48 protein-coding genes, 14 tRNA genes, 3 rRNA genes and 2 pseudogenes (2 of these 67 only partly in view) are annotated in these 57,671 nt (G+C 38.3%); 48 read left to right on the top strand and 19 right to left on the bottom strand.

The window, feature by feature from the left end; translation table 11 throughout:
• Nucleotides 1-233, top strand: the end of a protein-coding gene (locus BKP57_RS07385) for a Tex family protein (RefSeq protein ID WP_399479090.1). 1,936 nt of this gene lie to the left of the window's left edge; the window shows 233 of its 2,169 coding nt (coding positions 1,937-2,169); its start codon lies beyond the left edge, outside the window; the stop codon is at nucleotides 231-233.
• 412 nt (nucleotides 234-645) lie between these two features.
• On the opposite strand, the gene BKP57_RS07380 is transcribed toward BKP57_RS07385, so the two are convergent.
• The gene (locus BKP57_RS07380; RefSeq protein ID WP_050351181.1) at nucleotides 646-2,091 is read right to left on the bottom strand and encodes a catalase; all 1,446 of its coding nucleotides are present in this window, start codon (nucleotides 2,089-2,091) and stop codon (nucleotides 646-648) included.
• Between the two features lie 181 nt (nucleotides 2,092-2,272).
• On the opposite strand from BKP57_RS07380, the gene BKP57_RS07375 reads away from it, so the two are divergent.
• From BKP57_RS07375 to BKP57_RS07260, 24 genes are all read left to right on the top strand, one after another.
• The gene (locus BKP57_RS07375) at nucleotides 2,273-2,722 is read left to right on the top strand and encodes a SprT family protein (protein WP_050351145.1); all 450 of its coding nucleotides are present in this window, start codon (nucleotides 2,273-2,275) and stop codon (nucleotides 2,720-2,722) included.
• Nucleotides 2,723-2,946: 224 nt separating this feature from the next.
• Nucleotides 2,947-3,021: transfer RNA gene (locus BKP57_RS07370), tRNA-Asn, on the top strand.
• A gap of 5 nt (nucleotides 3,022-3,026) precedes the next feature.
• Nucleotides 3,027-3,117 (top strand) — tRNA-Ser (locus BKP57_RS07365).
• Between the two features lie 6 nt (nucleotides 3,118-3,123).
• Nucleotides 3,124-3,195: transfer RNA gene (locus tag BKP57_RS07360), tRNA-Glu, on the top strand.
• Nucleotides 3,196-3,217: 22 nt separating this feature from the next.
• Nucleotides 3,218-3,294, top strand: a tRNA-Asp gene (locus tag BKP57_RS07355).
• A gap of 4 nt (nucleotides 3,295-3,298) precedes the next feature.
• Nucleotides 3,299-3,373 (top strand) — tRNA-Gln (locus BKP57_RS07350).
• A gap of 124 nt (nucleotides 3,374-3,497) precedes the next feature.
• Nucleotides 3,498-3,573 (top strand) — tRNA-Lys (locus BKP57_RS07345).
• A 16-nt stretch (nucleotides 3,574-3,589) separates the two neighbouring features.
• A tRNA-Leu gene (locus tag BKP57_RS07340) sits at nucleotides 3,590-3,671 on the top strand.
• Between the two features lie 156 nt (nucleotides 3,672-3,827).
• Nucleotides 3,828-3,911, top strand: a tRNA-Leu gene (locus BKP57_RS07335).
• Nucleotides 3,912-3,937: 26 nt separating this feature from the next.
• Nucleotides 3,938-4,014, top strand: a tRNA-Arg gene (locus tag BKP57_RS07330).
• Between the two features lie 5 nt (nucleotides 4,015-4,019).
• Nucleotides 4,020-4,096, top strand: a tRNA-Pro gene (locus BKP57_RS07325).
• A 16-nt stretch (nucleotides 4,097-4,112) separates the two neighbouring features.
• Nucleotides 4,113-4,186, top strand: a tRNA-Gly gene (locus tag BKP57_RS07320).
• 12 nt (nucleotides 4,187-4,198) lie between these two features.
• A tRNA-Ile gene (locus tag BKP57_RS07315) sits at nucleotides 4,199-4,272 on the top strand.
• A 358-nt stretch (nucleotides 4,273-4,630) separates the two neighbouring features.
• A 16S ribosomal RNA gene (locus tag BKP57_RS07310) occupies nucleotides 4,631-6,195 on the top strand.
• Between the two features lie 417 nt (nucleotides 6,196-6,612).
• Nucleotides 6,613-9,530: ribosomal RNA gene (locus tag BKP57_RS07305) — 23S ribosomal RNA — on the top strand.
• Between the two features lie 159 nt (nucleotides 9,531-9,689).
• Nucleotides 9,690-9,805: ribosomal RNA gene (rrf, locus tag BKP57_RS07300) — 5S ribosomal RNA — on the top strand.
• Together the 16S, 23S and 5S rRNA genes with 14 tRNA genes alongside form the textbook arrangement of a ribosomal RNA operon.
• Nucleotides 9,806-9,841: 36 nt before the next feature.
• A tRNA-Met gene (locus BKP57_RS07295) sits at nucleotides 9,842-9,918 on the top strand.
• Between the two features lie 77 nt (nucleotides 9,919-9,995).
• Nucleotides 9,996-10,072, top strand: a tRNA-Asp gene (locus BKP57_RS07290).
• 374 nt (nucleotides 10,073-10,446) lie between these two features.
• Complete coding sequence (gene thiL, locus BKP57_RS07285; protein ID WP_050353574.1) at nucleotides 10,447-11,415, top strand: thiamine-phosphate kinase; 969 nt, start codon at nucleotides 10,447-10,449, stop codon at nucleotides 11,413-11,415.
• 15 nt (nucleotides 11,416-11,430) lie between these two features.
• Nucleotides 11,431-11,880, top strand: a complete 450-nt coding sequence (gene tsaE, locus BKP57_RS07280; RefSeq protein WP_050353575.1) for a tRNA (adenosine(37)-N6)-threonylcarbamoyltransferase complex ATPase subunit type 1 TsaE — start codon at nucleotides 11,431-11,433, stop codon at nucleotides 11,878-11,880.
• Between the two features lie 24 nt (nucleotides 11,881-11,904).
• A complete protein-coding gene (tsaB, locus tag BKP57_RS07275; RefSeq protein WP_050353576.1) occupies nucleotides 11,905-12,600 on the top strand; it encodes a tRNA (adenosine(37)-N6)-threonylcarbamoyltransferase complex dimerization subunit type 1 TsaB in 696 nt (231 codons plus the stop codon).
• Between the two features lie 7 nt (nucleotides 12,601-12,607).
• Complete coding sequence (gene rimI, locus BKP57_RS07270; protein WP_050353584.1) at nucleotides 12,608-13,060, top strand: ribosomal protein S18-alanine N-acetyltransferase; 453 nt, start codon at nucleotides 12,608-12,610, stop codon at nucleotides 13,058-13,060.
• Nucleotides 13,057-14,067, top strand: coding sequence for a tRNA (adenosine(37)-N6)-threonylcarbamoyltransferase complex transferase subunit TsaD (tsaD, locus tag BKP57_RS07265; RefSeq protein ID WP_050353585.1), 1,011 nt, complete (start codon nucleotides 13,057-13,059; stop codon nucleotides 14,065-14,067). The genes rimI and tsaD overlap by 4 nt, the downstream gene beginning before the upstream one ends.
• A gap of 206 nt (nucleotides 14,068-14,273) precedes the next feature.
• Nucleotides 14,274-15,449, top strand: coding sequence for an FtsW/RodA/SpoVE family cell cycle protein (locus BKP57_RS07260; RefSeq protein WP_050353577.1), 1,176 nt, complete (start codon nucleotides 14,274-14,276; stop codon nucleotides 15,447-15,449).
• 114 nt (nucleotides 15,450-15,563) lie between these two features.
• On the opposite strand, the gene BKP57_RS07255 is transcribed toward BKP57_RS07260, so the two are convergent.
• The gene (locus BKP57_RS07255) at nucleotides 15,564-17,492 is read right to left on the bottom strand and encodes an ABC-F family ATP-binding cassette domain-containing protein (RefSeq protein WP_050353586.1); all 1,929 of its coding nucleotides are present in this window, start codon (nucleotides 17,490-17,492) and stop codon (nucleotides 15,564-15,566) included.
• Nucleotides 17,493-18,045: 553 nt separating this feature from the next.
• On the opposite strand from BKP57_RS07255, the gene BKP57_RS07250 reads away from it, so the two are divergent.
• The gene (locus BKP57_RS07250) at nucleotides 18,046-18,699 is read left to right on the top strand and encodes a redox-sensing transcriptional repressor Rex (RefSeq protein WP_072742391.1); all 654 of its coding nucleotides are present in this window, start codon (nucleotides 18,046-18,048) and stop codon (nucleotides 18,697-18,699) included.
• An 87-nt stretch (nucleotides 18,700-18,786) separates the two neighbouring features.
• On the opposite strand, the gene BKP57_RS07245 is transcribed toward BKP57_RS07250, so the two are convergent.
• On the bottom strand, nucleotides 18,787-18,990 hold the full coding sequence (locus tag BKP57_RS07245; RefSeq protein ID WP_050353579.1) for a YdiK family protein: 204 nt from the start codon (nucleotides 18,988-18,990) through the stop codon (nucleotides 18,787-18,789).
• A 126-nt stretch (nucleotides 18,991-19,116) separates the two neighbouring features.
• Nucleotides 19,117-19,827, bottom strand: coding sequence for a CPBP family intramembrane glutamic endopeptidase (locus BKP57_RS07240; RefSeq protein WP_050353580.1), 711 nt, complete (start codon nucleotides 19,825-19,827; stop codon nucleotides 19,117-19,119).
• A gap of 547 nt (nucleotides 19,828-20,374) precedes the next feature.
• On the opposite strand from BKP57_RS07240, the gene groES reads away from it, so the two are divergent.
• The 6 genes from groES to BKP57_RS22485 all read left to right on the top strand — a co-directional run bounded on the left by groES (nucleotide 20,375) and on the right by BKP57_RS22485 (nucleotide 24,907).
• Complete coding sequence (groES, locus tag BKP57_RS07235; protein WP_050353581.1) at nucleotides 20,375-20,659, top strand: co-chaperone GroES; 285 nt, start codon at nucleotides 20,375-20,377, stop codon at nucleotides 20,657-20,659.
• A 66-nt stretch (nucleotides 20,660-20,725) separates the two neighbouring features.
• Nucleotides 20,726-22,360 (top strand): chaperonin GroEL, encoded by a 1,635-nt coding sequence (gene groL, locus BKP57_RS07230; RefSeq protein WP_050353582.1) that lies wholly within the window; start codon nucleotides 20,726-20,728, stop codon nucleotides 22,358-22,360.
• 840 nt (nucleotides 22,361-23,200) lie between these two features.
• Nucleotides 23,201-23,473: a phage holin gene (locus BKP57_RS07225; RefSeq protein WP_072741258.1), complete on the top strand. Its 273-nt coding sequence runs from the start codon at nucleotides 23,201-23,203 to the stop codon at nucleotides 23,471-23,473.
• A 316-nt stretch (nucleotides 23,474-23,789) separates the two neighbouring features.
• Nucleotides 23,790-23,981, top strand: a complete 192-nt coding sequence (locus BKP57_RS23210; protein ID WP_082240930.1) for a LysM peptidoglycan-binding domain-containing protein — start codon at nucleotides 23,790-23,792, stop codon at nucleotides 23,979-23,981.
• A 353-nt stretch (nucleotides 23,982-24,334) separates the two neighbouring features.
• Nucleotides 24,335-24,556, top strand: coding sequence for a sce7726 family protein (locus BKP57_RS22490; RefSeq protein ID WP_198035031.1), 222 nt, complete (start codon nucleotides 24,335-24,337; stop codon nucleotides 24,554-24,556).
• On the top strand, nucleotides 24,557-24,907 hold the full coding sequence (locus BKP57_RS22485) for a hypothetical protein (RefSeq protein WP_198035030.1): 351 nt from the start codon (nucleotides 24,557-24,559) through the stop codon (nucleotides 24,905-24,907).
• A gap of 34 nt (nucleotides 24,908-24,941) precedes the next feature.
• Here the strand turns inward: BKP57_RS22485 and BKP57_RS07210 are convergent, their stop codons facing one another.
• The gene (locus tag BKP57_RS07210; RefSeq protein WP_083547215.1) at nucleotides 24,942-25,748 is read right to left on the bottom strand and encodes a beta family protein; all 807 of its coding nucleotides are present in this window, start codon (nucleotides 25,746-25,748) and stop codon (nucleotides 24,942-24,944) included.
• A gap of 392 nt (nucleotides 25,749-26,140) precedes the next feature.
• Between BKP57_RS07210 and BKP57_RS07200 the strand changes: the two are divergent.
• A pseudogene (locus BKP57_RS07200) lies at nucleotides 26,141-26,521 on the top strand (YolD-like family protein).
• A gap of 21 nt (nucleotides 26,522-26,542) precedes the next feature.
• Here the strand turns inward: BKP57_RS07200 and BKP57_RS07195 are convergent.
• The 6 genes and pseudogenes from BKP57_RS07195 to BKP57_RS21660 form a co-directional block, all read right to left on the bottom strand.
• Nucleotides 26,543-26,992: a hypothetical protein gene (locus BKP57_RS07195; protein WP_072741256.1), complete on the bottom strand. Its 450-nt coding sequence runs from the start codon at nucleotides 26,990-26,992 to the stop codon at nucleotides 26,543-26,545.
• Nucleotides 26,993-27,007: 15 nt separating this feature from the next.
• Nucleotides 27,008-27,463, bottom strand: a complete 456-nt coding sequence (locus tag BKP57_RS07190) for a hypothetical protein (protein ID WP_072741255.1) — start codon at nucleotides 27,461-27,463, stop codon at nucleotides 27,008-27,010.
• Between the two features lie 65 nt (nucleotides 27,464-27,528).
• Nucleotides 27,529-27,861 carry a hypothetical protein gene (locus BKP57_RS07185; protein ID WP_072741254.1) on the bottom strand — a complete coding sequence of 111 codons (333 nt, stop codon included), beginning with the start codon at nucleotides 27,859-27,861 and terminating at the stop codon, nucleotides 27,529-27,531.
• Between the two features lie 60 nt (nucleotides 27,862-27,921).
• Nucleotides 27,922-28,104, bottom strand: a pseudogene (locus BKP57_RS23110) (SAR2788 family putative toxin); the annotation flags it as partial.
• A 15-nt stretch (nucleotides 28,105-28,119) separates the two neighbouring features.
• Nucleotides 28,120-28,413 (bottom strand): hypothetical protein, encoded by a 294-nt coding sequence (locus BKP57_RS07180; protein WP_072741253.1) that lies wholly within the window; start codon nucleotides 28,411-28,413, stop codon nucleotides 28,120-28,122.
• Nucleotides 28,414-28,432: 19 nt separating this feature from the next.
• Nucleotides 28,433-29,599, bottom strand: a complete 1,167-nt coding sequence (locus BKP57_RS21660) for a S8 family serine peptidase (RefSeq protein WP_083547214.1) — start codon at nucleotides 29,597-29,599, stop codon at nucleotides 28,433-28,435.
• A gap of 376 nt (nucleotides 29,600-29,975) precedes the next feature.
• Here BKP57_RS21660 and BKP57_RS07165 point away from each other — a divergent pair, with 376 nt between their 5' ends.
• The 4 genes from BKP57_RS07165 (at nucleotide 29,976) to BKP57_RS07145 (ending at nucleotide 35,816) form a co-directional block, all read left to right on the top strand.
• A complete protein-coding gene (locus BKP57_RS07165; protein WP_083547213.1) occupies nucleotides 29,976-31,715 on the top strand; it encodes a T7SS effector LXG polymorphic toxin in 1,740 nt (579 codons plus the stop codon).
• 21 nt (nucleotides 31,716-31,736) lie between these two features.
• Nucleotides 31,737-32,210, top strand: coding sequence for an SMI1/KNR4 family protein (locus tag BKP57_RS07160; protein ID WP_050351893.1), 474 nt, complete (start codon nucleotides 31,737-31,739; stop codon nucleotides 32,208-32,210).
• A gap of 1,461 nt (nucleotides 32,211-33,671) precedes the next feature.
• Nucleotides 33,672-33,869 (top strand): FIMAH domain-containing protein, encoded by a 198-nt coding sequence (locus tag BKP57_RS07150; protein WP_050351891.1) that lies wholly within the window; start codon nucleotides 33,672-33,674, stop codon nucleotides 33,867-33,869.
• Nucleotides 33,870-34,460: 591 nt separating this feature from the next.
• Nucleotides 34,461-35,816 carry an alanine/glycine:cation symporter family protein gene (locus BKP57_RS07145; protein WP_050351890.1) on the top strand — a complete coding sequence of 452 codons (1,356 nt, stop codon included), beginning with the start codon at nucleotides 34,461-34,463 and terminating at the stop codon, nucleotides 35,814-35,816.
• Nucleotides 35,817-36,197: 381 nt separating this feature from the next.
• Here BKP57_RS07145 and BKP57_RS07140 read toward each other — a convergent pair whose 3' ends face one another.
• Nucleotides 36,198-38,024 (bottom strand): methyl-accepting chemotaxis protein, encoded by a 1,827-nt coding sequence (locus BKP57_RS07140; protein ID WP_072741252.1) that lies wholly within the window; start codon nucleotides 38,022-38,024, stop codon nucleotides 36,198-36,200.
• Between the two features lie 4 nt (nucleotides 38,025-38,028).
• Nucleotides 38,029-40,029 (bottom strand): efflux RND transporter permease subunit, encoded by a 2,001-nt coding sequence (locus tag BKP57_RS07135; protein ID WP_072741251.1) that lies wholly within the window; start codon nucleotides 40,027-40,029, stop codon nucleotides 38,029-38,031.
• Between the two features lie 211 nt (nucleotides 40,030-40,240).
• Between BKP57_RS07135 and BKP57_RS07130 the strand changes: the two genes are divergently transcribed.
• Both BKP57_RS07130 and BKP57_RS07125 read left to right on the top strand, forming a co-directional pair.
• Nucleotides 40,241-40,813 carry a TetR/AcrR family transcriptional regulator gene (locus BKP57_RS07130; RefSeq protein ID WP_072741250.1) on the top strand — a complete coding sequence of 191 codons (573 nt, stop codon included), beginning with the start codon at nucleotides 40,241-40,243 and terminating at the stop codon, nucleotides 40,811-40,813.
• 262 nt (nucleotides 40,814-41,075) lie between these two features.
• Nucleotides 41,076-41,519: a DUF1801 domain-containing protein gene (locus tag BKP57_RS07125; protein WP_072741249.1), complete on the top strand. Its 444-nt coding sequence runs from the start codon at nucleotides 41,076-41,078 to the stop codon at nucleotides 41,517-41,519.
• Between the two features lie 170 nt (nucleotides 41,520-41,689).
• Here the strand turns inward: BKP57_RS07125 and BKP57_RS07120 are convergent, their stop codons facing one another.
• Together BKP57_RS07120 and BKP57_RS07115 are read right to left on the bottom strand one after the other, a co-directional pair.
• Entirely contained in the window at nucleotides 41,690-43,111 is a 1,422-nt protein-coding gene (locus tag BKP57_RS07120) for a carbon starvation CstA family protein (RefSeq protein ID WP_050351885.1), read from the bottom strand.
• A 141-nt stretch (nucleotides 43,112-43,252) separates the two neighbouring features.
• Entirely contained in the window at nucleotides 43,253-43,870 is a 618-nt protein-coding gene (locus tag BKP57_RS07115) for a hypothetical protein (protein WP_072741248.1), read from the bottom strand.
• Nucleotides 43,871-44,006: 136 nt separating this feature from the next.
• Here BKP57_RS07115 and BKP57_RS07110 point away from each other — a divergent pair, with 136 nt between their 5' ends.
• Nucleotides 44,007-45,581, top strand: a complete 1,575-nt coding sequence (locus BKP57_RS07110; RefSeq protein ID WP_050351884.1) for a glutathione ABC transporter substrate-binding protein — start codon at nucleotides 44,007-44,009, stop codon at nucleotides 45,579-45,581.
• 455 nt (nucleotides 45,582-46,036) lie between these two features.
• On the opposite strand, the gene BKP57_RS07105 is transcribed toward BKP57_RS07110, so the two are convergent.
• Genes BKP57_RS07105 through BKP57_RS07090 form a run of 4 tightly spaced genes read right to left on the bottom strand, consistent with a single transcriptional unit; the run spans nucleotide 46,037 to nucleotide 49,910 of the window.
• A complete protein-coding gene (locus BKP57_RS07105; protein ID WP_050351883.1) occupies nucleotides 46,037-47,047 on the bottom strand; it encodes an ABC transporter ATP-binding protein in 1,011 nt (336 codons plus the stop codon).
• Nucleotides 47,016-48,047, bottom strand: a complete 1,032-nt coding sequence (locus BKP57_RS07100) for an ABC transporter ATP-binding protein (RefSeq protein WP_050351882.1) — start codon at nucleotides 48,045-48,047, stop codon at nucleotides 47,016-47,018. Before BKP57_RS07100 ends, BKP57_RS07105 begins: the two co-directional genes overlap by 32 nt.
• A 27-nt stretch (nucleotides 48,048-48,074) precedes the next feature.
• Complete coding sequence (locus tag BKP57_RS07095; protein WP_050351881.1) at nucleotides 48,075-48,995, bottom strand: ABC transporter permease; 921 nt, start codon at nucleotides 48,993-48,995, stop codon at nucleotides 48,075-48,077.
• 15 nt (nucleotides 48,996-49,010) lie between these two features.
• A complete protein-coding gene (locus BKP57_RS07090) occupies nucleotides 49,011-49,910 on the bottom strand; it encodes an ABC transporter permease (RefSeq protein ID WP_050351880.1) in 900 nt (299 codons plus the stop codon).
• A gap of 285 nt (nucleotides 49,911-50,195) precedes the next feature.
• On the opposite strand from BKP57_RS07090, the gene BKP57_RS07085 reads away from it, so the two are divergent.
• The 8 genes from BKP57_RS07085 to rbsB all read left to right on the top strand — a co-directional run.
• Nucleotides 50,196-51,800, top strand: a complete 1,605-nt coding sequence (locus tag BKP57_RS07085) for a glutathione ABC transporter substrate-binding protein (RefSeq protein ID WP_072741247.1) — start codon at nucleotides 50,196-50,198, stop codon at nucleotides 51,798-51,800.
• A gap of 247 nt (nucleotides 51,801-52,047) precedes the next feature.
• Nucleotides 52,048-52,254 carry a hypothetical protein gene (locus BKP57_RS21980; RefSeq protein WP_156875290.1) on the top strand — a complete coding sequence of 69 codons (207 nt, stop codon included), beginning with the start codon at nucleotides 52,048-52,050 and terminating at the stop codon, nucleotides 52,252-52,254.
• A 267-nt stretch (nucleotides 52,255-52,521) separates the two neighbouring features.
• Nucleotides 52,522-53,508 carry a LacI family DNA-binding transcriptional regulator gene (locus tag BKP57_RS07080; protein WP_050351878.1) on the top strand — a complete coding sequence of 329 codons (987 nt, stop codon included), beginning with the start codon at nucleotides 52,522-52,524 and terminating at the stop codon, nucleotides 53,506-53,508.
• Nucleotides 53,509-53,513: 5 nt separating this feature from the next.
• The gene (rbsK, locus tag BKP57_RS07075) at nucleotides 53,514-54,404 is read left to right on the top strand and encodes a ribokinase (RefSeq protein WP_050351877.1); all 891 of its coding nucleotides are present in this window, start codon (nucleotides 53,514-53,516) and stop codon (nucleotides 54,402-54,404) included.
• A gap of 2 nt (nucleotides 54,405-54,406) precedes the next feature.
• The gene (rbsD, locus tag BKP57_RS07070; RefSeq protein WP_072741246.1) at nucleotides 54,407-54,802 is read left to right on the top strand and encodes a D-ribose pyranase; all 396 of its coding nucleotides are present in this window, start codon (nucleotides 54,407-54,409) and stop codon (nucleotides 54,800-54,802) included.
• A gap of 17 nt (nucleotides 54,803-54,819) precedes the next feature.
• Complete coding sequence (locus BKP57_RS07065) at nucleotides 54,820-56,322, top strand: sugar ABC transporter ATP-binding protein (protein ID WP_072741245.1); 1,503 nt, start codon at nucleotides 54,820-54,822, stop codon at nucleotides 56,320-56,322.
• Nucleotides 56,319-57,260, top strand: a complete 942-nt coding sequence (gene rbsC, locus BKP57_RS07060; protein WP_072741244.1) for a ribose ABC transporter permease — start codon at nucleotides 56,319-56,321, stop codon at nucleotides 57,258-57,260. Before BKP57_RS07065 ends, rbsC begins: the two co-directional genes overlap by 4 nt.
• 58 nt (nucleotides 57,261-57,318) lie before the next feature.
• Nucleotides 57,319-57,671: the 5' portion of a ribose ABC transporter substrate-binding protein RbsB gene (gene rbsB, locus BKP57_RS07055; protein ID WP_050351873.1), read on the top strand. 583 nt of this gene lie beyond the right edge of the window; only the first 353 of its 936 coding nucleotides appear in the window; it begins with the start codon at nucleotides 57,319-57,321; its stop codon lies beyond the right edge, outside the window.

The following is a 57,671-nucleotide window of genomic DNA, read 5'->3' as shown; positions in this document are numbered from 1 at the left end:
ATATAGAACCTGGGATGGAATTACAAGGTACTGTCCGAAATGTAGTTGACTTCGGCGTGTTTGTAGACATTGGCGTGAAGCAGGATGGACTTGTTCATATTTCAAAAATGTCTCATTCTTTTGTGAAACATCCAATGGATATCGCTTCAGTAGGGGATGTTGTTACAGTGTGGGTAGATGATATCGATGTTAATAAAGGAAGAATTGCATTATCCATGATTCAGGAAAAATAAGTACATTTTCAGTTGCGTTGTTATCTGATATTTAAGCTGAGTAAAGATCTTGTGTTTGACTAATACGTTTACCAAAAAAAAGCATGGCTGAAATGCCATGCTTTTTTGCTGTATAAGAAACATAAAATGAGATGCTTGGGAATAACGAAATAACCGAATAGTCACGTCCGGATCCATCGCAAGCAACTAGGCGACTTTAGAAATGCGCCCTAAGATAAGGCCTCATCGGTTCGTCGCTAAGGGGAAGGCCGACTAAAAACGGGCTAGCCGCTCAGGCGTCGGCATACCCCTGGTTGCAGGGGCATGATTCCTAAATCTTTAGTTGATTCGTTCCATTCGCTACGTTGCTAAACGGGCGCCCCGCGCCTTTGTTCCACTATAAAAATGTAACCAAGTTGCAGTAGCTTCTGGGTTATGATTTTACACTTTCTGGTATTTGAAGACCAAGTCCTTGCGCAATACGCTCGCCCCACTCAGGATCAGCTTTATAAAAATGACCGATTTGACGGAGCTTAATTTCATCTCTCGTTACTGGTTTCATATGATCCACAAACGCTTGAATGAGTCGATCTTTTTCATCTGCTGACATTAAGCGATATAAATCCCCGGCTTGTGTATAATGGTCATCACTATCATAAGGTACACTATCTGCCTCACCGTAAACATCAAATGGTTTTATTTTTGCTGTTGGATCTTCAACTGGTCCATTCACACTATTTGGTTCATAGTTTGGTTTGTCTCCACCATTGCCATTAACTGCCATGAACCCGTCTCTTTGATAATTATTTACTTCTACTTTTGGACGATTGACGGGAATTTGGTGATGGTTTACACCAAGGCGATAGCGGTGTGCATCAGAATAAGCAAATAGACGTCCTTGCAACATCTTATCTGGAGAAGCTTCAATTCCAGGTACGAATTGCCCAGGAGAGAAAGCCGCCTGCTCAACTTCAGCAAAATAATTTTCAGGATTTCGATTTAATACCATTCGTCCGACTTCAATACGAGGATAATCTTTCTTAGACCATACTTTCGTTACATCGAAGGGATCCCACTTGTATGTTTTTGCATCTTCATAAGGCATAATTTGGACATATAATTTCCAAGCAGGGTAGTCCTTATTTTCAATTGCATTGTGTAAGTCTTCAATATGATAATCCGGGTTTTCGCCTGCAACTTTTTCTGCTAGAGAAGCTTCAAGTCCTTTGACACCCTGTTCACTAATAAAATGATACTTCACCCAGAATGCCTCTCCGCCTTTATTAACCCACTTAAATGTATGACTCCCATACCCATTCATATGTCTGAACGTGGCAGGAATTCCACGATCACCGTGTAGGTACGTGATTTGATGAAGTGATTCAGGTGATAGTGACCAGAAATCCCAGACCATATCTTTATCTTTTAAATGCGTTTTAGGATTCCGTTTTTGTGTATGAATAAAGTCAGGAAATTTAATTGCATCTCTTATGAAAAAGATAGGTGTGTTATTTCCAACTAAGTCATAATTTCCTTCATTTGTATAAAATTTAACTGCAAAGCCACGTGGGTCACGGACAGTATCAGCCGAACCGAGTTCCCCTGCAACGGTAGAAAAACGAATAAACATATCTGTGCGTTTACCTGCTTCACTAAGGAAATCAGCTTTCGTGTAATTAGCAATTTCGTCGTTTGTAACTTCGAAATATCCATATGCACCAGTTCCTTTGGCGTGAACAATACGTTCAGGAATCCTTTCTCTATTAAAATGAGCCAGCTTTTCTAGTAAGTGAAAATCTTGTATTAAAGTTGGACCATGCTGTCCAGCTGTGATGGAATTTTGGTTGTCAGCGACGGGAGCGCCTGCTGCAGTTGTCATCCTATTTCTTTTATTCAAACTAATTCCTCCCCTTAAGTAAAATTAAATGATACTTATATTATAATACAAATTAAACAAAAATCAATATTTAATTAAAATCATTATAAATAATTTGCGGATGTTGATTACGTGCAAAAATATGTGTATGATAATGTTGTGAAAAAAGGAGGGGGTTTTTCAAATGCCGCTAATAAGTGATAAAGAACTCCATCATTGGGTAAATGATATATCCTTAACTTACTTTAACAAGCCGTTCATGCATAAGGTAATATTTAATGATCGACTAAGGACAACAGGTGGGAGATATATTCCTGTTAAAAAGATTATTGAATTAAATCCAAGATATTTGGAAGAAGCAGGAGAAGCAGAGTTTATAGGAATTATTAAACATGAACTTTGTCATTACCATCTTCATATTGAAGGAAAAGGGTATAAGCATCAAGATAAATCATTTAAAGAATTAATGCGTGCAACTAATTCTCCTAGATATTGCACTCCGTTACCTTCTCAGCAAAGACATAAGTATACATATATTTGCGAGTCATGTAATCAAACGTTTAAACGACAGAGGAAGGTGGATATAAAAAAGTACAGATGTGGTAAGTGTAAAGGAAAGCTATTCTTATTATAGAGACGACAGGGGGCAAAGACTTATATACGTGAAATACAAAATAAATAAGAGAAAGTAGAATAATCTATTGACGATTTTTGTCATTCATGGTAAATTAAATAAGCTGTCAATTACATATTAGTTGCAACAAGAAAAATTTCCTACAATAAAATGGTTTTAACCTATTGACATTTATCGAAAATTATTGTACTATATTTCTCGTTGCTATTCTTGATTAAAAAAATTCCACAGTAGCTCAGTGGTAGAGCAATCGGCTGTTAACCGATCGGTCGTAGGTTCGAATCCTACCTGTGGAGCCATACTTGGAGAAGTACTCAAGTGGCTGAAGAGGCGCCCCTGCTAAGGGTGTAGGTCGCGTAAGCGGCGCGAGGGTTCAAATCCCTCCTTCTCCGCCATTTCGTGGCCCGTTGGTCAAGCGGTTAAGACACCGCCCTTTCACGGCGGTAACACGGGTTCGAATCCCGTACGGGTCATTTTAAAAAAATGAATAGGTCGGGTCCGGTAGTTCAGTTGGTTAGAATGCCTGCCTGTCACGCAGGAGGTCGCGGGTTCGAGTCCCGTCCGGACCGCCATTGTTGGGCTATAGCCAAGCGGTAAGGCATCGGGTTTTGATCCCGTGTATCCTAGGTTCGAATCCTAGTAGCCCAGCCATTTTTTGATTCTTAAAACGTACAAGTCGCGAGTAATGATAGAAATGGAAGTTACTTGCATCTTTCACCAAGGATCAGGTTATACAAGCTATTATAAGAACTTAAAATGTTTGAATGATAAATAGGAGCCATTAGCTCAGTCGGTAGAGCATCTGACTTTTAATCAGAGGGTCGGAGGTTCGAATCCTCCATGGCTCACCATTAACAATACTGCATTGCGGGTGTGGCGGAATTGGCAGACGCGCTAGACTTAGGATCTAGTGTCTTCGGACGTGGGGGTTCAACTCCCTCCACCCGCATAATTACAGATAGATAACAATAGCTTTATTTAAAAGAAGTCACGAATGATAAATTTTTAGCGAGATTCCAATGATTATTCTCATTAATAATATCAAGACTTTTAGATAAAGCTGTGAAACACAAACACAGCCTTTTATTTTTTACTTTTTTAAGTCGCGGTCGTGGCGGAATGGCAGACGCGCTAGGTTGAGGGCCTAGTGGGTGAATAACCCGTGGAGGTTCAAGTCCTCTCGACCGCATTTCAAATCAGCTATATTGTTCATTAGCGCCCGTAGCTCAATTGGATAGAGCGTTTGACTACGGATCAAAAGGTTAGGGGTTCGACTCCTCTCGGGCGCGCCATTATACGGGAAGTAGCTCAGCTTGGTAGAGCACATGGTTTGGGACCATGGGGTCGCAGGTTCAAATCCTGTCTTCCCGACCATCGGATAGTTTTATAAGCGGGTGTAGTTTAATGGTAAAACCTCAGCCTTCCAAGCTGATGACGAGGGTTCGATTCCCTTCACCCGCTCCATATATGATTTATGGGCCTGTAGCTCAGTTGGTTAGAGCGCACGCCTGATAAGCGTGAGGTCGGTGGTTCAAGTCCACTCAGGCCCATTTGCTGAAACAGCAAATGAAGTTGCAACAACGTAAGCAGTTTGTTTTGATGAAATAGTTTATAATAAATTTCTTCGAAAAAGTTGTTGACATTCTCTTTTGAGGATGGTATGATATAAAAGTTGCTTCATTAAAAGCAATTAACAAATTTGCTCTTTGAAAACTGAACAAAACAACCAGTATGTCAAGAAAAGCAATCTCTGTTTTTCTTTTAAAAAATCGACCGAGAGCAATCTCGGAAGAAGCTAAGAATGATGAAGAACGGTGTTCATCATCACAAACTTTTATGGCAAATGAGTAACACGTTACTTATTTGCACAAGTGCAACTTCGCTTTTGTAAACACCAAAAGTGAGTTTTCTATGGAGAGTTTGATCTTGGCTCAGGACGAACGCTGGCGGCGTGCCTAATACATGCAAGTCGAGCGCGGGAAGCAAGCAGATCTCCTTCGGGGGTGACGCTTGTGGAACGAGCGGCGGACGGGTGAGTAACACGTGGGCAACCTACCTGTAAGACTGGGATAACTCCGGGAAACCGGGGCTAATACCGGATGATACATATCGTCGCATGACGAGATGTTGAAAGGCGGCATATGCTGTCACTTACAGATGGGCCCGCGGCGCATTAGCTAGTTGGTGAGATAAAAGCTCACCAAGGCGACGATGCGTAGCCGACCTGAGAGGGTGATCGGCCACACTGGGACTGAGACACGGCCCAGACTCCTACGGGAGGCAGCAGTAGGGAATCTTCCGCAATGGACGAAAGTCTGACGGAGCAACGCCGCGTGAGTGATGAAGGTTTTCGGATCGTAAAACTCTGTTGTTAGGGAAGAACAAGTGCCATTCGAATAGGTTGGCACCTTGACGGTACCTAACCAGAAAGCCCCGGCTAACTACGTGCCAGCAGCCGCGGTAATACGTAGGGGGCAAGCGTTGTCCGGAATTATTGGGCGTAAAGCGCGCGCAGGCGGTCCTTTAAGTCTGATGTGAAAGCCCACGGCTTAACCGTGGAGGGCCATTGGAAACTGGGGGACTTGAGTACAGAAGAGGAGAGTGGAATTCCACGTGTAGCGGTGAAATGCGTAGAGATGTGGAGGAACACCAGTGGCGAAGGCGACTCTCTGGTCTGTAACTGACGCTGAGGTGCGAAAGCGTGGGTAGCGAACAGGATTAGATACCCTGGTAGTCCACGCCGTAAACGATGAGTGCTAGGTGTTAGGGGGTTTCCGCCCCTTAGTGCTGAAGTTAACGCATTAAGCACTCCGCCTGGGGAGTACGGCCGCAAGGCTGAAACTCAAAAGAATTGACGGGGACCCGCACAAGCGGTGGAGCATGTGGTTTAATTCGAAGCAACGCGAAGAACCTTACCAGGTCTTGACATCCTCTGACGCCCCTAGAGATAGGGAGTTCCCTTCGGGGACAGAGTGACAGGTGGTGCATGGTTGTCGTCAGCTCGTGTCGTGAGATGTTGGGTTAAGTCCCGCAACGAGCGCAACCCTTGATCTTAGTTGCCAGCATTTAGTTGGGCACTCTAAGGTGACTGCCGGTGACAAACCGGAGGAAGGTGGGGATGACGTCAAATCATCATGCCCCTTATGACCTGGGCTACACACGTGCTACAATGGATGGAACAAAGGGCAGCGAAGCCGCGAGGCCAAGCAAATCCCATAAAACCATTCTCAGTTCGGATTGCAGGCTGCAACTCGCCTGCATGAAGCCGGAATCGCTAGTAATCGCGGATCAGCATGCCGCGGTGAATACGTTCCCGGGTCTTGTACACACCGCCCGTCACACCACGAGAGTTGGTAACACCCGAAGTCGGTGAGGTAACCTTTTGGAGCCAGCCGCCGAAGGTGGGACCAATGATTGGGGTGAAGTCGTAACAAGGTAGCCGTATCGGAAGGTGCGGCTGGATCACCTCCTTTCTAAGGAATAGATAGGAAGCTTTGGCGTTGTTTGAACGTTGAAGCTAGACTATGCGGAAGACATACTTGGTTGTTTGGTTCAGTTTTGAGAGAGTAAATTATACCTCTCAAGGATAAAAGGATTTTCTGTTAAAATCCGTCACGTCCTGTGACGAACACAGAAGTCACGACATCCTGTAGAAACTTTGTACCTTGAAAACTAAATAAGAGTAACAACGACATCAAACTAAAAGCGGAAGCGAATGTGTAGCGATGTACAGACTGGACTGACTCGAAGGAGATAAAGGAACACGGTGAACGCAAGTGAATCGATGTTGACTTATCGTATGGAGAGGAAGGAAGTCATGCTATTGCTATGAGCTGAAGCTAGAAAACCAAAAGCTGAAAAGTAATATGCTTATTCATAAATAGAAAGTTAGTTAAGTGAATAAGGGCGCACGGTGGATGCCTTGGCACTAGGAGCCGAAGAAGGACGGGACTAACACCGATATGTCCCGGGGAGTCGTAAGTAGACGTCGATCCGGGAATTTCCGAATGGGGGAACCCACTGCTCGTAATGGAGTAGTACTTTTATCTGAATTCATAGGATAGAAGAGGCATACCCGGGGAACTGAAACATCTCAGTACCCGGAGGAAGAGAAAGCAAATGCGATTTCCCAAGTAGCGGCGAGCGAAACGGAAACAGCCCAAACCAGAAGGCTTGCCTTCTGGGGTTGTAGGACACTCCATAGGAGTTATCAAGAGATTCTTTAGATGAAGCGATCTGGAAAGATCCGCCAAAGAAGGTAACAGCCCTGTAATCGAAAAGGAATCTCCTCCGGAGTGTATCCTGAGTACGGCGGAACACGAGGAATTCCGTCGGAATCCGGGAGGACCATCTCCCAAGGCTAAATACTCCCTAGTGACCGATAGTGAACCAGTACCGTGAGGGAAAGGTGAAAAGCACCCCGGGAGGGGAGTGAAAGAGAACCTGAAACCGTGTGCCTACAAGTAGTCGAAGCCCGTTAATGGGTGACGGCGTACCTTTTGTAGAATGGACCGGCGAGTTACGATCGTATGCAAGGTTAAGTGGAAGACACGGAGCCGCAGCGAAAGCGAGTCTGAATAGGGCGATATAGTATGCGGTCGTAGACCCGAAACCGTGTGATCTACCCATGTCCAGGGTGAAGGTCAGGTAACACTGACTGGAGGCCCGAACCCACGTATGTTGAAAAATGCGGGGATGAGGTGTGGGTAGGGGTGAAATGCCAATCGAACACGGAGATAGCTGGTTCTCTCCGAAATAGCTTTAGGGCTAGCCTCAAGGAAAGAGTACTGGAGGTAGAGCACTGATTGAACTAGGGGCCCTCATCGGGTTACCGAATTCAGTCAAACTCCGAATGCCAGCTACTTATCCTTGGGAGTCAGACTATGGGTGATAAGGTTCATAGTCGAAAGGGAAACAGCCCAGACCGCCAGCTAAGGTCCCAAAGTATACGTTAAGTGGAAAAGGATGTGGAGTTGCCCAGACAACCAGGATGTTGGCTTAGAAGCAGCCACCATTTAAAGAGTGCGTAATAGCTCACTGGTCGAGTGACTCTGCGCCGAAAATGTACCGGGGCTAAACGTATCACCGAAGCTGCGGATTGTTCTACGAACAATGGTAGGAGAGCGTTCAAAGTGCAGTGAAGTCAGATCGTGAGGACTGGTGGAGCGCTTTGAAGTGAGAATGCCGGTATGAGTAGCGAAAAAAGAGTGAGAATCTCTTTCACCGAATGCCTAAGGTTTCCTGAGGAAGGCTCGTCCTCTCAGGGTTAGTCGGGACCTAAGCCGAGGCCGAAAGGCGTAGGCGATGGACAACAGGTAGATATTCCTGTACCACCTCATGAACGTTTGAACGATGGGGGGACGCAGTAGGATAAGGAATGCGCACGGATGGATGTGTGCGCCCAAGCAGTGAGAAAGTCGGATAGGCAAATCCGTCCGATAATTTCAAGCTGTGACGGGGAGGGAAATAGAGTACCGAAGTTCCGGATTTCACACTGCCAAGAAAAGCCTCTAGTAAGTTCATAGGTGCCCGTACCGCAAACCGACACAGGTAGGCGAGGAGAGAATCCTAAGGTGAGCGGGAGAACTCTCGTTAAGGAACTCGGCAAAATGACCCCGTAACTTCGGGAGAAGGGGTGCTCCTTTAAGGAGGAGCCGCAGTGAATAGGCCCAAGCGACTGTTTAGCAAAAACACAGGTCTCTGCGAAGCCGAAAGGCGAAGTATAGGGGCTGACACCTGCCCGGTGCTGGAAGGTTAAGGGGAAACGTTAGTGCTTCGGCACGAAGCGTAGAACCGAAGCCCCAGTAAACGGCGGCCGTAACTATAACGGTCCTAAGGTAGCGAAATTCCTTGTCGGGTAAGTTCCGACCCGCACGAAAGGTGCAACGACTTGGGCACTGTCTCAACGAGAGACCCGGTGAAATTATACTATGCGTGAAGATGCGCATTACCCGCGACAGGACGGAAAGACCCCGTGGAGCTTTACTGTAGCCTGATATTGAATGTTGGTACAGCTTGTACAGGATAGGTGGGAGCCATCGAAGCGTGAGCGCTAGCTTACGTGGAGGCAACCGTGGGATACCACCCTGGCTGTACGAACCTTCTAACCCAGGGCCGTGATCCGGTCCGGAGACAGTGTCAGGCGGGCAGTTTGACTGGGGCGGTCGCCTCCCAAAAGGTAACGGAGGCGCCCAAAGGTTCCCTCAGAATGGTTGGAAATCATTCGCAGAGTGTAAAGGCAGAAGGGAGCTTGACTGCGAGACCTACAAGTCGAGCAGGGACGAAAGTCGGGCTTAGTGATCCGGTGGTTCCGCATGGAAGGGCCATCGCTCAACGGATAAAAGCTACCCCGGGGATAACAGGCTTATCTCCCCCAAGAGTTCACATCGACGGGGAGGTTTGGCACCTCGATGTCGGCTCATCGCATCCTGGGGCTGTAGTCGGTCCCAAGGGTTGGGCTGTTCGCCCATTAAAGCGGTACGCGAGCTGGGTTCAGAACGTCGTGAGACAGTTCGGTCCCTATCCGTCGTGGGCGCAGGAGGTTTGAGAGGAGCTGTCCTTAGTACGAGAGGACCGGGATGGACACACCGCTGGTGTACCAGTTGTTCCGCCAGGAGCATAGCTGGGTAGCTACGTGTGGCAGGGATAAGTGCTGAAAGCATCTAAGCATGAAGCCCCCCTCAAGATGAGACTTCCCATCACTAAAAGTGAGTAAGATCCCTCAGAGATGATGAGGTTGATAGGTCCGAGGTGGAAGCGTGGTGACACGTGTAGCTGACGGATACTAATCGATCGAGGACTTAACTAACCATTTTGGAAGATGAATCGTTGGATGATCTCTTATTTAGTTTTCGAGGTATAAATCAGGAATCGATTTTTTTCAACAAAAATCTTGATTTTTTCTCAAAAACGCTTATAATAAGATTTGTGCTTATTTTTTAGCACAACATAACAAATAGCAACTTTGCCTGGTAGTAATGGCGGAGAGGTCACACCTGTTCCCATGCCGAACACAGAAGTTAAGCTCTCCAGCGCCGATGGTAGTTGGGGCTTTGCCCCTGCAAGAGTAGGACGCCGCCAGGCAATAATTATCTTTTATAAGTAAAATATTTTTCATATCGCGGGGTGGAGCAGTCTGGTAGCTCGTTGGGCTCATAACCCAAAGGTCGTAGGTTCAAATCCTGCCCCCGCAACCAAATTTTTATTTGCTTTAATATATCTTAAACATAACTTGTTCAACAGATCACATAATAGTTGAACAAATTTATTTTTTGGTCCGGTAGTTCAGTTGGTTAGAATGCCTGCCTGTCACGCAGGAGGTCGCGGGTTCGAGTCCCGTCCGGACCGCCAGATAAATTGAATTTAACACACATGGTTTTAGTTTACAAAATCATGTGTTTTTTTATTTGCTTTAAAATATTATCCAGATGTGATGAACATAAATGCTGCAATCCTCTAAACTACTATAAAGTATGAAAGTGAATTACATTCATATAGAATATAATTCATATGCTCATACATACCGTTCACTTTATGTTGCAAATACTAGTGATAGTAAAGAACGCCTCATGGAAAAAACAACTTTTAAAACTTTCGCCAAATAAAGTATTCTTTTCATCGTAGTAAATGATATCTTTTCACGATAAATCCAGTATTTCCTTTTCCTTTTTTCAACAATTTTTGCTATCATAAATATAGTTATGTATGAAATTTGGTGATGGATAGTGGATGAATTTACGTTTATAGATACGATCAAGCAAAATTCTTATAGACAATCTTCATTAATAAAAGGCATTGGTGACGATGCAGCTGTGTTTCGTCAAAATACAATGGATATCGTTACTGCGGTGGATACGTTTGTAGAAGGTATCCATTTTCGAAAAGACACGATGTCAGCTTTCCATATTGGTTATCGTGCTTTGGCAGCAAATATTAGTGACCTAGCAGCTATGGGATCACAGCCAGCGTTTTATTTAGCTTCTATTGTTATTCCTCGTCATTGGTCTAGCCAGGAAGTGCAACATATTTTTCAAGGAATGAAAGAGATAGCAACACACTATAGTATGGATCTAATTGGTGGAGACACAGTATCTGGGAATGAACTCGTTTTATCAATCACAGTCATGGGCTATGTAGCCAAAGAACAAGTCCGTTACAGGGGTCATGCAGAGATTGACGATGTTGTATTTGTCACAGGGACCTTAGGCGATTCACAAGCTGGTTACCATATTTTGACCAATAAAATGGAATATAAGGATGCTGCTTATTTTATTGAACGTCATCGTATGCCAACACCCCGTGTTGCCTTTGCAGCTTGCATACCTGGAAATATTCGTGTAGCGTTAAATGATGTGAGTGACGGGATAGCGAATGAAGCAGCAGAAATTGCTACAGCTTCGAAGGTAAGTATTCAACTGCATGATGAAGCAATTCCAGTGCATGATAGTTTTTCCCAGTTTTCCAAGGAAGACCAACAGCAATGGAAGTATTTTGGTGGAGAAGATTTTGAGTTAATCGGGACAGTTGCCCCAAAAAATTGGGAAATATTAGTGGCGCTTGCTAAGCAATTAAATTTGCCGCTAACACAGATAGGTAAGGTGTTTTTTGAAGCCAATCATAATTATGTTTATATACAAAAAGGAAATCATCAGTTGGAAAGATTACTTAAACAAGGATATAATCATTTAAAGTAGGTGTACGGTTTGCAAATGTATGAGATAACAACAAATACAGAGGATACGACAATTCATTTAGGGGAAAATTTGGCTATGTTGTTAAATCCGGGAGATGTCGTTACACTAGAAGGTGATCTTGGTACTGGAAAAACCACCTTTACAAAGGGAATAGCCGCAGGGCTTGGAGTGAAACGAAATGTATCGAGTCCCACATTTACGATAATTAAGGAGTATGAAGGAGAAATACCTTTTTATCATATGGATGTGTACCGCTTGGAAAATAGTGAAGAAGATATAGGTTTTGATGAGTACTTTAATGGTGAAGGTATTACAGTTGTGGAATGGCCGCAGTTTATCGGTTCTTTTTTACCAGAAAAGTATTTGGAAGTTAAACTCACCGCTATTGATGAAAAGTCGCGGAAAATTACATTTATCCCACATGGAAGTCATTTCGAGTGGGTAGTAGAGCAATTAAAAAGCTAATTCGACATATGAGGAGTTATTTACATGAATATACTTGCAATGGATACATCTAATCAAGTATTAGCTGTTGCCATTCAACGGGATAATAAAGTGGTAGGTGAAATAGTTACCAATTTAGCGAAAAATCACTCCGTACGTTTAATGCCTGCAATTGATCAACTAATGAAAGAAGTTAATATGAAACCTGAACAATTGGAAAAAATAATTGTTGCAAAAGGTCCGGGTTCCTATACAGGGGTTCGAATCGGATTGGCTACCGCTAAATCCATGGCCTGGGCATTAAACATACCTGTTATTGGTGTTTCAAGCTTGGAAGTACTGGCATATCAAGGGCGCTTTTTTAATGGTGTCATCTGCCCTTTTTTTGATGCGAGAAGAGGATTAGTGTATACAGGATGTTATCGCTGGGATAATAATACGATGAAACTTATCCGGAAAGAAGAAAATTTTGCTATGGATGATTTGCTTGAGGAACTTAGCAGTTTGAATCAACCAGTATTATTTTTAAGTCCAGACATAGCGATTCATCAAGAGCAGATTAAGGCAGTACTGGACGATTTAGCAGTCATCCCTGAGGAACCAGACCATTTGCTTCGAGGAGTGCACTTAATTGCTGCAGCAAAAGGAAAACAACCAGAGCTAACACATACACTTCGTCCAAATTATCTTCGCTTAGCAGAAGCAGAGGCTAAATGGTTGGAAAAAAATAAAGGTTGTTAGCATAGTGATGAATAATGAAATAATAATTAGAAAAATGGCTCTAACAGATATAGATGCTGTCATGCGCGTAGAAAAGGAGTCATTTTCTACAGCTTGGACGATGGAGATTTTTTATCAGGAACTTACAGAAAACCCTCATGCTCATTATTTTGTAATTGAATATAACGGAAATATTGTAGGATATGCAGGTTTATGGATTGTTTTTGATGACGCGCAAATTACAAATATTGCCATTTTGCCTTCATATCGTGGAAAAAAGCTGGGTGAGCGTTTGTTCCAACACATGATGCATCATGCCTTGATCCACGGAGTTTGTCGTTTATCGTTAGAAGTAAGACAATCCAATATAGTTGCCCAAAAACTGTATCGGAAATTTGGGCTCGTCCCAGGTGGAATTCGTAAGCATTATTATACAGATAACCAGGAGGACGCAATTGTAATGTGGGTGAATATAAAATGAATAAAGAATTATTAATATTAGGTATTGAAACAAGTTGTGATGAGACTGCCGTTGCAATTGTGAAAAATGGCAAGGAAATCTTGGCAAATGTCGTGTCTTCACAAATTGAAAGCCATAAGCGTTTTGGCGGCGTTGTGCCGGAAATTGCCTCACGCCACCATGTTGAGCAAATCACATATGTATTAGAGCAAGCGATGGAGCAAGCAGCTGTTTCCTGGGATGAGATTAGTGCAATAGCTGTTACAGAAGGACCGGGGTTAGTAGGCGCGCTTCTGGTAGGGGTGAATGCGGCAAAAGCGCTGGCTTTTGCAAAGCACAAGCCATTAATCGGAGTACATCATATTGCTGGGCATATTTATGCAAATCGCCTGCAACAGGAATTCCAGTTTCCTTTACTTGCACTGATTGTCTCTGGTGGTCACACAGAGTTGGTGATTATGAAAGCGCATGGTGAGTATGAACTAATCGGAGAAACTAGAGATGATGCAGCTGGAGAAGCTTATGATAAAGTTGCTAGGATGTTAGATTTACCTTACCCAGGCGGACCAGGAATTGATCGATTAGCAGGGCTGGGAGAAGAAACGATTGAATTCCCACGTGCTTGGCTGGAAGAGGGAAGCTACGACTTCAGCTTTAGTGGATTAAAATCGTCGGTTACAAATACAATCCACAATGCAAAACAACGTGGGGAGACGTTGAAACCGGAGGATATTGCAGCTAGCTTTCAAGCGAGTGTGGTAGATGTGTTAACAACTAAAACAGTGCGGGCTGCAAAACATTATAACGTAAAGCAAGTGATAGTAGCTGGAGGTGTCGCTGCAAACAAAGGGCTTCGGTCATCTTTACAACAGGAATTTGCAAATTTGAAGATTCCTTTACAAATTCCCCCACTTTATTTATGTACAGATAACGCTGCGATGATTGCAGCTGCTGGTGCGATTGCTTTTGCACAAGGAAAACGGTCTACACTGGACTTAAACGCTCGTGCCTCTATGCCATTAAAGTAACCCAAGTTATACACAACCCTGTGCATAACTGTGAAAAATATTGTTATAGCAATATTACATTAGTGGATATTTTTTGTGGATAAATGCTATGTTGGTTGTGGATATTGTGAATAACTTCCATAATAACTTGCGATTAACTACTTGCAAACATGTTTACGGTGTGGATAATTAGAATTAGAGTAAATGTAGAAATTTGGTGATCAGCAATGTCAAAAAAGCAATCCTATTTTGTACAAACAGATTTAATTTCAATTTTTATTTTACTTGTATGTGTTAGTCTGCTTGCCATTTATAATGCACAACAATTAGAGCAATATGAGGGTAAAAACTTTTTATTACAGCAGGCAGTTTGGTTTACGGTTGGAGTTGGTATTGTAGCCGCCATTCAATATTTGGATGTGGAACAGATTTATAAAACAAGTGTATACGTTTATGCATTTGGTTTGTTCGTACTTTTAGTGTTGATAATTAGTCCAGAAAGTATTGCACCAACGAGAAATGGAGCAAAAAGCTGGTTTGATTTGAAGGTCGCTACTATCCAACCATCTGAATTTACAAAAATAACGACGATCGTTTATATGGCAGCAATTATCCACAAGCATAAAGAAAAATTTGTTATACCGACAATCAAATCGGACTTAAAATTGCTCTTTAAAATCCTTGCCATTGTAGCTGCTCCGGTGTTATTGATTATGAAGCAACCTGACTTTGGTACGTCCATGGTTTATCTATTTATAGCTGGTGTTATTATTATCCTTTCAGGTATTAATTGGAAGATTATCACCACATTAATTGTTAGTATTTCATCTGGTTTGGGAGCTGTGTTAGCTTTTATCGTTAAGTTTCCTGATTTAGCAAAAGATTTGGTCGGTAAAGAGCAGGAATACCAAATAGACCGAATACTGACTTGGTTTGATCCAACGCAGGAAGCAAGTGATGCCTCATGGCATTTTGATCAGGCCTTTATGGCACTTGGCTCCGGACAATTATTTGGCAAAGGGTTAGGTAATCAGCAAGTGTCGTTTCCCGAAGCGCAAACTGACTTTATATTCTCTATTATAGGTGAAAGCTTTGGCTTTGTCGGCAGTGCGCTCGTTATCTTTTTGTACTTTATTTTCCTGTACAAACTGGTGATGATTGGTCTTTCGATTTATAAACACTCTGCCTTTGCTGCGTATACTTGTTTTGGCTATATGAGCCTAATGCTTATCCACGTGTTTCAAAATATTGGCATGGCTTTAGGAATCATGCCAGTAACAGGAATACCGCTACTTTTAGTAAGCTATGGTGGAAGCTCGGTGATGGCAGCGATGCTCGGTTTCGGAGTGATTTACCGGATTGCTGTGGAAAACTCTATCCAAAACGATTATTTATTTAAATAGTGCTTGTGGATAAGAAACGATAACACCTGTTTTATCCACAAAAATTCATTGTCGGTCTTCGTGTATATAAAATTGAAATTCCCCCACATGACAAGCAAATGTCATGTGGGGGAGTTAATCTTCCTGCAATATTGTCCATTCTTCCATTAATTGATCGATCTTCTGTTTATGTTGATTTACCTCTTGCGATAGTTCCAACGCTTTTTCATGATCTTGATATACTTCTGGTAATTCCATCTGGCCTTCCAATCGCTCTACTTGACCTTCTAACTGTTCAATTTCTGTTTCCAGTTCCTCAATTCGCCTTTGTTTCTTTCGTTCTTCTCGCTGCATTTGTTTATCACGTTCAAAATCAAGTCTTCTTTCACCAGAGGAGGTTTTGCCACTATCCTGTTGTGTTTTATTCAATCGTTTTAATTCTGCTTCTTCCGCCTTTTTTTCCAAATAATAATCATAATCTCCAAGATAGATCGTCGTTTTTAATTTTTGCAGTTCTGCCACTTGATCAGCGATTTTATTAATAAAATAACGGTCATGCGAAACAAATAAGATCGTACCAGGGAAATCGATTAATGCCGCTTCTAATACTTCTTTACTATCGATATCTAAATGGTTGGTAGGTTCATCGAGAATTAATAGATTTGCTTTTTGCATCATCAATTTTGCTAAAGCTAATCGCGCTTTTTCACCACCACTTAAAGCATTTACAGTCTTTAAGACGTCATCTCCGGAAAACAGGAAATTACCGAGTACGGTTCGAATATCTTTCTCATTTGTCGTTGGGTAGTCATCCCATAATTCCATAAGTACTGTTTTGGAGGAGTGTAAGTTTGCTTGTTCCTGATCATAATAGCCGATTTGTACATTGGTTCCGAGCTGAATAGTTCCTTGAGTCGATTTTAGTTGTCCAGTCACCATTTTTAATAACGTCGTTTTACCAATTCCGTTTGGCCCAACAAGAGCAATTCTTTCTCCTCGGTTGATCTGCAGATGTACATGTTGAAATAAATAATCTGTTTCACCTGGATACCGGAACGACAAGTCGTTTATTTTCAGCACATCATTGCCACTTCGACGGTTAATCCTAAATGAAAACGATGCAGAGGCTTCATCACCTAATGGTTTATCTATTATTTCCATTTTTTCCAGTTGTTTACGTCTGCTTTGGGCTCGCTTCGTTGTCGAAGCTCGTACAATGTTCCGCTGAATAAAGTCTTCCATTTTCATAATTTTTGTTTGTTGCTTTTCATATTCTTTCCATTCTTTTTCAAAATCAAGTGCTTTTTGCTCTAAGTATTTACTATAAGTTCCCACGTATCGTTTTGTCTGATGCCGAGAGATTTCATAAACAATAGACACTGTTTTATCCAAAAAATAGCGGTCGTGTGATACAACAACTACAGCCCCGGGATAATTGCTTAGATAACTTTCAAGCCAGTTTAATGTTTCAATGTCCAAATGGTTGGTCGGTTCGTCTAAAATAAGCAACTGCGGCTTTTTTAACAACAGCTTTCCCAATGAAAGCCTTGTTTTTTGCCCGCCGCTTAGTGTTTGAATCGGTGTGTCATAATCAAACATGTGAAAATTCAATCCATTCAAGACGGCTTTTATATCTGCTTCATAAGTATAACCCCCATTTTGTTCATAACTGTGCTGTAGGCGGTCATAATCATGTAATAATTTTTGATAAGCTTCTGGACTGTAGTTTGTAGCTTGCTCCATTTGCTGTTCCATGAAGCGAAGCTGTTGTTCTTGTTTTTTTAATTCAGGAAACACAGTAAGCATTTCCTGCCAAATCGTTTTTTCAGTTTCTAGCGTCGTATGTTGTGCGAGATAACCCATTGTCAGGTCTTTAGGTCGGAATAATTCACCCTGATCGTAACTTAGTTCTCCTGCCATTATTTTCAATAAAGTAGATTTCCCCGAGCCATTTCTTCCAACAATTGCTATTCGGTCATGGTCTTTTACTTCCAGCTTTATATTTGATAAGATTTTATCAGCACCAAATGATTTTGTGAGTCCGTTGATTTGCATCAGTATCATTATATTCACCCCATCTCTCCTAGTGTATCTTACTTTCCTAAAATCAATCAATATAATTGTGAACTAAGTCACGACTTATTTCCATATTTCTGTTAAAATAAAGGAGAGATAGTGAGAGATTAAATATATTATAAAAAAGCTTTACGTTATTTTAGGTATCTACCTTTCCCTGCTTACATGAAAAAAGAAAAAGAAAGACGAATAAGTTGCCTTTAATTTCCATTTTTTAAACATAGGAATAACAAGAAATTGATAGGAAGGGAGTAATAGTGCATTAGGCTCTTTGTATATGGAAGTGTAAATGATTCGAATAAATTTACGCAAAGCCCATTGTTTTAGAATGGACGATATTTGTATCGAGATAATGAATCATTTTAAAGTATGAAGCATCCTTGCCTATAGCATAAGAACTTTGGTTTTGTATTTTTTGTTGCTTTTTTATGTAAGCGATACACAATTTTGTTAGGAAAATGTTAACGGTAGAGCCGAGATATTAGTTGATAGTATGTTTTAACGAACAACCAATATTGAAGTAAAGGAAGGAATTAATATGATGGAGCAAAATAAAATACCTCAAGCGACTGCAAAGCGTTTACCACTGTATTATCGATTTATAAACAATTTAAATCATCAAGGAAAAAAGCGTGTATCTTCAAAAGAACTCAGCGATGCGGTTAAAGTTGATTCAGCTACAATTCGCAGAGATTTCTCGTATTTTGGAGCGTTAGGTAAAAAAGGATACGGTTACAATGTGGAATATTTGCTTGAATTTTTTCGGAAAACATTGGATCAGGATGAAACGACAGATGTTGCACTTATTGGTGTTGGTAATTTAGGTACGGCATTTTTACATTATAATTTTATGAAAAACAATAATATAGCAATTAAAATGGCGTTTGACAGCGACCCTAAAAAAGTAGGAACCACGATTAGTGATGTTCCAGTGTACCATATTGAGGAATTAGATGATAAATTGGGCGATATTCAAGTGGCGATATTAACTATCCCCGCAAGTGAAGCACAAAGTATGGCTGACCATTTAATTGAACAGGGTGTTGAAGGAATATTGAATTTCACACCAGCGAGAATTACTGTACCACCAAATATTCGAGTGCATCATATCGACTTAGCAGTAGAATTACAAGCATTGGTTTATTTCTTAAAACATTACCCTCTCACCACAGATGAAGAAGAGGAAGAGGAGTAAGTAAGGTGGATATAGCTTTTTCTGCAGTGGGCTAACAAATTTATATGCTTTCTAGAGTAAACAAGCAGGAATAAGGAAGTGTCCCCCTTATTCCTGCTTGTTGTTCCGTTTGCGCTGAAAGTGAATAGCTAGTAAACGGATGCCAACACCAGTCTCAAGCGTAGCAAATAATGCTAAGACCATCGTTGTTATATTCCACATTGTCTCGTCTACACTTAAAATAGCAACATATGTAAAGAATGCTCCCATAATAAGATAGATGATCCCCATTGTCTTGGGTGAAACTCTCATAATTTAAAGCCTCCAACAATAAAACGTTTTCTTATTTTACGTCCAATCTTAATTAATCGAAATCTTTGTCTATTACAACAGCGCAGGAACCAGAACATAGCTGTATCTGGTTCCCGCTAACTATAATTAAAAATAACCAAAGAGAATAGTTTGCAGTTCATTTAGCTGTTTTTCCAGTTCTGCGGGATCAATGTTGTATTGTGCAATTACAACAAGCCCGTTCATTGCCATATGAGCAAAAATGGGAACGATGATTCGCTTTGTTTTCACATATAAATAAGCAAACACGAGCCCCATTGTTCCGTAAACTAAAATATGCTGCGGTTCACGGTGAATCAAACCGAAAATAACTGCAGATAAAAGTGCTGCAATAAAAAAGTTCGTCCGTTTATAAAGACCTCCGAAAATAATTTTGCGAAAAATTATTTCTTCTAAAATGGGTGCAGCTAGAATTGGAATGATCATAAATAAAGGGACAGCTCGAGTCATTTCCATGATTCCTTGTGTGTTTTCGGAGCCTGGTTCAACTCCAAATACCATCGTTTGAATAAAGTTAGCTATGCCTTGGCTAAATATAGCTATAAACGCACCTAAAAGTGACCAGATGATGATCCCTCCAACAGAAGCACCATCACGTTGCTGCAATCCTAGCTTCATATCAGGCTTCATCAAGAACAGTACGACAATAAGACCTAATACAAAACTGATAATCGATCCATAAACAATTGCTTCTCCTTTGGAAACTGTAAATGCATTATATACTAAATTCGCTGTTAAAAAGACAGAAAACTGTGTAATAATGTAGGTAATAATAACCCACCAATATCTTTTTGGCAAAATAAAACGACTCCTTTTCTTTGGTGTACATATAGATTCTATTCATACTTCTTATGATTTTTCCTAATGGGATGAAGAAAAAGCAAGTAAATTAATAGTCCATTTAACTAATGTATTTTGAAGCAAATGGAGAAAAACAGAATTTTTTAGTATAGTTTTTATAACCGTACAGTATTTTATTATGGGGAGTTAAAAACCCAGCAAAAATACTATTCATTGTTTAAGTAGTTTATATTTGATTCATCTCATCTATTAACGATAACATAGAATGTACATGTTATTTTATCATAAATAGATGATTCTATATAACAGAAAGATTGAACGTATATGTATGATGGTAATTAGACTAAAAAGTTTGGTATATTGCATATTATCCGTTAAAGTTTATGCTTCTTTTTTACTGCATGTAAAAAAACAAAATAAAAAAATTATGCTTTCATACTTGCATTTTTATCTGGAATTATTTATTATAATAATTGGAATTAGCACTCACCTGATTCGAGTGCTAATAAAAATATGAGAATAGGATTAAGGAGGCTTTCTACACATGATTAAACCACTAGGAGATCGCGTTGTTATCGAGCTTGTTGAACAAGAAGAAAAAACTGCAAGCGGTATCGTACTTCCAGACTCTGCAAAAGAAAAACCTCAAGAAGGAAAAGTTGTTGCAGTTGGTTCTGGTCGCGTAACAGAAGATGGGAAAAAAATTGCCTTGGAAGTAAAAGAAGGAGATCGTATCATTTTCTCTAAATTTGCCGGTACGGAAGTGAAATACGAAGGCAAAGAATACTTAATTCTTCGTGAGAACGACATCCTGGCTGTAGTAAGCTAATCTCGATATAAATATAGAAAATACTTAATTTGAACTAACTTGAACAAATCAAAGGAGGACTTATCGATGGCTAAAGAAATTAAATTTAGTGAAGATGCTCGTCGCGCAATGCTACGTGGTGTAGATGCATTAGCAGATGCGGTAAAAGTTACATTAGGACCTAAGGGACGTAACGTTGTATTAGATAAAAAATTCGGTTCACCGCTTATTACTAATGATGGTGTAACGATTGCAAAGGAAATCGAGCTAGAAGATCATTTTGAAAATATGGGAGCTCAGCTAGTATCAGAAGTTGCTTCTAAAACAAATGACGTTGCTGGTGACGGTACAACGACTGCAACTGTATTAGCTCAGTCCATGATTCGTGAAGGTCTTAAAAACGTAGCATCCGGTGCTAATCCGGTTGGTGTTCGCCGCGGAATCGAAAAGGCTGTTGAAGTAGCAGTAAAAGAACTAAAAAATATTTCCAAGTCAATCGAAAGCAAGGAATCTATTGCTCAAGTAGCAGCAGTTTCTTCTGACGATGCAGAAGTTGGTAAGTTAATTTCTGAAGCAATGGAACGTGTTGGTAACGACGGAGTTATTACTATTGAAGAATCAAAAGGTTTCAACACAGAGCTAGAAGTAGTTGAAGGTATGCAATTTGACCGTGGATATGCTTCTCCATACATGGTAACAGACCAAGACAAAATGGAAGCAGTTTTGGAAAATCCGTACATCCTAATTACGGATAAGAAAATTGGTAACATTCAAGAAGTATTACCTATACTTGAACAAGTTGTACAGCAAGGAAAACCTTTATTGATGATTGCTGAGGATGTAGAAGGCGAAGCGCTTGCTACATTAGTAGTTAACAAATTGCGTGGAACATTCAATGCAGTAGCTGTAAAAGCTCCTGGATTTGGTGACCGTCGTAAAGCAATGCTTGAAGATATTGCAACGTTAACTGGAGGAGAAGTTATTACAGAAGATCTCGGCTTAGATCTTAAGAGCGCTACGATGGATCAGCTAGGTCGTGCTGCTAAAGTAGTTGTTACAAAAGAAAACACTACGATTGTAGAAGGTTCTGGTAACCCTGAAGCAATCTCTGCACGTGTTGCGCAAATCCGTGCACAAGTGGAAGAAACAACTTCTGAATTTGATAAAGAAAAGCTACAAGAACGTTTAGCTAAGCTAGCAGGTGGAGTGGCAGTTGTTAAAGTTGGAGCTGCAACAGAAACGGAATTAAAAGAACGTAAGCTACGTATTGAGGATGCTTTGAACGCTACTCGTGCAGCTGTAGAAGAAGGTATTGTTGCCGGTGGTGGTACAGCATTCATGAACATTTACAACAAAGTAGCTGAACTAAGCCTTGAAGGTGATGAAGCAACTGGTGCTAACATTGTACGTCGTGCTATGGAAGAGCCAGTACGTCAAATCGCACACAATGCTGGTTTAGAAGGATCTATCATTGTTGAGCGTCTAAAAGGCGAAAAAGTTGGTATTGGTTACAATGCTGCTACTGGCGAATGGGTAGACATGGTTGAAGCTGGTATCGTTGACCCAACAAAAGTTACTCGCTCTGCACTACAAAACGCTGCATCCGTAGCTGCAATGTTCTTAACAACAGAAGCAGTAGTCGCTGACAAGCCTGAAGAAGAAGGCGCGGGCGGCGGAATGCCTGACATGGGCGGCATGGGTGGAATGGGCGGCATGATGTAAAAATCCGCTCAAGAATGTTGATATAACAACATCTTAAGCGGATATGTACCCGTTCAAAACCATAAAAAATAAGATGAAAATAACATTTTTTTAAGAAATTAAGTTTGAAAGGGCGTCTTCGTATAAAGTTCTTACTTTTGCGGAAGCGTCCTTTTTCATTTTATTTGTTGTTACCGATAGTTTATATTTTGAACCAAGAAGTTACCAAAAAATGCTTCAGAAATATCTTTGCTTGATGGAATGTACAGACCTATTTTTAAGGATGGTAAATGGGTTAGTGGTTTAACTGGAGAGGAAATACGTCAAAAGCAGAGATAAGATATTCGAGCTGAGATAGACATACAGAGAAAAATTAGACAAACTCCAGATGAAATTAGACAACTTGGCTAATCCACTACGGAACGAGAGTTTGAAGACATGAGGCAATTTCAACAGATAATAGACCTGGAATTACGGTCAATGGAGCAAGGTCAGAAAACGACAGACCTCGAAATACAAGCGATGGAGCTTGAGGAATTTAGATAATTTTTATGTTGTTAATATATTGCTAGTAAAAAATTGATTGATAGTAAAGCACTGAAGTCGGTGCTTTTTTTTATGTCAAAATACAGGGGATATGTATGACAGTTGAACTAGGAATTATAGTAGCAGTTTTAGGGCTTTTGGTTAGTTATTTTGCTTATCAGTTAAAAAAGTCTAAGTCCATAAAAACAGATAGCAGAGACAGCGCCGAGGTAAGGGCTGAACTAGGGTTATATACGAAAAGGTGTTGACGATAAACGGCTAGTCCAAACGGGGCAAGCTGTTTTTTAAATATTTTATATCAAAGGAGGAATTATTGTGAAAATCAATTGGAAAGTAAGAGCAAAGAAGAAATCATTTTGGTTGGCTTTAGTTCTTGCAATTGTATTGTTGACACAAGTTGTAGGTAATTGGTTTGGGTACAATGTAACAGCACAATTACTTAATGCAGAAGCTGCAAAATTTATCAATGCGGTTTTTGCTGTTCTAGTTATTTTGGGTATTGTTAATGACCCTACCACAAGTGGGCTAAGTGACAGTAAGCAGGATTTGAATTATATCAAACCTAGAAAAGATAATGAAGTTCGTTAAAAAAGGTGCTCATATTCATGAGTGCCTTTTTTATTTTATAAATCTTAAACTAAACGGGTAAATGGGGCAATTGGACAGGAACAGAAACATACACTTATTTAAGTAACCATCCAGGCGCTAAAGCTAAAATGCATAAACGTATTGTTAAGGCTTATGGTTTAGATTGAAAAAGGCAGACTTCTATGTTTTAAGAGAAACAAGACGACGCTATCTTAACAGAAGGTGGCTATATGGATTTCACGTTTGATATTAAAAAGCTTGCGTAACAAAACGGCTATAGCTGATGGTATTGCTGATTACTTAAACTTAAGGCCTAATGAAAGGGGTTTCCAAACCAAGTAAAGGCAAAGGAATCTATACCGTTAAAAAAGGTGATATTCTCTGGGACATCGCAAAAGATCACGGTATAACAGTTAAGCAGCTAAAAAACTTAAATAATTTATCTAGTGATTTAATTCATCCAAGGCGTAAGAGGAGCTGGAAGAAGCCAAGCAAACCAAATCTTTAACAGTAACGGTTAAGAAGTCAGTTAGTAAATTTGCTACTGGCGAGTTAATTGTAAGCCCGTGTATTAATATTAAAAAGCCTGCTTCTTTATAGGAGTAGGTTTCTAATCACCCACCAACACTTGACTAGAACCTCTTTTAGCATATTTGAAATATCATATTGGCTGTGGTGTTAATATTTTGTACAGTAGTCCTTGCTCTCTATAATCCGAATTATGTGAGGATTTTAGAAGCAAATATCATGATCTACCATTTTTGGTGGGGCTAAACATGATTATCAAAAATTATCATAAATAAAATTGATAAATGATACAATTATATATAAAATAAAATTTAGGTGATATATATGATATATGTGAAAAAATTAGACGATAATGAAATCCGAACCGCTTTAATCACGAGGCTTTCCACTTACAAGGATTGTAAGATATACGAAGAAGTTACAGTTCCTTCTGGAAAAGCTAGGGCTGACATAGTTTCTGTGAATGGCCATGTAGTTGCTTATGAAATAAAAAGTGATTATGATTCTATTAAACGCTTGGAGACTCAAATCCCTGAATATGATCGGAATTTTTAAATGAATTACATTGTAGTAGGTGCTAAGTTTGAAGAATCGATATCTAATTTTGTACCTGAGTATTGGGGGATTATTTTGGTAAGGAAAACTCGATTAAATACAATTCGTCTCTCGTTTATTCGAAAGGCAAAATTAAATCCTAAATTGTCCTTTACAGATTTCTTGTCTTTGCTCTCTTCTAATGAAATTAAAAAAATTGCTACTAAAGGGAAATATCTAGAAAAGCATTTAAAGTCAAGTGAGGTTAGGAAGCTTTTTAAGCAGGATATTGTAAAAAAATTAGATGAAAATTTATCCAATTCTATTAAAAAAAGTTTAAAAAAACAAGTTCGCCTTTCATTAAAGAGTTAGTAAAAAGCAGATGAAAAAATTCACCTGCTTTTTACTAACATTCATTCAAACAAAAAGCAATGTGTCTATTAACACCAATTGATGTCCATACAGACGGATTACCTTTATTTGTATTTTCTTCCACTACAGACTTGATATATTTATCACCCCAACAATAATCTTCATCGAAAGAATCAAGATTCGCGATTTGTTGGCATACTTTGACAAAATCATAATTACCTCGACGTTGTCCATTTCTAACAAACCAATATTTTTCTTCCAACGTATATTTAATTTGAACTATAGCCATACCACCAGTTGCTAATATCGGACTGACTGATGAGTAGTCACCAAAAAACAACTTTGAATCAGTTGGAGATATATTTTTAACTTTGTCAAAAAGTTTTCTCTCAAATCTATTCAATTCATAATCCTCATCAGCAGATACTGGCAAACTTTGAGGAACCGCCCCACTCATTACGACAATATTTCGACCGTTCAATAGTTCTATAATTGGAAGTAATTTGGAAATTAAAAGGTCTTCTGGACTATCTATGAACTCGAAATCTAATATAACGGTATTAGGGATAGAATTTATATTTTTTTTAATCCATTGACAAAAAAATGGATTCACATCACTTTTGCTTATTCTTATATGATTTTTATGATCTTGAGAAGGATTTTCCAATAAATATTCTATTGGATATAAAATATCAAAATTTAAGTTATTAGGCTGTTCTAATAAATCCTCTAAAGTTTCAATATCTTCTGAATTGAGATTACGAACGTCTAAAAGCATATAATTAGTATAACTCTTTCTTATGACGTCCAAAACTTCTTGAGTATAATCATTAATTATCATAATAGGAATAAAATTTTTAACATCGGTTCCAAATTCTAATTAGTTTTTTTAACGCTCTTAGCTCCCCTTGTTTTTGATTTAAAGTCGCATAGTACATATAACTCACCTCTTTAGTAAATTTTTCCAATCATATTATACATTTTTTTTATTATATGGTAAATATTAACTATAAAATGTATGGTATAAAAGACCCATTATGAAGCTCGTTTATTTTAAAATTCCATCACAAATTTACATTAATAACTCGTATATAAGTTAGTCTTTTATAATTTAATGCGGACAAAAGTTCTTGAGGTCTTATCATGAAAGGATTACTTAATCGCTTTGTGTAGAACAAGCAAAATAGCATATTAGGCTATTGCTGTATACGTAAGAAAGAGGGTTAGTGCATAATGGTAAATGATCGAGTTACTATTAAATGGACATCTATTATGCTTCCAGAGCATGTAGAAATGCTGGAAGAAGTATGGAAAGAACAGGAATATAAAGAAAAACCCATCCTTGACGAACAGCAATAAAAGGAAATTAATTTAAACCTATTAATTGCTGTTACGAATGATTTAACAGTTGAATTAGAGTATTATGATAAGCACGACTTTTATAAAGCTAAAGGCAAGATAACCAGCATTAATAGGCAAAATAAATACATAAGTATATCTGGACAACACTTTCCTTTTGAATCCATTATTGATGTATGGGTAATAAAAAAAAGCCCCGTCCTTTGTTGGATGGGGTACAGAATGTCAATAATTCAGGAAACTCATAAAAATTAAAATGACATTATTGTTAGCCTGCTATATTAGCATCTCGCATATTTCTCTATCATTAAGAACTAAATCATATGGAGATTTTATATCAGACCAATATAAGATTTTCTTAGTCCAATTACTTTGTTCTTCGGTACCGTTTAGACAAGTGCAAAATTCTAGTATTCCACTCTCGTGTAATGCAGTATGGAGATATTCATATAATAAGTGTAAGCATTTTTCCTCGAAAGAGTTTCCTATTTCTTGATTTTTAATAGGTAAAAAATTATTATAAACAGCTACTTGATATTTAAATGATAGTATAGGTACATATTTAAATCTTTTTTTTGTTTTAGAGTCGTAATTATCTTCAAATATTAATTCTATTGCATCTAGCTCATTATTAAAGATATTAGGCTGTTTTTCTGATACAGGTTGAGAACCAAAAGTACCTTTTGGAAGCTTATGCGGCGATGATATGTAATAGTATTGAGTCAAAGTTGCATCTCCTTTCTACTCTTCTTCCTTTTCTAGCTCCAAACCATTAATATTTTGCAAATTGTCGATTTCATTTTGATTAGTTGGAAAAATGTAACACTGATTTTCATGACTAGATGTTGCAAGCCAAACTTCTCCATTCTTAAAAAAAGATAAATCTTCAGGAAGTTCCGGCTGTTCCCATGAATATAATGAGTCTACATTATTTTTGATAAAATCTCGCGTTGTAGCATCTTGTGTGTTGTAATAGTAAACATAAGCGGTTTCATCATCTAGAATGGTACTAGCCCATTCACTTTCTTCTCTTAGTTCAATAAGGGAGGGTTTTATCTTAAGTAACATCTTTTTAAGATGTCTTATTTTTCCCATGTCTTTTCTTATAACTAAATGGAATGTATCACAATAATTAAAAGCTAAGTCAATTAATTGTTTATATATTAAATTTTTAGGATTTACTTTTACTTTATACATTTTCACCTCCAATGGATATATAAAGTAAGCCCTCCATTAGAAGGCTTACTTTATATAATATTTTATTATCTAGGTGCCCCATAGAAAGCGTGAGACTTCATACGAATGTATTTACCTTGTTTTTTGCTTTTAGCCGGGTGATAGTGATAATGCTTTCCTTTTCCATTTTTATCTATTTCTGCACCTACTATTTTACTTATTGGACTAGCTTGTTTTGCTATAGTTTGAGCATTTCTTTTAGAAGTAGACCATGTATCCAATTGCTTTTTTAGTCTTTTAACAGCATTCTTTTTAGAAAGCCCGTTACCAATAAATAGACCGCTTTTCTGTCTAGAAGCCATGTAATGACTATAGGATTTCTTTTTCTTTTTAAATTCTTTATATGCAATGTAGGTCACACCGCCAATTGTAATTGCAGCCCCTGCAGCAAAAAGAGTGGCTAATAGAGCGCGGCCAATGTTTATTCCAATGGGGATAGCAATAGCCCATGAAGCCGATAGTTCTTCAGAGTCGTAAACATATTTTTTTCCTGTTTCCGTATCAACGAAAGTAGCTTTTACACTATCTTTATTAGCTTCGTCAATTAGAACATTATATTTTTTGATGTGTTTATTGCCATCTTCGTCTAAAAGAGTGGAATCTAGAGTAACATTCCCCTAATCTAGATTAATATCCAACACCACTTTTGCAGAATTAAGTTCATCCAGTGGTAATTCCTTATCTGTTACTATTTCCTCTTCATCAATATTTTTCGAATCAAAATCAACCTTCGTAGATATTTGTAAACCTTCTTCTGTCGTATCTAAGTTAAGGTCTTCTTGGCTAATACCTTCAGTTATAAAATCTTTTGAATTAGTATTATTAATATCTGCTGCTTTTACATGATTTAATGGGACAGAACCCAGTAATAAACTCATTACTAAAACCAATGATAGCATTTTTTTTAGCATAGGTCTTCAACCTCTTTCCCTATTGATATTGAATAAATCCATTTCCATACAAATCTTTTTCACCAAGATTTACGGCATGTTCTTTTAAATAGGAGTAAATGGTGCTGTATTTGTCATTTAAATCAATACCATATTTACTTGGTGCATTTAATAGATTTACGACAAAGCCTGAGACAAAGGCTGCTGCAAAAGAAGTTCCACTGAATTCTTTATAGTTACCTTTATTACTGAGTGTAAGAATATTAATTCCCGGTGCACAGAAATCTATTTTACCTCTTGATGAATATAGTTTCTCAGTCTTATATTGTTTATTAACTGCATTGATTGAAATTACTCCTTCATATTTTGCGGGATAATCAACCATTAACCTAGTGTTATTCCCAGCTGCAACAATTATCATGTTTGCTTTGATCGCTTTGTCTATTGCCTTTTTTAGTTTCGGATTATCAGAAGACATGCCAAAACTTACATTGATGACATCTATTTTGTTGTCTATACACCACTCTATACCTCGAATTAAGGAATCTACTGAACCCTCTCCATTAGAGTCTAATATTTTAACAGAATATAAATCCATGCCATGTGAAGTGCCAACGATACCCTCGGTATTATCTAGTGAAGCGATAATGCCAGCAATTGCAGTACCATGACCTAAATCATCCTTTACAGAAGAGTTAGGATCAATTGCATTATATTCTCCTCTTATAACACCTTTTAATTCCTGATGGTCTGTAGATATTCCGCTATCAAGTATAGCAATCTTTGGGATATATTTATCGCTTTTTTTTTCATCCGTTTCAAAATCCGAGAATTTCATACTTTTATAACCCCAAGTTTCAATCTGGATATTTGAATTTTCTTTTAACGTATGTATATCTGAGAGGTTTGGATTAAAGTTAACAAGTCTATCATTTAAATGAGAATTATAAGTAGAGGCGTCCTTTTTCATTTTATTTGTTACGTGAGTATAAATTTTCATGGTCGTTTTCGTTTTTATATCCTCGTGGCCTACTTTTTCCATAATAGTTGCCAAATCGATTCGGGCCTCAGTCATCATACTAATATGTGTATGCCTGAAAATATGAGGGGTAGCTTTTTTAGTAATATTGGTATATTCAAATAATCGATTCATCCTGATAATAATATTTTTCTGGATAAATGGATAACCGTTAGGTCTGCTAAACACAAAATTTCCATCGTGGTAATTTTAGAGGGCTTCACCCACATAGCCATGTTATACCACGACCGGCACTCTTCCATGTTCCCGCTGTAGGGTCCTCTGTTCCTAACACAGCGAATCACAAAGAAGAGGCACAAGTTCAAGGACAAGCAGCTATCGCTGTGGCTAAAGAAATTTGTTTATTTTATAGCTAACATCTACTAAGACGGGATTTACACAAAATTATTGACACACCCACAAAAAACCACCTCCTGTAACCATAATCGAAATGAGTTACGGGGAGGTGGCATTTTTCCCATAAACAATTCCATATATTTTTTACTTTTAGTATAATGCAACTAAAGGGGTTACATTGAAATGATTACCAAGGGGATAGGAGGAGATGTTCATTAAGGCGCTTTATGTAAGCGACCTTCATAGCTATATCGACAAAACCATATCGCAGCTAGAACAAATACATACACAAGTAAAAAACATCCAGAAAAGCATAGAGGGTATTATAGCTTTGGAGGATGCGTTTAAAGGGAAAACGGCTAACTCTATTCGAACCTTCTATCAAGAGGTACACATGCCATTTCTGTTGTTCCTAGAAGGTTTTATTACGAATTACTCCGATACTTTACAGGAAATGAAAAAGTCGGTTCAAGACATGGAACCAAACAAAGATGGGGTTATTCGCGAGGATTTTCTTTCTCAAGATGTGCAACGAAGTTTTGAACGAATGGAACAGATTACTATGGCGTTAACGGATGAGGCAAATGCCGTTCTTCACTCGGTTAAAGATATTATTGACATTCGCGATATAGACGATGGGGAGTTCCTAGATAAAGTACAACACGCGAAAAAGCTGAACCGTCAGACGATAGAGAAGCTCCACGCCTTTGACCGCCACAATACAGCTAAGCTAGAACCCATTGAACAAGATATTCGCATGATGAATTATATTAGTCAGATCCGTGAGTTAGGAAACAATGGAAAGTTACGTATTGATAGGTACCAAGCCAGACAGCTAGATGACCAAAAGTTTCACAAAGAACTTGTAGCTGGTATTGAGAACAAGGCTGTTAGAAACGCAATTGGGCTTGAGGCAGTTCTTGGCGAAGCAGGCAAGCTTCTACTCTCTAGGTATACTCGATTTGCAGCTATTCCGATTCAGTATTTACAGAAACATTTTGGATTAAAAACCATGGATTATAGCTATCGAGCTATGCATGCAGCTGTAGCAGCATCAGGTGACCGTTTAACTACAGGAGAATTTTCTTCCATTGAACACCAAGTAATTTCCGCAGTAGAGGTCTCGGACTATAAAAAAGTGAGACAGGGAACTTACTATACATTGGTGGATGGTAGGATCGTAAGGAAGTTCCAATCCGAATCTGGAAGTGTAGAATATGAATTAGTGGATACGATTCCTGAAAATCGATGGAGACCCAAGAAGCCAGAAAAAAGCTGGCTAGAAAGAAGTATGGATGATGCAAAAGAAATGGGAGGAAAAATAGCAAAGGAAGCTTTTGATTTTCTCATTTGGGATGATGCAAAAACGTTAATGGATCCAAGAGCATCCCAACAAGAGAAGGATATAGCGGCAGCTTCTCTGATGCCTCACGGAAGAGTTTTTAAGCTAGTTAAAGCTAGCGGAGTTATTAAATTTGCGGATAAAGGAAAACATACAGCGAAGAAAACTAAGAGTACAGGGAATCTCGTTAAAATTTATGGTGTAAAAGAGTATATTAAGGATGTTGAAAGGATTACTGGGAGAAAAATACCAGATAACCAAAAGATTTTACTTAAAAAAGAGTTAAGAGAAGTTGATTATTCCGGTAAATTGCCTAAAGGAGAGATAATTAAGCATAGAAAGGAATTTCAACGTAAAAAAGATAAATTAATTGATGAGTGGGAGAAGAACACAGGACAAAAGTGGCCTACGTATTCAAAGCCTGTACTTTCAAAAAGAGGAAGAGTGTATATTGAAAAAGGCGATAGGTACGATGCTCACCACATTATAAAAAATGAACATGGTGGTCCGAATGAATGGTACAATATACATCCTGCAAAAAGACCAAACGAACATCAAAGTGGGATACATCGTAAGGATGGACCAGAAAAGAAATTGTTTAAATAATTTATTAATGGAGGAAAATATATGTATGACTTTGAATTCCTAAATAAATATGTTTCAGAACTAAATAATCCACAAAACCAAGACAAAAAGCATATAATATATCGTTTAGAAGATGATGTTATTGAAGCAGAAAAGAGATTAGGTGAAAAATTTCCTAATGAACTAAGAGAGTTCTATTTAAAAGTAGGGTACGGCTTTATATGTAACTTTGATAAAACTCGTAGAAATAGGTTAATGGATCCTCATAGTGTAGCAGATTTTATACTCGGTGAAGATGATTTTATAGATTCAACCATTAGAGAATTATATCCAGATAATATGTTAGTATTTTTTGAAGTTGGAGAGGGAACATATCTTACTCTAGATTTGGAGCAGGAACAAGAAGGCGGGATTTGTCCTGTTTACTATTTTGAAGAAAAAATTGCAACATCACTTGAAGAATTTTTAAAGAGGATGGATGAAGAAACAGATTATTATATTCATTTAAATGAATAGATAATTACTACTTAAGTTTAAATTTGCGAGTAGTGGTGGAGTAAGTTAATTATGTAATGTTTTTAATTAGTACAACTTTACAAGGATGTTATTTTTAAAAAAATAACATAAACATAACCGATAAAAATAATAGAGAGAAATCCGACGAAAAATAATAGTGTTTATATTTTATAAAGTGCATTTTTTAGGTGAAAAGAAGTGAGAAGTAATTTAAAGAAATGGTGTCAATTATGGGCGGCATGATGTAAGTCATGCCCCTACCCCCTTATATAACAAGGGTTGAACGGCAACACTGATTTTTTTGACCCCATTTAGTCAAAATTGATGTAATAAGCCGCCTTGAACACTTGATTTAACAAGAATTTGGAGTGTTGGTTAGGTGATATTTGAAGAAAATCTCACAAAAACATCACAAAATTTTTAAAAAGTTATTTTACCAAGGATGTTTCCGTAAAGATTAGATACCTTTTCGGTTGCATCCTTTTTATTTTATCCGTCACATGTGTATAAATTCGCATAGTGGTATCAATATCTTCATGTCCAACACGCTTCATGATTGTAGCGATGATATGTTAAAGCAGGAGTCGTGGGACTCGTATTAGTTATATGGAAAGTACAGGAGACTCAATGGGGCAACATGTACATTTTGAGTGCTTTTTGGTTTATGGAATGGTAGTAAAAGTAATGGTAGATCCTCAGAAAGTACTTTATGGTGATTATAATAGTAGATTTGGAGATTTAATGAATTATAAAGTCTACCACTTTACTCAAGGGCAATTGAAAACTTCCTATACTTACGATGCGCTGAAGACTATTCATCCGACGAGAACATTCTGTAGTATTTAGAGCTAGTGACGGTAAACAACTTTATGCTAATGGTTTGAAAGACAACCTGTATTCTGTTTATCATATAAAGCATAAGCTACTGCGGCTTTTTCTATTCAACATGCTATTGATTACAGTAATAGGTGGAAAAATACAGTAGTAAGGAAGAATAACACTAGGGAAGAACACGGTAGTAATTGATAAAGTAACTAAAAAACAAATGTATTCTAGAGAGGATTTAAGTTGGTACAATTATGCTGTTAGAAATAAAAAGACTGTAGAGCCTATAGCCTCGTTCGGTTTTTACTTAATGCAGAAAATTTCGCTAAAAAGTACAGAGAAGGCACAGTAATTATAGACAATTTAAATGATTAATCCTAGCCCTCACTCCGGGGCTTTTTCTTTTCCCACACAAAACCACCTCCAATAATTATAATCTCAATGAGTTACATGGAAATGGTGTTTTTATTTACATCAAATCTATTTGAACCTTGACTGGCAAAATGCCTTTCAAGGTTTTTTACTTTAGTTTAGAAATCGGCTGATATTTGAGTGGGACAAAAATGAAAAAGAAGCTTCCCAAAAGTTTGCTCAACTTATGAGAAGCTTCCATTCATTATCCTCAATGTTAACAAAATGTTAAATATCACACTCTCATCTTACATAAACCTTGATATAACAAGTGTTCAAGGCGGCCGTTATAAAGAAGAAAAGGCTTTCGCCAGTGATGCTGTTGCAGATGCGCTAAAGCGTCATTGGACAGCTATAGACCATTTTGAAAACAATGGTTTAGCTGACAAAGTTGCTAAACATGTTGATGGGTTTAAAGCGTAGCTTCATCATCAGTTTGAAAATGACCAGATATCTGAAGAAGTGTATCATAGACTCATGACTGAGGCGGAATCCATGACCGGACAGTGGGGGTAATTTCTGCTATTGACAAGCTAGTCCAACAAAAAGTTCCGGCCATCAAGAACGGTGGTCAGAACTTTTTCTTTATTTTTGAATCGTAAATATTGTACCTAGCCTAGGGATCCAAAAATCTTCAAGAAAGGATGAAAAAACCTCCCCCATAGAGCAATTAAAGGCATACGGGGGATTTTATATAGATCGTTGATTATCTACTAGTTAAAATACTAAAATATTTTGATTAAATAACAGCAGTCCTTCAGAAAAGAATTACTCCACCGCTCTTCAATACTATTTAGACTCATATACGTTGATACAGAATGCTGAATCAGTTAACTTCTCCAATTTCTCTATTTGAAAAGTCATTCTTGACATAATACAGAATTTTCGATTTACTAAGAATAGAAAAACAAGCAAGATAGCACACCACTTTTGATAGACCAAAGACCGATTACGAGAGGGGAGGGAGAGGATTTTTTAACAGCTTGATATTACTTTAAAAGAAGGGGGAAGCTTATGGCACAGATTGAAAAATTTTTAAGTCAAGTTAGTAGTATTGTTTGGGGCTTACCTTTGCTTGTGCTTTTAGTAGGCACTGGCGTGTATTTAACGATCAGGCTTGGTGCGCTTCAAGTGCGTTCATTACCTTATGCATTAAAACTCGCTTTTTCAAGGAATCAAGATAAAGAATCAGATGGGGATATTTCTCACTTTCAGGCGTTAATGACTGCTTCGGCAGCGACAGTCGGGACTGGAAATATTGTCGGGGTAGCGACAGCGGTTCTGATGGGTGGACCTGGTGCTATCTTCTGGATGTGGCTAGCTGGTTTTTTTGGCATGGCAACGAAGTATGGAGAAGCGATTTTAGCTGTAAAGTACCGTGTGAAAGATGCAGAGGGAAATATGGCTGGGGGGCCCATGTATTATTTGGAACATGGGTTAAAACAGAAATGGCTCGGTGTGCTGTTTGCAGTATTCGGTGCTCTTGCGGCTTTTGGGATTGGCAACGGAACGCAGTCCAAAGCCATTGCGGATTTAATGAATGATACATTTTCTGTTCCATTTTGGGTGACTGGTGTTGTATTAGTTATTTTTGCTGGGATGGTTATTTTAGGTGGGATTAAGTGGATTGGTCGTGTAACTGCTTTTTTTGTGCCGATTATGGCAATATTTTATATTCTCGCTGGAATTATAGTCATGATTATGAATCTTAATCTTGTTCCAGAAGCACTTGGAACGATTTTTACGTTTGCTTTTACTGGTGAAGCTGCTGCTGGTGGGGCTGTTGGTGCCGCCATACGATTCGGGGTCGCACGGGGCTTGTTTTCCAATGAAGCTGGCTTAGGATCTGCTCCTATCGCTGCAGCTGCGGCCAAAACGGATTTACCTGGCAGACAGGCGCTCGTTTCTATGACGCAGGTTCTTATTGATACATTTATTGTTTGTTCTATTACCGGAATCACCATTGTCATGTCCGGTGATTGGCAAAATGAATCCATTAAAGCCGGGGTGTTGACTTCTACTGCTTTTGAAACTTTATTAGGAAGTGCAGGTCCGTATGTTATTACGCTTGGGTTACTGTTTTTTGCAACATCTACCATTTTAGGATGGGGGTATTACGGGGAAAAGTGTTTCCAATACTTATTCAAAAATCCTGTTGCTGTCAGAGCTTATCGTACTGTTTTTGTTCTCTTTATTTTCGTCGGTGCAACTGCGTCCCTCGATGTAGTTTGGACGTTGGCTGATGTTCTAAACGGATTGATGGCTGCTCCTAACTTAATTGGTTTGCTTGGTTTGTCGGGTGTCATTATTTATGAAACAAAACGTTTTCAGAAAAAAGCTAAGGAAGAACAGGAGCGAGCAGCTTCGTGAGTTTCCTAGCTCTGCTTCAATAGGTACCTGTCCATTTTACTAATATTGCTAAGTGGATGTACTGCTTTTAGTATAAACTTCTAAAGTAGAAAAAAACGGCGACTCTCTCCTGATATACTAGGCTGGAAAAAGTGAGAGAATAGTGAATGTAGAATTGAAAAAATCCGAACTATTCGTATTCTAAGTGAAGAATTTCGAATGATAGTTCGGATTTTCCATTCGCTACGTTGCTAAACGGGTCCCGCGCGCCTTTGTTATTGGAATCTTGATGTGTACGTTAAATGTAGAAGTAATTTATGAATCCACATAGAGTAGCAAACTCTAAAAGCATCATGCATAAAGTTAGCCTCCTTGGCATTATCACAAGGAGGCCACCATTCCTTACCGAAATAGATCCAAAAATCGTTCCCAAATCCCTTTTTCTTTGTCTGTTTTTTCAGGTGTTTCTTGCTCTGGTAGTTCAATGCTTTCTGTTTGCAAGACAAACTGTACGACTTCCACATGTTTGTTTTTATCAGAAATAAAGGAGCTTGGTCGATAGTCGGAATTATCATATTCCTCCATCATTTTCTGTGTTTCCTGTTGGATTTGACCTGGTAAATTACTAGTAGCTTCTTGTAGCTGTTTGGTACCAGTGTGTAAATCATTTACCCCTTCACTCGTAGCCGCAGTTCCGTCAGCTAACTTTTGTATACCAGTATCAAGCTCTTGATACGATGAAGCTAATTCACCGACTCCTTCCGTATAGCTTACTAAGCCATTATGGAAATCCTGGTAGTCGGAAGAGAAGGAGGCAAAGCCTTTCTGGATCTGAGTAATAACATCCAGCTCGTTCATTGTTTTGGTTGCCTTCTCTATTTCGGCTGCCATTCGATTTAAATTCGCAGCCATCTCATTAGTTACACCCGACGACTGCTGCAATGCAACTGTCACATCGTCAAATGCACGTTTGGCATGGTTGTATGTTTCTTTGGCTGTCTTTGCTGCTTGATACGTTTCTACCAACTGATCAATCACATTCTGATCTGCATTACTTTCATACAATTTATTAATCTGTGCGTCGCTTATCGCATAGGACGGGATTCCGTTCATTGCTTCATCCAATTGACTTTTTGCTTTGCTATAGTCTTGTTTAAGACCATCCATAGCTTTTGCAGATTCTTCTAGCCCATTTGCTACCTCGCGCAGGGTAGTTGGTAATTGTTGTAGCTTGCCTAAATCTACGTTACCTGTGCTTTCCTGCACGGTTTCGTTGATCGAAACTAACGCTTCTTTTATAGATGTAGAGCCATTTATTAACTCATCCGAAGACTGATTTAATTCATTCATTCCATTTTTATATTCTGTTGAGCCATCGCTAAGCTCCTGTGCACCTTGATTTAGTTCGGCAACACCTGTTTTTAAGTCACCAACACCTGTATGAACTTTACTTATCGCATTAGCTAGTCCCTGCATTTCCCCGGTTACGCCACTCGTATCAGGATTTTCAATCGACATCGAGTAAGGTGCTGCGTTTATTTCTATCGGTTCCATTTCAAATTCAGACACATCTGCTGAGATAATATAGTCTTCCTCTTGTTCAGGCATGACGGTGAAGTTTATTTGTTTATTCTGACCGGCGTTTGCTTTCGTTCCTTCAGGAGCCTGAATATTTTCAAACTTCGTTGGGTCTAATGTCACTGCTATTTGTAGCAGGTAATTCTCAAAGAATTCAGGATTTACTTCGTCATTACCAGAAGTAGAAATTTGTATTTCCAATGAACCGCTCTTACCAGCTAGTTCTTGTGGTTGTATTTTCTTTCCATTGAGTAAATAGGTAATGGAAATGTACCAAGGCAGCGCTTTGTTTTTTAAATTTCCCTGGTAGTAAAATTCCTCTTCTTCCTTCGCCTGAAATTGAACCTTACCACTACTTTTTTCTATGTCTGTCAGATTCGTTAAATTTCGTACAGAACTGTATTTACCATAATCGATCATTTTTCCCGGTTCTGTGACACGGAAGGTATTGACGACATATATGTCTTCTAACCCTCCATTTGCATTCATATTTCCGTAGATCACTTCATCTTTCGACTCATAATCTCCCGTCTTTTCTTCGCTTTTTGTGGTTTTCGTATCGTTATCTTCATTCGCAAAAACGAGAGAAGGAAGAGTCGCAAACACGAGTATAGTAATCAATAGCAACAGACTTATCTTTTTAGTTCGCAACGTATCACTTCCCCTTGTAAAAGTTTGCTTTCCATGTGGTTTTTTCAATGACTTTATCAAGTACAATCAAAAGTGCAGGCAGTACTAACACAACCATGATAAACGCCAGCAATGCACCTCTTCCTAACAACAGTCCAATAGAAGCGACAATTTTATTAGAAGATGTCAACCATAGAATAAATCCTACACTGGATAAGATAGAGGCTGAGACACCAATCGAAAAGATTTTTTCATCGATTGTTTTTTTAATTGCCGGTAATGCATGCATTTCTTTGCGATTTTCTTTGTATGCTTCTGTTAAAAGAATCGCATAGTCCACCGTTGCTGCCAGCTGAACGGTACTAATAATGAGATACCCTACATAAACGAGTGGAGTATTTGTAAAGTAAGGAATTGATAAATTGATCCAGACAGCAGATTGAATTGTAACTAATAACACGACCGGAAAGGAGAGCGATCGGAACGTTATGAGCAGTACGATTGCGATTGCTATCACGGTTAAGAGGTTAACAACGGTATTATCCTTTTCCACTACTTGTTTCATATCGTATAAGGTGACACTTTCACCTAGTAAATGATAGTCTTCATTATAGTAATCCGATGTGAGTGATTTAATTTGGTCAATAAAAGCAAATGTTGCTTCTCCCTCTGTGTCTACCGATGTATTGACGATAATCCGGCTGTAATTATCCGAAAAGAATTGTTCTGTAACCGATGCCTCAAGGTATTCAGGTGGGATTGCTGGGCTAACCGCGTCAACGTAAGAAATGGTGCTTTTTACTTCTGAAAAATCTTTTAACTTTTGTACTAAACTCTCTTCTTTTGCAATATCACCTTTAGGCAACAGTAAAACCATCGGCGTATGCTTTCCAAACACTTTTTCAATTGCAGCTTCATCGCTATAAGCTCTTGACGCTTCTGGTTGTTCGCCAATACCATATATGAAATTGGTTTTGCTTTGACCCAAGAACGAAGGAATAATCAAGATTAATAGAATAATTAACGCAGGGATGCGAAACTTAGTTAATGTTTTACCAACATTCCGTATACTAGGTAATAGCTGCTTATGCTCTGTTTTATCAATCCAGTGATAGAACATTAACGTTAACGTAGGTAGGAACACCATGACACTGATAAAGCTAAGTACAATGCCTTTAACCAAGTTAAGCCCCAAGTCTGCCCCAATTTCAAAATCCATAAATGCCAAGGCGATAAAACCGAAAAATGTTGTCGAGGCACTTGCTGCAATCGCCGGGAATGAGCGTTTTATCGCCATCTGCATTGCTTCTGCTGGAGAATCTGTTTGCTTACGATAATCTGCGAAGCTGTGTAGCAAGAAGATGGCATAATCAAGCGAAACCGCTAACTGCAATATTGGAGCTACGGATTGAGTAATGAATGATATTTCACCAATAAATATATTGGTTCCCAAGTTGATCAGTACAGAAATACCAATTGCTGTCAGGAAGAAGACTGGTTCGGCCCATGATCTAGTTGACAGGATAAGTATTAGGATAATGATCGGTACGAGTAATGCGGTTGCATACACGGTTTCTTTTCCGGTCATTTTTTGGGAGGTTGCAGTATCGAGTGCTTCTCCAGACATTGCATTTTTTTCACCAATTAATTGGTAAATAGCATCGGTTGTTTTTACTTCTTTTCCTTCTTCAATGTGGAAGGAGAATAACCCATTTCCATTTTTATAGTAGGATTCAACCGTAGCTGAGTCTGCCACTTCAATTGGTGTCTTCGTATCGATCGCATCATCCAACCACGTTACTTCGGAAACACCTTCAATTGCTTCTAGATCTTTTTTGAAAGCCAATGCTTCTGGAATATTTATATCTTTTATCATCACACGTGTATTAGCTACTGCACCATTAAATTCCTCTTCCATCGTATCCATAGCAATAGTGGATGGAGAAGCTTTCGGAAGGTAGTCTACCATACTATAGTTTATAGAAACTGCGAATTGTGCAAATGTACTAATTACTGCGATGATCATAAATGTAATGACTACGGCTTTTTTATGTTTGATAATTTTTGCTATCCAATCAATCAGTACTCACCCCTTCTTGCGTAATAATTGGAAACCATTTATTATTATATTATACATCGTGTTGGATTAACAACAAACAGTTTACTAATTTACGTGCAGAATCCAACATTTATAAAAAATGTGTTGAATAAAATTTTAAAGAAAGTGTGAAAAATTTATGAACGAAAAAATCGATCGCCGAAAAAAATATACACGAATGGTACTGAAGGATAGTTTCATTATGTTGTTAAAATCAAAACCGCTTTCCTCCATTACGGTGAAAGAAATTTGTAAACATGCGGACGTTAATCGTTCCACTTTTTATGCACATTATACAGATCCATATGATTTACTGATGAAAATAGAAGCAGAAATTATAGCGGATATGAATACATATTTAAGTCAACAAAATTTTGCCGAGACAGAAAAGGCGTTACAAACAACAGAAAAACTATTGGAATATATAGTTTCAAAGTATGATATCTGTCAAACTCTGTTAAACGAAAGTGAGAATACATCCTTTGAACAGAGGGTAATGGATGTCGCAAGAAAATTCCTCATCAATAATTGGATGGATGAAAATAAAATGGCAGCTACCGATTCAGCGTATATTAGTACGTTTATTATTAGCGGCAGTATTCATGTCATTAAACACTGGCTAGCAAATAACATGGATAAAACCCCTCAACAGATTGCTCAAATTATCAATAATATTGCTAACAATGGCATCAGGGGGATAGAAGTAGATTAACTCATATAAAATCATTTATTTGTCTTCATTTATGAAAAATGGCAAGTTACGGTTGGAAGTAGAAAGGCTCCAGCAAATAAACTTAAAAGTGGATAATACAGCTATAGACTTAAATGAATGAAAGAAATATTTTGTATATCGTTTTTTGTGGATGGGTCAATTAAGCGTTAGCGATAAAAATGGTTAAAAATGGACTGCTACTTGAAATAGTGTACTTGATTGGTTTTTATAAAAGGACAATAAAACGATGGGAGCGCAAAACATGTGTCAAACGAATGAAGTTAGCGAATATATAAACAATGTGGAAACGAAATGGAGGGATGCCTTCATAGAGTTGAAAAAAGTAATCGACCAGCATATTCCAAGCGGTTTCCAGATGGAAATGCAATATGGCATGCCTTCATATGTGGTACCTTTATCTGCTTACCCTGACGGATATCATTGTAAACAGGACACTCCACTGCCATTTATTAGTATTGCAGCACAAAAAAAGCACCTTGCTGTCTATCATATGGGAATTTATGCAGACCAAGCATTGTTACATTGGTTTGAAGATGAACATCCTCATCATACGGACACAAAATTAAATATGGGAAAAAGCTGTATTCGATTTACGAATCCTAATAAAATTCCTTATCAGCTCATTGGAGAGCTTGCTTCTAAAATGACAATAATGGATTGGATTGCGTTGTATGAAAAAAATTAGCGAACATAAATTTGTTACGAGAGGACAAAATGATAGGGAATGTTTCGTGATGGAAAAAGTAATATGACATAACCTCAATATGGAAAAAGTGATTATGAAAATAACTTCAATATAGAAGCAATTAATTAGCCTGCCGCTACGATAAACACGATATATCGGCAGGCTTACATTTACATATCTACTTTTAACTTATTTGTTTTGTTCGTTTGTGCTTTTTTAAAGAACAGGAATGTTAGAATAACAGTTAATATAGCTCCGATAATAAATGAAACATTCAATTCCAGTCGGAAGCCGATTTGTGCATTTAGAATATATACAAACACCATATAACTCATAAAAATGGCGGGTACCATTGATACGAAATAGTTTTTTCCTTTGACAAACAAATACATTGTTGCTATCCACAATGCAATTACTGCCGTTGCTTGGTTGGCCCATGAGAAGTAACGCCATAAAATATTAAAGTCAATTTTAGTTAAAATGTAAGAAATAGCAAATAAAGGAATAGCAATCGCCAAGCGGTTAAATATTTTTTTCTGGCCAATGTTTAAATAATCCGCAATAATAGAGCGTGCAGCACGGAATGCAGTGTCTCCAGAAGTAATTGGTAGTACGATCGCACCTAGTACGGCAATGGTTCCTGCAATCGCACCAAGTAATGTAATAGCAATTTCATTTACCGCGGCAGAAGCAGTACCTTCAGCAATAATTCCGCTTAATGTTTGTCCATCAAAAAGGCTCATAGCAGCAGCTGCCCAAATCATTGCAATAATGGCTTCAGCAATCATCATGCCATAAAAGATATACCGCCCTTGTGATTCCTTTTGTGTTGTTCTCGAAATAATCGGTGATTGCGTTGCGTGAAAGCCTGACAAGGCACCACAAGTAATCGTAAAGAATAATATTGGAATGACTGGCAGATTATCAGGATGCATATTCGTTACGTTCAGCTCTGGGATCTTATAATCTGAAAACAGCAGTGAAATTCCAATTGCTACCGTGCCAATTAACAAGATAGCACCGAGGATAGGATAAATCCGTCCAATAATTTTATCAATGGGTAAGACAGTAGATAGAAAGAAATAAAGGAATATCGTTCCTAAAATTATCGAAAAAGCAATCCTTTGATCTAGCAATATATCAATGAGTGATGCTGGTGTAGTAACGAAAACGGTACCGACTAAGATTAATAATAATAGAGAAAAGGCATTTACAATATGTCTGGAAGCTTTTCCTAAAAATCTTCCCGCCAATTCCGGAATGTGCGCCCCTTTATTACGTATAGAAATCATCCCTGTTAAATAATCATGCACAGCCCCAGCAAAAATAGACCCAAGAACGATCCATAGAAAAGCAACTGGACCGAATAAAGCTCCCATAATTGGACCAAAAATGGGACCTGTACCAGCAATATTGAGCAATTGTATCATCGCATTTTTTTGCTTACTCATCGGCACATAGTCAACGCCGTCATTGTTAGCGTAGGCGGGTGTGCTTCTCTCATCACTCGGTGCAAATAGCTTATCAATAAATTTTCCATACGTGAAATAAGCTACGATTAATAAAATAATAGATACAATAAACGTGATCATTCATTATCCCCCTTTGATGTAATCATGTTGAAAACGCTTACCACATCTAGTATACCTAGGGGAGTTAGATAATTAAAGTAATTTGCGACAATAATATATTAACGAAATTTATTTGAAATAAGAAATGCACCATGCCATGATTTATTTGCCAAATAAACACGTGTATAATGAAGAAATTGAAAAATTTCCATTGATGCCTTTCTTTGGTAACAAGTAAGCAACTGTTTGCTCTTTGGATAGCCCGAGCTGGAGCAGTCCTTTTGCTATCGTTCTTAAATACGGCCGTGCGGGAGTATGAATGGCTTCTTCCTTCATTGGATTAGGATTAGTAAAGGTAAATAGAGGGCGACCATTACTAGTTCCAAGGTACACAATTCTGCCATACCACCCAGTCAGAATATTTGCAAATGCCTGTTCCATAATGGACTGTAAATCTATTTGTAATCGATGTATATTATTTTCTTGTGCGACAACTTCAATGAACTGTTGTTCAGTAATCAAATATTTTCTTCCAATTGTTATTTCATTAGCCATGCTTCGATGATCTATAAAGGCAACTCCGCCAGCACCCCATTTGCTTTGCTCTTTGGAAAAATAAAGAGGGTAAGGAAGATCAATACGATCAGTACCTTTAGGAGTGGATTGATCATGGCAGCCTCTTTCAGGTTTGGTTGATCCTTCTGGAGTTTGACCATAGATATAGCATAAAAAACGCTCTTCTAATAGATTTGAACCGTAGCTTACATACCATACATCCATATTACCGCTCTCCCTTATCAGGTTACTGACTATCATAACGAAAAATGAGACAAAAATACATAGCTGAAATAATAATTGAAAATTTTATTATTTTGTGATAATAATAATAACAATAATCAATTAGGGGGAAGACACCATGAAACGAAGACCGCTCGCTATTGTGATGATCCTATTTATAATTTTTCTAGCCGCTTGTGCAGGAGGAGAGAACAGTACTGGAGAAGGGGTATCTGTGAAAGATGGGAGTAAGAAGAGCCTAACAGTTGATCTGTCTGCAGACCCTGTTTCCCTTGATCCACATGCAGCAAATGATGGTACATCGCTGTATGTGATGAATGCCATGTATGATACGCTTGTTGCAATGAATAAAGATTTGGAGATAGAGCCTGCTCTAGCTGAAAGTTTGGAACAAATAGATGATCTTGTCTGGGAAGCTAAAATTAGACAAGGTGTCAAATTTCATGACGGCAGTGAGTTAAATGCTGAAGTTGTAAAAGCAAATCTGGATAGGGTGCGCGATCCTGAAGTTGGCTCCCCATTATCTTTCTTGTTTGATATGATCAGCACTGTGAAAGTAATAGATGATTATACCGTGCAAATTGAAACAAAATTCCCTTTTGCTGCATTACCATCGCATTTAGCTCATCCAGGAGGACATATGATCAGTTTAGAAGCAATAAAGAAAGATTATCAGCAAATGGAAGATGGTGGAGAACCATTTACGTATATTAATGAAAACCCGATAGGTACTGGATATTTTAAATATGATAAACGTGTAAATGGAGAATTTGTTTCGCTTGTTAAAAATGAGGCTTATTGGGGAGAACAGGCAAAAGTCGATCAAGTTACTTTTAAGACAGTTCCAGAAGATGCGTCTCGAATTGCTGAGCTAAGAACTGGTGAGGCTGATATTATTTATCCAGTTAATCCGAATGATGTAAAGCAAACGAATAGCAATAAAGGAACTGCTGTTCATGAGACAGAAAGTGCAAGTATGTCTTACTTAGGTATGAATAATAGCAAAGAACCATTTCAAGATAAAAGAGTAAGACAAGCAATAGCTATGGCGATTAATAAACAAGAGTTGGTGGACGGTGTGTTTGCAGGCGTTCCATTAGTTGCAAATGGTCCTTTGGCGTCAACGGTTAACGGTCATAGTAAAAATGTTGAACCACTTGGCTATGATCTGGAAAAGGCAAGGGAGTTATTAGAGGAAGCTGGTTATGAAACGGGCTTTAGTGCATCCATTTTAGCTTATGATCGCACAACTTCTGATATAGCAGAATATGTTCAGGTGCAGCTGGAAAAGATCGGTATTGATGTAAATATTGAACAGGCTGAGGTTGGTGCATATTTAGAAGTAACAGGAAATGGAAGCTTTGATATGTTTATCGGTAGCTGGGGTACGGTTACACTTGATGCAGACTATGGTCTATATCCAATGTTCCATTCACAAAACGCAGGAAACGCTGGGAATCGTTCCTTTTTTAACCATAAACAAGTGGACGAATTATTGGAAAAAGCAAGGCAAACATCTGATGAACAGGAACGCCTGCAATTTTATGAAGAAGCACAACAAATAATAGTTGACGAAGCTACCATTGTTCCACTATACCATTCTGTCCTCCTAGCAGGATTGAGAGAAGAGGTAAAAGGATTTTATCAATACCCAAGCAGCTTTCCATTTTTACGGGATGTGGAGATTAAATAACGGGTTTATCCCGCATGTAAGGTGCTGTAAGACTCTCGCTTCTAAAGTTGGAGGTAACGACAAACAAATCTAAGTGGGAGATAACGTCACCCTAAATGCATGATTTGTTGAAGGATCTTGAGATCATACCCTTGTAAGATAAGAAAGCATAAAATTAGGTCCTTGGGGATAACAAAATAACCGAATAGCCACGTCCGGCTCTATCGCCCCATGACTTTTACAGATAGACATAATGGATACATTAAATAAAGCAAACCAGATGCAATATACGCTGTTTACGATACTATTTGAGCAATCTTAATTGGATTGGTTGGTTAATGCAAACGGAACTAAATACTGTCTTTAAGTATATTCTAAAGCTAGCGGTACAGTTATAGCATGAACCATTTTTTGTTTTGTTCCTAATAAAAAACAGGTCTACGCCTTTTATCCATAGGCTAGACCTGTTTGGTGTTTTAGTGAGGCTGCATTTCGCCCGAAGCAATTTTTTCAATATGATGACATGCAGCCCGATGTCCTTCTTTCATATGATCCAAATTGTGTAACTCAGGTACATCCGTTTTGCATAACTCCGTTGCAAACGGACACCTCGTATGGAAGCGACATCCAGTTGGCGGATCTATTGGAGAAGGAACATCGCCTTTTAGGATAATGCGTTCTTTTTTGTTTTCAGGATCAGGTGCAGGTATCGCTGATAACAAAGCCTTTGTATATGGATGCTGTGGGTTATCAAATAACGATTTTTTATCAGCAATCTCTACGATTTTTCCTAGATACATTACAATAATTCGATCTGAAATATGTCGAACGACACCAAGATCGTGCGCAATAAATAAGAAAGTTAAATTAAAGTCACGCTGCAAATTTTTTAACAGATTTAATACTTGTGCTTGTACGGAAACATCCAATGCTGAAACAGCTTCATCACAAATGATTAGTTTTGGATCAACAGATAAAGCACGGGCAATCCCAACACGTTGCCTTTGTCCTCCAGAAAATTCATGCGGATAGCGATCAATTTGTTCTGCATTTAAGCCAACTGTTTCTAACAGTTCAATCGCTCGTTTACGACGTTGGTCTTTTGGAACAATATTTTGAATGGCCATTGCTTCGGTTAAAATTTGTGCTATTGTTTGACGTGGGTTTAACGAAGCATATGGATCTTGAAAAATAACTTGTAAGTCTTTTCGTTTTTTTCGCATTTCACTTTTGTTTAGTGCTAATAGATCGCCGCCATCAAATTCAATTTTTCCTTCCGTAGGCTCATCTAGACGAAGAATGGATCGTCCGGTTGTCGATTTTCCGCAACCTGATTCGCCGACGACACTTAAAGTTTCCCCTTCATAAATTTCAAAAGAAATATCGTCGACCGCTTTGACGTGGTTTACGGTTCTTCCTAGAAATCCACCTTTAATTGGGAAATATTGTTTTAAATTAGTTACTTTGAGTAGCTCTTTTTGGGCCATATGCCTTCACCTCCGGATCTCCATCCCAACGATCAGTATAGATCCAACAACGCACTTCGCTATCGCCTTCTATATGATCAAGGGAAGGTAATTCCTCCATGCAGAGCTCTGTTGCAAACGGACATCTTGGTGCAAATCGACATCCTTTTGGCATATCCTTTGGACTTGGAACGTTGCCTCTAATAGGTTCCAGTTCATCAACGTCTGTATCATGACGAGGTATGGACTTCAATAAGCCTATTGTATAGGGATGTTTTGGGTCTTTAAATAAAGATTTCACATCTTGGTATTCAACTACTTTACCACCATACATCACGGCAACATAATCACACGTTTCCGCTACAACACCTAAGTCATGTGTAATCATAATTACCGACATACCAAGTTTTTCTTGTAAGTCATTTATCAGTTCTAAAATTTGTGCTTGAATTGTTACATCTAAAGCCGTAGTCGGCTCATCAGCAATCAGTAAATCTGGATTGCAGGCTAGTGCCATGGCAATCATAACGCGTTGTCTCATCCCGCCCGATAGTTCATGCGGGTATTGTTTTACGCGTTTATCCGGAGAAGGAATTCCAACTAACTTTAATAGTTCAATCGCTTTTTTCGTTCCGCTTTCTTTTCCTAAGCCTTGGTGTACTTTTAGTGTTTCACGAATTTGCTGACCAATGGTATAAACGGGATTTAACGAAGTCATTGGTTCTTGGAATATCATTGAGATCTCATTACCACGAATTTGACGAATTTCTTTATCTGTCAATTTCGTTAAATCTCTTCCTTTAAAATTGATTTCGCCGCCCTTTACCTTCCCTGGATGATCGAGTAATCGTAAAATGGAAAGAGCGGTAATACTCTTACCTGAACCTGATTCTCCAACAATCCCGATTGTTTTTCCTTTCGGTAATTTAAAGGAGACGCCATCAACTGCTTTTATTTCAAAATCATCTAGGTAGAAAGATGTTTGTAAATCCTTTATATCTAAAATAATTTCTTGACTCATTATAGTCACCTCTTTTCTCCAAAACTACTAATCTAAATCGATTCGCTTATTTAAGTACTTATACGAGATATCAACCAATAGATTTACAAATACGAATACGACAGCAATCACTAATACGGCAGCCTGCACTACAGGGAAATCTCTCGCTAATATCCGATCGACAATTAGCTTTCCCATCCCATTAATGGCAAATACCGATTCTGTCAAAACGGCACCAGCGAGTAAACTTCCAAACTGTAAACCTATAACAGTGACTACTGGAATTAATGCATTTTTCAAAGCGTGACGGTAAATAACGATTCGTTCACCTAAACCTTTCGCACGTGCTGTTCGGATATAATCCTGTGAAATAACATCGAGCATACTGGAACGTGTCATTCTGGCAATAACGGCTGCTCCCATCGTTCCTAGCGTAATTACAGGCATAATCACTTGTTCCGGTGTGCCCCAGCCAGTAGGCGGAAGCCATCCTAATTGAATGGAAAACCATTGCATTAACATAAGACCAAACCAGAAGTTCGGCATTGATAAACCAAATAATGCAATTAGCATAATAGAGACATCAGCAAACGAATATTTTCTAACGGCAGAAATAATTCCTGCAATTAGTCCTAAAAAGATACTGAAAATCGTACTGTAAACAGCTAATTCGAAAGTTACCCAAAATTTTGGCCAAAGTTCCTCACTTACTGGTAAGCTCGTTCGCCAAGAATTACCAAAATCCAACAAAGCCGCATCTTTAACAAAATTAAAATACTGCACAGGGATAGGGTCATTTAATCCTAAACGTTCTTCAATTTGTTCAACTGTGGCTGGAGGAGCACTTTCCCCAGCGATAATATGTGCCGGGTTTCCTGGAGATAGGTGCATCAGGGAAAATACTAAGATCGTAACACCTATTAATACAGGAATAATCTGTAATAAACGCCGTACAATAAATTGAAACATCGTTGCACCTACTTCCTATTTTTTCATTTTTGGATCTAAAGCATCGCGCAGCCCATCTCCAAAGATGTTAAAGGCTAATACAATCAACATAATAACCAGGCCTGGGAATAATGCAATATGTCCTGCATCCCACATAAAGTCCCGTCCATCACTTAAAAGCGCCCCTAATTCTGGGGATGGTGGCTGTGCACCCATTCCTAAAAATGAAAGTCCACTTGCGGATAGTACTGCTGTTGCAATAAATAAGCTCCCTTGTACAATAATCGGAGACAAAATATTAGGCAAAATATGCTTAAATATGATTCTCGTATCTGATGCACCTAATGCTTTCATGGCATCAATATATTCTAAGTTTTTGGTTGCCAACGTTGAACCCCTGACAATACGAGCAAATGTAGGAATTGCAAAAATGGCAACCGCTATAACAACATTTTGTAAATTAGCTCCTAAAATACTAATTAATGCAAGAGCTAATAAAATACCTGGGAAAGCTAGTAATACGTCCATAATCCGCATAATGATAGTGTCTATTTTTCCACCATAATAACCTGAAACAAGTCCGAGAAAAATGCCAACAATACCACCTAAAATGGTGGCTGAAATACCTATACTCATCGTGATACCCAATCCATGAATAATTCTTGTGAAAATATCTCTGCCATGATGATCGGTTCCAAACCAGTGCTCAGCAGAAGGCCCTTCAAGCTTTACACCATAGTCAACTGCATCTGGAGATTCTGATGTTAATAACGGTCCTATAAGCGCAATGAGAACTAAGACGATAATTAAATATCCGCCAACTAAAGCACTTTTATTTTTGCGTAATTTACTATAGAAGTCTTTCAATGATCGTTTAAAAGGATGATCTGTTTTTGGTGATTTTGTAATTACATTATTTGCTGGTTCAGCACTCATGTTGTTACCCCCTTATTGTCGAAATATGTAGCATTATTATTAAAAATCTGATATTAATTCGGACATTTACACGGTATATAGGGAAAATTGTCATACTATTTATAATACAATTAAATGAGGTATTTTTCAATATGGATTGAAAAAATATTTTTAATTCATAGTATTATTATAATTATTGTATTTGAGTTTAAATATTCTTGCTATTTCGTAAAAAATCGTTTATATTAAAAATTGTTAACATTATTTTTACTTTTAAAATTATAGGCAGGGGGTATCAATACAGATATGAAAAACAAAAAATTATTATGGCTTGTTTCCTTGTTAGCTATGCTTACATTTGTATTAGCAGCATGTGCGGGCGACGGAGAGCCTGAAAGTAAATCAGAAGGAGAAGGCTCAGAAAAAGAAGGTTCAGGAAGCGGTGGCGATTTAGTTATTGCCCTTCCATCAGATGTTGTGTCGCTATCTCCACATGGAACAAATGACATTCCGTCTGGTCAAGTTGCTGATAATATTTATGAAACATTGACGGTATTAGATGAAAATCAGGAACCACAACCTGGATTGGCTAAGGAATGGAAAGAAGTAGATGAAACAACATGGGAATTTCAATTGCAAGAGGGTGTGAAATTTCACGACGGTGAAGAGCTGACGGCAGAGGTTGTTAAAAAGAACTTTGATCGTCTTGTTGATGAAAAGATCGCCTCACCGAGAGCATTCTTATTTGAAGCAGTGGAAAGTGTAGAAGCAAAAGATGATCTTACATTAGTGATTAAGCTTGAATATCCATATGCGCCGCTGTTAGCAAATTTAGCGCATAGTGGTACAGCTATTATGAGTCCAAAAATAATTGAGGAAGATTATGCACAAATGGAAGATGGGGGTGATGTTGATGCATATATCAACAAAAACCCTATCGGTACTGGTCCATTTAAATTAGATGAATGGAAAGCAGGCGAAGAGGTCGTTATATCACGTAACGATGATTATTGGGGAGAAAAGGCGAAATTGGATACTGCCACTTTTAAAGTAGTCAGTGAACAAAGCTCCAGAGTAGCTGAACTGGAGACAGGTGTAGCTCATGTAGCTGATCAAATAGGACCAAATAATATCTCACGTGTAGATAAAGCTGAAGGAATGAGTGCACTTCAGGAACCAAGCACCTCATTATCTTATGTTGGTTTCAACATGAAAAAAGAACCGTTTGATGATAAAAAAGTTCGTCAAGCTATTTCCATGGCAATTGATAAGGAAGAGATCGTTAGCGGTGTTTATAATAATGTAGGTATTCCAGCAAAAGGCCCGTTAGCACCGCCAGTATTTGGTTACGATGAGTCTGTTGGTGGTTTAGAGTATGATGTCAAAAAAGCAAAAGAGCTATTAGCGGAAGCTGGATATGAGGATGGCTTTAAAACAACCATTTGGACAAATGATAATGAACAGCGTGTCGATACGGCTGTTACGATTCAAAATCAACTAAAAGAAATCGGTGTTGATGTTAAAATTGAAGAATTGGAGTGGGGAGCATTTTTAGATAGAACTTCTAACGGCGAACATGATATGTTTGTTCTAGGCTGGGTTACAAGTACTGGAGATGCAGATTATGGAATGTATCCACTGTTCCATTCATCTGCAGTTGGGGAGCCTGGAAACCGTTCCTTCCTGGAGAATGAAGAATTAGATAAGATTTTAGATGATGCTCGCCATGAAACAGATCCTGAAGTACGTAAAGAACTATATTCTAAAGCACAAGAAATGCTTGTTGATTTAGCACCGATGATTTATACACATCACCAAGAATACTTACTAGGTGTTAGCGATTCTGTGAAAGACTTTAGTGTTAATGCGCAAGGTATTTACCAGATCAAGCAAGCATATATTGAAGAATAAAGCTTAGCAGCAAAAACCGGGGTAACTTAACCTCGGTTTTTTGCTATTTCATAAGTAATATTTTAGAAATAGACTAGGTTATTTGGCGGGAACGAAAAAGTCGTGCACCACAGTGAAAAAGTCATGCATCGAATCGAGAAAATCGTGCGTGGCAGAGAAAAAATTGCGCATCGAATTAAGAAAATCTTGCATGGCAGTGAAAAGTCATGTATCGAATTAAGAAAATCTTGCATGGCAGTGAAAAGTCATGTATCGAATTAAGAAAATCTCGCATGGCAGTGAAAAAGTCATGTATCGAATTAAGAAAATCTCGCATGGCAGTGAAAAAGTCATGTATCGAATTAAGAAAATCTCGCATGGTAGCGAAAAAGTCATGCATCGAATTGAGAAAGTCGCGCATCGCAGCGAAAAAGTCGTGTGCCAAAGCAGAAAGCCTACAATTTCAAAAGGATGAAAGCACCCCCTCCAAGCTGAATGAAAATTATTTTATCAGAGTCCACATATATTTTATAGACATGGTGCTAATTTGTTAACAAAATGCTAACACACTAGTGTTATTTATTAGCTTTGGAATAATAAAACTCAGTGAAGGACCTTTGCAATCCATTGACAAAAAAATAAAAGCGATTTATTATATACGTGTAACGGGTTACATAGTGATTCATTTTCGTTTTATGTAACCGGTTACATGACCTTTTTACAATGAAGGGGTGGAGAAGTTATGGCAACCATTCGGGATGTTGCAAAACTTGCCAATGTGTCAACAGCAACCGTATCCAGAGTGCTAAATAACAATGGGTATGTCAATAGTGAAACAAAAAAACGCGTTAACGAAGCGATTGAGAAGCTTCAATATCGACCTAATGATGTTGCTAGAAGTCTATTTAAAGGGAGCTCAAAAATGATCGCACTTTTTGTTCCTGATATTAAAAACCCTTTTTTTCCGGAGCTTGCTCGTGCAGTAGAAGATGTAACGAATCAGCATAATTACACATTCATACTTTGTAACACAGATGACAGCCATGAAAAAGAAGTTACATATTTGAATGCATTAACGCAAAAATCAGTAGATGGATTTATTATTGTATCGAGTACCATAACAGAGGAAGATCTGCATCATATAACAAGTCCTGTTATTTCATTGGACAGGAAGTTTAGCTCAAAAATATCCTCTGTTACTGTAAATAACCGAAAAGGTGCAAGAGAAGCAACTGCTTACTTACAATCCATCGGTTGCAAAAAAATTGCTCATATTAGTGGACCACAAACAGCAAGCAATACAGAGGAGAGATTGAAAGGCTACCTTGATGTTGTCGAACATGAAGCGTGGTTTAATTCTAATTATGTCGTTACTGGGGATTATCGCTTTGAAAATTCATATGAAATTGCCAAACAGCTATTAACGAATCATAACGACATTGATGGAGTATTTGTTGCTAATGATTTAATGGCAGTAGGTGTGTTAAAAGCTGCGGAATCTTTACATATAAAAATACCTGAACAATTATCTGTTATCGGTTTTGACGGAATTACTATTGGTTTAACAACTACTCCATCATTAACAACGATACAACAACCTATTTATGAGATTGGGAGCAGGGCAGCACAAATCTTGCTACAACTTATCGATCATCCAGAACAAAAAGTAATCCAAGAAGAATTGGAAGTTACCTTAATCGAACGTGATTCTACAAAGCGAAAGGAGTAATATTCATGGGACATAATCCAAAGATTTGTGTGGTTGGAAGTATTAATATGGATTTAACGATTGAAACAACAAAGTTGCCGCAACAGGGAGAAACGGTTTTAGGGCAATCATTTGCTCTCTATCCGGGCGGAAAAGGAGCCAACCAAGCTGTAGCAGCAGCTAGGCTTGGTGCAAAGGTGCATATGATTGGCGCTGTAGGTAAAGATGAATTTGGAAAATTACTGACGGAACAATTACAAAGAGAAGGAATTCATACCCAAGGGATCATCCTGAGTGATCAAAAGTCTACAGGAGTAGCAAATATTATTTTGTCTGAAGATGATAATCGAATTATTGTTGCCCCCGGAGCTAATTATGCTGTTGTTCCCGAAGTGATTGAACAACAAGAAGAGGTAATCCGACAAAGTGACATGGTCTTATTACAGTTAGAAATACCGCTTTCAACTGTTCTTTATACGGTTAAAAAGGCAAATCAATATCACATACCAGTGGTAGTTAATCCTGCTCCATATCAGCAATTGCCTGAAGAATTATTACAAAACGCCACCTATTTTACCCCCAATGAAATTGAGGCAGCAGCTATGGAGGAAGAACCGTTGTACAATTCGATAAGAGAAAAAATGATTGTCACAATGGGGAGTGAGGGGGTGTGTTTTTATGAACATGGTAACAAGACAAAAATAAAGAGTTTTACGGTGGATGTAAAAGATACGACTGGAGCAGGGGATACATTTAATGGTGCTTTAGTAACTCAGTTAGCGAGAGGAAATTCAATGTCTCAATCGATAAACTTTGCGAATGCAGCTGCTGCGTTATCCATTATGAAAACAGGTGCTCAAGAAGGAATGCCTACATTAGATATGGTCCATAAGTTTATCCATGAAAGGGGCATTTAAAGGTGAAAAAGACAGGCATATTGAATAGGGACATTGCTTCCGTTCTTTCTCAACTCGGACATACAGATACGATTATTTTAGCCGACTGTGGTTTACCAATACCACAACAAACGCTGTGTATTGATCTTTCCATTGAGCTTGGAACGCCATCATTAAACGCTATTCTGCAGCTTATCATGCAACATATGGTGGTTGAAAAAATAACTATGGCGAAAGAAATTACGTTCAAAAATACAAAGCTACATCATCAATTGACTGCAAATTATTTGAATGTAGAGACAGATTATGTGTCGCATAAAGAATTAAAAGAAGCTATCAAAGATGCTAAGGCGGTTATTAGAACAGGTGAGGCAACTCCATTTGCAAATGTCATCTTACATGCAGGAGTTATTTTTTAACGAAAGGAGAACAAGTGATGTCTAGTGAACCTTTTGTGAGGATGAAAAATATAAGTAAAGCATTTTCGGGAAATAAGGTATTGCAAAATGTCGATTTTAATATAAATCGCGGTGAAATTCACGCTTTAATGGGGGAGAATGGGGCAGGGAAATCAACATTAGTAAAGATTTTAACGGGAATTTATACAAAAGATCAAGGTGAAATATTCTTAAGGGATAAAAAAATATCATTTATAAACCCAAAGCAAGCTGAGGAACAGGGGATTAGCGTTATTCATCAAGAATTAAATATTATTCCACATCTAACAGTAGCGGAGAATATGTTTTTAGGCAAGGAACTGACATATGGAAAAACTGGCATATTAAACAAGCGGCAAATAAGAAAAAGGACAAATGAAGCCTTAAACAAATTGGGGGCTTGTGATATACAACCAGACAATATCGCAGGTGAACTCTCGATTGGGAAGCAACAAATGATTGAAATAGCTAAAGCTTTGACAACAAAAGCAGAGTTAATCATTATGGACGAGCCCACAGCGGCTTTAACCGATTATGAAATTGAAAACTTCTTTAATGTAATCAAAAAGTTAAAAGCCGATGGTGTTAGTATAATTTATATTTCCCATCGCATGGAAGAAATATTTGCAATCTGTGATCGGATAACTGTTCTACGTGATGGCCAATACATTGGGACAAAAGATACCGTTCAAACGTCGTTCGAAGAGATCGTGAAAATGATGGTCGGAAGAGAGATAGGCGAACGATATCCAACTAGAAATCATGATATCAAAGAAGTCGTTTTTAAAGTCGATAACCTAGCATTAGCAAATTATTTTCGTAATATAAGTTTTTCAGTAAGAAAAGGGGAAATCCTTGGTGTTGCTGGGTTAATGGGAGCTGGACGTTCAGAATTAATGGAAGCAATAGTTGGCTATCGAAAATTAGACAAAGGAACTATTAAAATAAATGGGAAACAGGTAACTATAAAACACCCGTCTGATGCGGTTAAACAGGGGATCGGATTCATCACAGAAGATCGTAAATCAAAAGGGTTGATCATCAATGCTTCTATTAAAGAAAATATAGCTCTAACTAATTTGGTAGCGCTATCAAAATTAGGAGTAATTAACAAAAGTAAAGAAAAGAAGCTAGTGCACCAGCTAATGCAGAAGTTAAAAGTAAGAGCTACAAATGAAGAACAGGAAGTAAAAGCGTTAAGCGGGGGTAACCAACAAAAAATAGTAATAGCCAAGTGGTTAGCTATTAAACCTAATGTTCTTATCTTAGATGAGCCGACTAGAGGCGTGGATATTGGTGCTAAAAAAGAAATTTATACGATTATGAACGCGCTTTCAAAAGAAGGGGTAGCGATTATCATGATTTCTTCTGAATTACCCGAAGTGCTTGGTGTAAGTGATCGGATTATGGTGATGCATGAAGGTGAAATAACTAGATTTATAGATCGTGAACAAGCTGATCAAGAAACGATTATGACTGCGGCTACAGGGGGTAGTCAATGATGAATAAATGGAATAAGTTAAGCATTGCACAGTTAGGCCCACTACTTGGGTTATTCCTTATTACTATCGTATTAGGAGTTATGAGTGAGAACTTTTTCACTTTGAATAATATCTTTAATTTATTAAGACAAGTATCCGTTAATGCGTTAATCGCTTTTGGAATGACATTTGTTATTTTAACTGCTGGAATTGATCTTTCGGTAGGCTCAACTCTTGCTTTAGGAAGTGCGTTAACAGCCGGGCTACTTGCTAGTGGGATGGATCCATTTCTGGCAGTATGTATAGGTCTATTAATTGGTTTAATTCTAGGAGCAGTAAATGGGTTGATTATAGCTAAAGGAAAGGTTGCCCCTTTTATAGCAACATTAGCAACCATGACTATTTTTCGGGGTGCAACACTAGTGTATACGGATGGGAAACCGATTACTGGGCTGTCAGATTCATTTGCTTTTGAAATGATTGGAAAAGGGTATGTATTTGGGATTCCATTCCCTGTGATCGTCATGATAGTAGTATTTTTTAGCTTATTTTTTGTCTTACGCAGTACTGTATTTGGACGACAGGTGTATGCAATTGGTGGTAATGAAGAAGCTTCCAAATTATCAGGCATAAGAGCAGATAGAGTAAAAATCGGTGTTTATTCATTAACAGGTATGTTATCTGTATTAGCAGGTATTATTATTACAAGCCGTTTAGATTCGGCACAACCAACTGCAGGAGCCATGTATGAACTAGACGCTATAGCAGCGGTTGTTATCGGTGGAACCAGTCTATCCGGAGGAAGAGGCAGAATTTTCGGTACATTAATAGGGGCGTTAATCATTGGGGTCATCGATAACGGATTGAATTTATTGAATGTATCCTCTTTTTATCAGCAAATTGTAAAGGGATTAGTCATATTATTGGCGGTTCTTTTAGATAGGAAATCAAAAGGATAAAAGGGAGCCCCGATGTTAACTACATCGTTCCAAATAAATTATAAGTAGGAGGAATAATATGGCTAAGTGGTTAAAGATTCTTACTTTTGTTGTAGCCGCAATTTTTATTTTAGGTGCTTGCTCTACAGACGCTCCTGGTAGCGGAGAGGGAAATAGCAAAGACTCCAATAACGATAAAGTAAAAATAGGCTTATCTATTTCTACTTTAAACAATCCCTTTTTTGTTACTTTACGTGATGGGGCTGAAAGCGCTGCGGACGAAGCTGGATATGACCTAGTAATATCGGATGCGCAAAATGACCCATCCACACAATTAAGCGATATTGAAGACCTTTTACAACAGGACATTGATGTACTACTTGTTAATCCAGTAGATTCTGAAGCAGTAGCTTCCGCAGTTGAATCTGCTAA

The organism is Virgibacillus sp. 6R, from assembly GCF_001895305.1.
Classification (GTDB): domain Bacteria; phylum Bacillota; class Bacilli; order Bacillales; family Amphibacillaceae; genus Virgibacillus; species Virgibacillus pantothenticus.
Note: the sequence above shows the minus strand (reverse complement) of the source record. Positions and strands in the feature narration are given on the sequence as shown.

Coding starts and splice junctions, on each gene's coding strand:
- BKP57_RS07180 (WP_072741253.1), bottom strand. CDS start 28,413: ATGCTAAAAAAAATGCTATCATTGGTTTTAGTAATGAGTTTATTACTG.
- BKP57_RS23210 (WP_082240930.1), top strand. CDS start 23,790: ATGAAAGGGGTTTCCAAACCAAGTAAAGGCAAAGGAATCTATACCGTT.
- tsaE (WP_050353575.1), top strand. CDS start 11,431: ATGTATGAGATAACAACAAATACAGAGGATACGACAATTCATTTAGGG.
- BKP57_RS07245 (WP_050353579.1), bottom strand. CDS start 18,990: ATGAGAGTTTCACCCAAGACAATGGGGATCATCTATCTTATTATGGGA.
- BKP57_RS07080 (WP_050351878.1), top strand. CDS start 52,522: ATGGCAACCATTCGGGATGTTGCAAAACTTGCCAATGTGTCAACAGCA.
- BKP57_RS07210 (WP_083547215.1), bottom strand. CDS start 25,748: ATGATAATTAATGATTATACTCAAGAAGTTTTGGACGTCATAAGAAAG.
- rimI (WP_050353584.1), top strand. CDS start 12,608: ATGAATAATGAAATAATAATTAGAAAAATGGCTCTAACAGATATAGAT.
- rbsK (WP_050351877.1), top strand. CDS start 53,514: ATGGGACATAATCCAAAGATTTGTGTGGTTGGAAGTATTAATATGGAT.
- BKP57_RS07130 (WP_072741250.1), top strand. CDS start 40,241: ATGAACGAAAAAATCGATCGCCGAAAAAAATATACACGAATGGTACTG.
- groL (WP_050353582.1), top strand. CDS start 20,726: ATGGCTAAAGAAATTAAATTTAGTGAAGATGCTCGTCGCGCAATGCTA.
- BKP57_RS07125 (WP_072741249.1), top strand. CDS start 41,076: ATGTGTCAAACGAATGAAGTTAGCGAATATATAAACAATGTGGAAACG.
- BKP57_RS07120 (WP_050351885.1), bottom strand. CDS start 43,111: ATGATCACGTTTATTGTATCTATTATTTTATTAATCGTAGCTTATTTC.
- BKP57_RS07260 (WP_050353577.1), top strand. CDS start 14,274: ATGTCAAAAAAGCAATCCTATTTTGTACAAACAGATTTAATTTCAATT.
- BKP57_RS07150 (WP_050351891.1), top strand. CDS start 33,672: ATGTTAAATATCACACTCTCATCTTACATAAACCTTGATATAACAAGT.
- BKP57_RS07250 (WP_072742391.1), top strand. CDS start 18,046: ATGGAGCAAAATAAAATACCTCAAGCGACTGCAAAGCGTTTACCACTG.
- BKP57_RS22485 (WP_198035030.1), top strand. CDS start 24,557: ATGAATTACATTGTAGTAGGTGCTAAGTTTGAAGAATCGATATCTAAT.
- BKP57_RS07160 (WP_050351893.1), top strand. CDS start 31,737: ATGTATGACTTTGAATTCCTAAATAAATATGTTTCAGAACTAAATAAT.
- BKP57_RS07095 (WP_050351881.1), bottom strand. CDS start 48,995: ATGTTTCAATTTATTGTACGGCGTTTATTACAGATTATTCCTGTATTA.
- BKP57_RS07115 (WP_072741248.1), bottom strand. CDS start 43,870: ATGGATGTATGGTATGTAAGCTACGGTTCAAATCTATTAGAAGAGCGT.
- BKP57_RS21980 (WP_156875290.1), top strand. CDS start 52,048: ATGTATCGAATTAAGAAAATCTCGCATGGCAGTGAAAAAGTCATGTAT.
- BKP57_RS07100 (WP_050351882.1), bottom strand. CDS start 48,047: ATGAGTCAAGAAATTATTTTAGATATAAAGGATTTACAAACATCTTTC.
- BKP57_RS07085 (WP_072741247.1), top strand. CDS start 50,196: ATGAAAAACAAAAAATTATTATGGCTTGTTTCCTTGTTAGCTATGCTT.
- BKP57_RS07190 (WP_072741255.1), bottom strand. CDS start 27,463: ATGTATAAAGTAAAAGTAAATCCTAAAAATTTAATATATAAACAATTA.
- tsaB (WP_050353576.1), top strand. CDS start 11,905: ATGAATATACTTGCAATGGATACATCTAATCAAGTATTAGCTGTTGCC.
- BKP57_RS07375 (WP_050351145.1), top strand. CDS start 2,273: ATGCCGCTAATAAGTGATAAAGAACTCCATCATTGGGTAAATGATATA.
- BKP57_RS07255 (WP_050353586.1), bottom strand. CDS start 17,492: ATGATACTGATGCAAATCAACGGACTCACAAAATCATTTGGTGCTGAT.
- groES (WP_050353581.1), top strand. CDS start 20,375: ATGATTAAACCACTAGGAGATCGCGTTGTTATCGAGCTTGTTGAACAA.
- BKP57_RS07135 (WP_072741251.1), bottom strand. CDS start 40,029: ATGATCATCGCAGTAATTAGTACATTTGCACAATTCGCAGTTTCTATA.
- BKP57_RS07165 (WP_083547213.1), top strand. CDS start 29,976: ATGTTCATTAAGGCGCTTTATGTAAGCGACCTTCATAGCTATATCGAC.
- BKP57_RS07105 (WP_050351883.1), bottom strand. CDS start 47,047: ATGGCCCAAAAAGAGCTACTCAAAGTAACTAATTTAAAACAATATTTC.
- BKP57_RS07110 (WP_050351884.1), top strand. CDS start 44,007: ATGAAACGAAGACCGCTCGCTATTGTGATGATCCTATTTATAATTTTT.
- rbsC (WP_072741244.1), top strand. CDS start 56,319: ATGATGAATAAATGGAATAAGTTAAGCATTGCACAGTTAGGCCCACTA.
- BKP57_RS07380 (WP_050351181.1), bottom strand. CDS start 2,091: ATGACAACTGCAGCAGGCGCTCCCGTCGCTGACAACCAAAATTCCATC.
- BKP57_RS07090 (WP_050351880.1), bottom strand. CDS start 49,910: ATGAGTGCTGAACCAGCAAATAATGTAATTACAAAATCACCAAAAACA.
- tsaD (WP_050353585.1), top strand. CDS start 13,057: ATGAATAAAGAATTATTAATATTAGGTATTGAAACAAGTTGTGATGAG.
- BKP57_RS07145 (WP_050351890.1), top strand. CDS start 34,461: ATGGCACAGATTGAAAAATTTTTAAGTCAAGTTAGTAGTATTGTTTGG.
- BKP57_RS07065 (WP_072741245.1), top strand. CDS start 54,820: ATGTCTAGTGAACCTTTTGTGAGGATGAAAAATATAAGTAAAGCATTT.